The following is a 55,740-nucleotide window of genomic DNA, read 5'->3' as shown; positions in this document are numbered from 1 at the left end:
GTGCAGGGGGACTAGGGGGCGGTCTTGCCAATTTAAGCCCCCTGTCCCCCTGCGAAAGGAAGGCGACTAAAAGACTGGGATAAACGCAAAAGATTGGCGACTAGAAAGCCAGAATCTAAAAATCACAAAAAATACAAGAGTCGATTTTTGGTATTTTAAACAAAATGCTAAGCTAGAATAAAGCGGAGTTTATTTGGCAATTTGAGCTGTTTGCAAAAATAAGATAAGAGACTAAGACGAGTGCAAAAGATTGGTGGCCAAAAGACCAGAATCCCAAAAACTTAAAGCGTAAAAAGGCAAAAAATGTATGAATACATAAAATCCATCATCACAGAAACAGCCGGCAGTGAAGCAGTGCTCGAGTGCCCCAAAAATAGAGACTTCGGGCATTTTGCCACGCCTATCGCCTTTAGCCTTGCCAAGCAGCAAAAACTCCCGCCAAGCCAAATAGCAAGCGAGCTTTGCGCCAAGCTTTCTAAGCACAAAGAGTTTGCCAAAGTCGATGAGCTAAAAGGCTATATAAACCTCACGCTTTCGCCAGATTTCATCAACGCTGCTATGGATAGCGCGCTAGATTCTGGGCTAGATTTTGGCAAAGGTGGCGCGAGTATGCTAAAAAGCGCGCAGGATGTTGCAGAATCCATGCAAAAATCAGAATCTGCCAGCACCACTAAGGAGCAAAAAAGCACTCTAGAATCCAAACTTGCACCAGAATCTAAATCCGCTCAATCTACCAAACCCAGCAAATCCGCCACCACCAACCAAAACATATCCACAAGCCAAGCCACGCCCATTAGCCAAGCCACCAAAACCACGCCCGCCACCCACGCTAAAACCACCGCCCCCGCCAAATCCCGCATTTTGCTCGAGTATGTCAGCGCAAACCCCACCGGTCCTTTGCATATCGGACACGCGCGCGGCGCGGTGCTTGGCGATAGTTTGTATCGGCTTGGCTCATATCTAGGGCATGACATCACCACCGAATACTACATAAACGACGCGGGCGCGCAGATCCAAAAGCTCGCCACCTCTATCTATCTGGCTGGGCGCGAGGCGGTGCTGGGCGAGTGCGTGGAGTATCCGGAGGATTGCTACAAGGGCGAGTATATCATAGATATCGCGCGCGCGGCTAGCGAGCATTTTGGCAAGAGTGTGTTTGAAAACGAGTCGCGCATAGCCGAGCTTGGCGAGTTTGGCAAGGATTTGATGCTAAAAGAGATAGAGGGGAATCTTGCGAGTGTTGGGATAAAATTTCATCATTTTGTGAGCGAAAAAGCGCTTTTCGCGCGCTGGGATGAGACGCTAGAGGCGCTCAAAAGTGGCGGCGGAGTCTATGAGGAAGGCGGCAAAATCTGGCTAGCCTCCTCGCAAAAAGGCGATGAAAAAGATCGCGTGATAGTGCGCGAGGATGGCGAGCCTACCTATTTGGCGGGCGATATTATCTATCATCGCGACAAATTTATGCGCGATTTTGACCACTATATCAATATTTGGGGCGCGGATCATCATGGCTACATCGCGCGTGTGCGCGCTAGCATCGCCTATCTTGGCTTTGATGAGACGCGCCTAGAGGTGCTACTAGCACAAATGGTGAGCCTGCTAAAAGATGGCAAACCTTATAAAATGAGTAAGCGCGCGGGCAATTTTATATTGATGCGCGATGTGGTGGCGGATATCGGCGCTGCGGCGCTGCGATTTGTGTTTTTGAGTAAAAAGCCTGATACGCATCTGGAGTTTGATGTCAGCACGCTAAGCGCGCAGGATGCGAGCAATCCGGTGTTTTATATCAACTATGCAAATGCGAGAATCCACACGCTGCTAGAAAAATCAAGCGCGCAAAATGTGGAATCTAGCGCGGATAAACTTGACGCAGAATCCAGCGCGCCAAATGCCAGCGCAGAATCAGGCGCAGAATCCACAAACGAAGCTATAAAGGCCGCGCAAGATTTAGCATTTGAAGCGATGCTTTTGCCTAGAATCGCACAGATGGCGTGGGAAGAGCGCAGTTTGCAAAAGATTTGCGAATACCTAAAAACGCTCGCGGGCAATTTTCACGCATTTTACAACGCGCACAGGATTCTAGGCACGCCGCATGAAGCGTATTGTCTGAAATCTGCCAGGATGGTTAGCCTCTCACTCACGCTTGGGCTCTCCCTGCTTGGCATACAAGCGCAGACCAAAATGTAAGGCTATTTTTGCAAGAGTTGGCATGGCGCGAGGCTTTATAAGATTTGGATTCTAGGCAAAACAAAGGAAAAAGATGCATAAATTTTTCATCATAAATTTGGAGCGCTCGACTGATAGGCGCGCCAAAATGCAGGCAAATATCGATAAGCTTTTACGCGAGAATCCAGATTTTGCCACGCAAGCTAGCTTTGAATTTTTCAAAGCAAAAGATACGCAAAGTATCATAGATTCTGGATTTATCAAGCGGTATTCAAAATTTCGCGCAGGAGTGTGGAAGGCACGCGAGGTGCGCGCTACAGAGCTTGCCTGCTTTGCCTCGCATTTTGCTTTGTGGAAAAAATGCGTAGAGCTAGATGAGCCGATATTTATCCTAGAGGATGATGTGGATTTTTGCGAGGATTTTGCGCGCGGCGTGGATCGCATCGCGCAGAGTGGCTATGATTTTGCGCGCTTGTCGTGGCGCACATTTCACACGATGTATTTGCTAGAGGAGCATTTTGCGCTTGCGCCTTCGCTTATGCTTGGGACATCGGCGTATTATCTCACGCCACGCGCCGCGCGCAAACTTATAAAACACGCGCAAAGCATATTTGTGGCGGTGGATTATTATGTCAGCTTTTCATTTTTGCATGGCGTGAAGGAGATGCTGCATATCCCGCATTTGGTGCATGTAAATGAGCTAGATGAGATATCCACTATCGGTAAGCCAGAGCATCAGCCAAGAGATAAGAGCTTTTATCTTCGCTTTGTGCTGCTGCGCGAGATACATAGAATCTATCGCCACGCGCGGATGTGGATTTTTACGCGCTTTGCCCTGCTGCGCTTAAAAAAGCGCATAAAAGCTAGAGAATCCAAACGCGCTCAAACCAAATAAATGCAAATATAATATGACAAACGCCACTCGCCCAAAAAATTTCATCCGCTTTGCAAGTCCTATCTCTGCCACAAGCTCTATTCATCCTGCTAGCCTTATCCACACCACAAGCTTTATCCATGAAAGCAGCATCATCGATGAGCGCGTGCAGGTAGGGGAGGGGAGCAAGATTTGGCATTTTTGCCATATTTTGCCAGATAGCACCATCGGCGCGCATTGTATCATCGCGCAAAACTGCGCCATCGGTCCTAGCGTGCATATAGGTGAAGGCTGTAAAATCCAAAACAATGTCAGCATCTACAAAGGCGTGCGGCTGGAGGATGGCGTGTTTGTGGGGCCAAGCGCGGTTTTTACCAATGTCATAAATCCGCGCGCGTTTATCGAGCGCAAAGATGAGTTTCGCCCCACGCTGCTTAGGCGTGGATGCAGTATCGGCGCGAATGCCACGATACTTTGTGGCGTGGAAATCGGCGCGTATGCGATGGTGGGTGCTGGGAGCGTGGTGCTGCGTGATGTGGCGCCATTTGCGCTGGTGGCGGGGAATCCGGCGCGATTGATTGGCTATGTGGATAAGGCGGGCGTGCGGCTGGCGTTTGATACGCATGGGCGCGCGAAAAGCAGCTATGATGATAGCGAGTATATCCTAGAAAATGGCATCGTGCGCGTGCTGGAGCCCACACAAGCAGAATCTAAAATGCCAGAATTTCTATCGGTGCGAGAATCCGCTTTACTAGAATCTAAAATGCCAGAATCCACTTTGACAAATCCTACTTTGCCAGAATCCACGCCAAAAGGCGCAAAATGAAAAAAACGCCGCTAGATTCTGCTAAAAATCATCGCGCAGATTCCAAGCTAGATTCTGCCAAAAAATCCGCGCAAGAATCCAAAACGCACGCAAATCAAAAATTAGATTCCGCGCCAGAATCCAAACCGCGTGCAAGTCAAAAAAAAGTCTCCGTGCCAAACCAAAGCCCAAAACCCACCAGCGCCAGCCTGATAGATTCTACTTCAAAAAATCCATTAGATTCTGCCTCAAAATCCAACCCCTTAGATTCCACTTCAAAAAACCCCTTAGATTCTGCCAAAAGATCCACGCAAGATTCTGCACAAGATTCTGCGCCCCAGCCCATCATCGCTATCATCGGGCTTGGCTATGTGGGGTTGCCGCTCGCACTCGCATTTGGCGCGCATTATAGGACTATCGGCTTTGACATCGATGGCGCGCGCATAGCACAACTAAAGCTAGGCGATGATGCCACGCTAGAATCTAGTAGCCAAGATTTCATAGACGCGAGATTCACAAGCTTTAGCGATGATTTGTGCGACATCGCGGGTGCAAATGTCTTCATAATCGCCGTGCCAACACCCATAACCGCGGACAAAAAGCCAGACATCTCCTATCTGCTAGATGCCTGCGCGATGGTAGGCAGCGTGCTAAAAAAGGGCGACATCGTAGTGTATGAATCCACCACATACCCCACATGCACGCGCACTGAATGCATTCCAGCGCTAGAATCTGCCAGCGGCTTGGTGTGTGATCGCGACTTTTTCGTAGGCTACTCGCCAGAGCGCATAAACCCCGCTGACAAGGCGCATTCCCTCCGCAATGTCAAAAAGGTAACCTCTGGCTCCACCAAAGAAGCCGCGCAGAAAATAGACGCGCTCTATCGCACGATAATCACCGCCGGCACGCATCTAGCGCCCAGCATCGAAGTCGCAGAAGCCGCCAAAGCGCTAGAAAACGCCCAGCGCGACATAAACATCGCTTTTATCAATGAAGCTTATATCTTGCTTGATAAGCTAGGCATCGACATCGCCGAGGTGCTGGAGGCTGCGCGCACGAAGTGGAATTTCGCGCCGTTTTATCCGGGGCTTGTGGGCGGGCACTGTATCGGCGTGGATCCGTATTATCTCTATCACATCGCGCAGCGCGTGGGCTATCATGCGCGCATCATCGCCAGCGGGCGCGTGATAAACGAAAAAATGCCGCGATATTTCGCGCACAAACTGCTAAAGATGATGGCTAGCAAAGATATAGAGATTTTGGGCGCGAAGGTGCTGGTGGTGGGCTTTGCGTTTAAGGCGGATTGCGCGGATATACGAAATACCAAGGTGCCAGCACTTTGCGAGGAGCTAAAAAGCTTTGGCGCGCGCGTGGAGGTGGTGGATTCGCTGGTGGATAGGGCGGCGGCGCGGGAGAATTATGGTATAGATATTTTGCGTGCAAGGGATTTGTGTGGCTGGGATTTGTGCGAAGGGGATTTGCGTGGAGATGATTTATGTGGAGGGGATTTACAAAAGGATTTACAGGCGCGTGACTCGCGCGGCGCGGATTCTGATATTTTAGATTCTCGCGCGCTTGATTCTAGAGCTGGCGATTTGCGCGCAAATTCTCACGCTACTGATTCTAGCACACCCCATTCTTATGTGGGATATTATGACGCGGTGCTGGTAGTTTTGCGCCACAAAATCGATGAATCTGTGGATTTTAAGCGATTTGTCAAAGAAAATGGCGTTTTTCTTGCAATAAATCCTTGACATTAAAGCGATTTTTGCATAAAATTTGCGTTTTACTTCTGATCCGGATTAGCTCAGCGGTAGAGTAGGCGGCTGTTAACCGCTTGGTCGCAGGTTCGAATCCTGCATCCGGAGCCATTCTTATCTTACTTCTTTTGTTTTACTAGCTTTAGACTCCAAAAATCACACGAGGGCAAAATGTCAAACCTTGCAAAAAACCAAAGCGCAGAATCTAATGCCAAAAGTTTTAATAATGAAAAAAATAATGCTGAAAAAAATAGCACCCAAAACAATAACCAAAACTCAAGCGACAACAACCCAAATGCCAGCAAAGCAGATTCTGATACTACGCGCCCACGCATTTTAGTGCTAGGTGCTGGCTATGCGAGCCTTTCTTTGCTAAAGGGGCTAAACCGCCAAACTCTAAAAAACGCACAAATCACGCTAATCTCAAAAGAGCCATATCACTATGCCAGCGTGCTTTTGCACGAAGTGGCAAGCGGTTACAAAGACAGGCAGACTTGCAGGGATTTGCAGGCTGTGCTGCCGCGTGGCGTGGAGTTTGTCTGCGATAGCGTGGAGCGGATTTTGCCGCATCGCGTGGAGTGCGCGCGCGGGGCGTATGAGTATGACACGCTTATCATCGGGCTTGGCTTTAGCAGCGATACTTTTGGGATTGCTGGCGTGGCGGAGCATGCGATGAGTCTTATTGATTATACGCAGGCGCGCGCGATTTTTGCGCGGTTGCGCGAGAATCTAGAGGCGTATAAGCGCACTAATGATGAGCGGTATCTGCGCGTGGTGGTGTGTGGCGGCGGGTTTAGCGGGAGTGAGCTTGTGGCGAGCATCGCTATCGAGTTTGCCAAGCTTGCGCGCCAAAGCGGCGTGGATGCTAGTCTTTTGCGCCTTATTTGCATCGAGGCACTGCCAAATGTGCTGCCGATGTTTGCGCCACATATCGCCCAAAAGGGCAGGGCGTATATGGAATCACTTGGCATAGAGGTGCGCTCATCATGCAGGATTTTGGCGTGCGAAGATGGCGCGGTCGTTATCTCTTGCGCACCTTCTGCTAGCGATGCTTCTAACAGCACAGAATCCAAGCAAGAGCGCATAGAATCCAAATGCATCATCTGGACTGCCGGCGTCAAGGGCAATGAAGTGATGGATAAATCATTTGTATGCGCTAGATCGCGCGTGGAAGTGGATGAGTATTTGCTCCCCAAAAATGCGCTGGTGTATAAGGGCGCAGAATCTGGCGCGGGCGTGGATTCTGGCGCAAATCTAGATTCTGGTGCGGGCGCGGATTCTGGCAAAATAAATTCTGGCGCAAAATCTGGTGTAGCTTGCGCGAAAAATAGCCTAATAGGGCGCACTTATATCATCGGCGATTGCGCTTCTTTGATAGATCCTAGCACCTCGCGCCCATACGCGCCCACCGCCCAGCTAGCACAGCAAGAGGGCGAATATCTTGCGCGCGTTTTCAATACTATTTTTGCTAACAAAAGTCTTGGCAGCACCGCCAGCGCGCAAACGCTAGAATCTATCGCGCCTTTTAGATATGAATCAAAAGGCACTTTTTGCTCGCTTGGCAATCGCTTTGGCATAGGAATCGCCAAAAATCGCGAGTTTAGCGGGCTTTTGGCACTTCTAATCAAGCGATTTATCGAATGGAAATGGTGGCGCAAGCTTAGTAAATAAGCAAACTACCAAAATAATACAAAACCAAAAAACTACAAAATATAAAAATCGCAGAATTTAAACCTTTGGTTTTTTGCTATTTTGCTGGTATCTTGGCGCGACCACAATGACAGCGATCTCCCGCTTATTCAGCTCGCCTAAAAACTATACTCCACATAGCCGCGGAATATCGTGTAGCTTCCCATGTTACTGCCAAAGCGAGAGGGCGCTGCTGTGGGGTTATTCACGCCTATTGCGCTTGCGCCTATGCGGACATTTTGTATCGGCGTGATGTCTAGCCTGCCTTCCCAGTTTAGCACGCTTTGAGTATCCATAATACTCATCCGAAACGCGCCATACACATCTACATAGTTCCAAAGATTTGTCGAGATGAAGGCATAAGGCGTCGTGGAGTTGTAGTAGAAAATCCCATCTGTGCGCTCAAAAGGCGTGTGCTGCCCGAAGCCATCGATGTAGATAGCCCCGCCAGCTGGGGTGTTGATGATGCCACCACCTAGCCTTATCCCAGCCCAATGCACGCCACCTTCAGCCCATATCACGCCCCCGCCATTGCTGTTTAGTGCTTTGCGCTCGTTGTTTAGCTCGACATAAGAGGTGAGATGGATGATGCCGCGAAATAGCACTTTTGGCGTGATAGGTAGGTTTAGCTCGCCTTTTAGCCCGGGCGCTACAAAAAAATCAGGCACTAGATAGATATAAGGTGTGAGTGTAAGCGGGGCTTGTGGGACAGAGAGCGTGGCTCGGAAATAAAACGCCCCGCCAGTCCAGCTGCCTACCTTGCCGCTTTGATATTGCCCAAATACGGAGTAGTTTTGCGAGTAGTAGTTTGTGATGTAGGCATTTCTTAGCGACCAAGCAAATGCTAGCGAGAGGTTTGGCACGCCCTCATACTCGAGGCTCAAGCCTTCATTATAATGCGTAATCCACTCTTCATCCATTTTGTAGCGCCCGATAGTCCCGCCGAAACGCTCGTATTGGTTGCGATAATCTGCATAAAGCTGTGGCATCTCAAAATATGTCTGCCCGCGCCTAAAATCGCCGACGACGCCCTCATAGAGCTTGGGTATCAGCCACATCTCCGCGCCAAACTTATACCCGATAAAGCGCCTAGATTCATAGCCTAGGCTTAGATTTATGTCGCCATAGGTTGGGGCGTTGTTTATGGATTGCTGGAAAAACAACCCCGCATGCCCGTATATCAGCCCGCGCGCAAACGAGTCTTGAAAAGAGCTTGCCGGCGCGTCATTCAGCTTATCTGCACCCTGCAGCAAGCCTACCGCCAAGCAAACAAACACTAGCTTCCCTAGCTTCATCACTATTCCTTAGTTTTGGTAGAATCATTTCCTTGCCAAGCCCTAGCAAAAATGATACCACTTTTTAGGCGCTCGCTCAATTTTGGGGTTTGGATTCTGGGATTTGGCGTTTTTGGCGCGGATTTGGTGGATTTTTGCGTGCTTTGTGGCGCGAATACTTTTGATAAATGTTGATTTTTGCGCTCTTTTTTGTAAAATAGCAGAATCTAAAATATGCGAATAAGGTAGCAAAATGGCGAATAGGGCTGGTGAAAATCTCGCATTTTTGCGTGATAAAATGGGGGCGGATAAAATGTTTGGTAAAATCGCATTTGCTGGCGCGCTGGCGTGTTTATGTGCTATGGCGGGCGCGCATCTAGGCGCGCAAGATTTGCAAAAACTTAAGCATGTCGCGAGCGTAGATTCTAGCACAAGCGCAGAATCTAGCACAAGCGCGAAGTATGCTGCAAGTGCAAAATCTGGCGAAATCGTAGAATCTAGCGTGCCAAAACAGCGGGGCAAAATATTTGCCAGAGCGCATTCTTTGCAGCTTATCATGGCAGGCGATGCGCTGCTTCACACAGCTGTTTTCAAAGACGCGGAGGAGCTGGCAAAATCTCTAAATAAAGCAAAAGCAGAATCTAGTAAAATAGATTCTAATGCAAGCAACACAGAATCCACCAAAGCAGAATCTAAAGGTGCAGAATCTAAAAAAGTGGATTCTGGTAATGCAGAATCTAGTGCGAGCAACGCAGAATCTAGCACAAACGCCACCACCCCCGCCTACTACTTCGACCCGATGTTTGACAACATCTCGCATTTTATCAAAAGGGCTGATTTGGCGTTTTACAACCAAGAGACGATTCTAGGCGGCAGCGCGCTGGGGCTTAGCAGCTACCCGGCGTTTAACTCGCCTCAAGAGTTTGGCGACACGATGCTAAGGCTTGGATTCCGCCTCGTGTCACTGGCAAACAACCACACGCTCGATCGCGGCGAAAAGGGCGTGCGCGCGATGCTTGAGTATTGGCATGCCAAAGAGCGCGCGCATAGCGATCTTTGCATCGCTGGCAGCTATGAGAGCGCCAATGATCGCGCAAAATCTAGAATCTATGAGAAAAATGGCATAAGCTACGCCATGCTAGCCTACACCTACGGCACAAATGGCATCAAAATCCCAGAAGGCAAAGACTACCTAGTCAATGTCTATACCAAACAAATGCTACAAGATGACATCGCGGCGCTGCGTGACAAGGTGGATCTCCTCATCGCCTCGATGCACTGGGGCGTGGAGTATTCTTTCGTGCCTAGCAAGGAGCAGCGCGAGTTTGCGGCGTTTCTAGCGAGTCTTGGCGTGGATATTATCATTGGCAATCATCCGCATGTCATCCAGCCGATCGAGCGTATCGGCGATACGCTGGTGATTTACTCGCTTGGCAATTTTATCTCTGGGCAAAAGGGCACAAACAAGCGCATCGGCATGCTAGCCTCTGTGCGCGTGAGCCTGCTATCTGCCAAAGAGCTAAAACGCAAGGCAAAAGAGATGAAAAAGGCAGAAAAAGAGCGCGCGCAAGGGCTAAATAAAGGCGAGGCGGATAAAAATAGTGGGGCGCAAGAGGCGGGCGCGCAAGCTGATGAAAAAAGCACATTTTTGCATCGCGTGCGATTGGATGATGTGAGGGCGGAGCTTATATACACGCAGTATGATAGCAATATGCGTAATTTTAAGCTTTACCCATTGCGCAAAGTCGATGACAAAATCCTGCCAGAATCCAAAAAGATATACAAAGAATATACAAAAATCATCGATAATGATTTGGTAAAAATCGGACTGTAAGGCAAACATCAAAAGTTTCTAAAATATGCGCAAAAACACAAATTGCTACTAGAATCCAAAAACAGAAGATTCTATCTTGTGGATATTTTGGATTTTATCGCGCACTAAAAGCCCAATCTTAGTGCGTAAAACTTGGTAGAATCTAAATAGCTAAGCTAGCTTATGAATACACAAATCCCACACAAAGCGCGCGAGATAATACGCCACGCCACACATTATAAGCCCAGTGATTGCATCTAGCGCGCGCCATGCGGCGTGGCTTTTGAAAAGCGGCAGTAGCACGCGCACGCCATATCCCACGCCCACATACCACAGGAGCGAAACGCACAGCACGCCCGCCAAAAAGCACGCCTTTTGCATGCTAGAATCCATAGTTGCCGACACGCCGCCGATGATGATTAGCGCGTCGAGGTAGAAGTTGGGGTTTAGCAGTGTGAGGGCTAGGATGCTAAAAATCGCTTGCTTTTGGCTAAGCAGCGCGCTTGTGCGCGATAAATCTAGGCTTTTTGGCGCAAAAATCGCGCTTTTGAAACTCATAAACGCATAAAATAGCAAAAACAAAATGCCAACGATGCTAATCGCTATGAGCGCAAAATGGCTGTTTTCAAGCGCCTTACCCACGCCAAACACACCAAGTGAAATCACCACAAAATCACACAGCAAACACGCGATGATGATGCTTGTGATGTGGTTTTTCAGCAGCCCTTGCTTGATGACAAATGCGTTTTGTGGTCCGATGACTACGATGAGGCTAAATCCTAGCAAAAAGCCTTTGAGAAAGATTTCCATGAGTTTGTGCGTCCTTTGATTTGTGCGTGATTTATGCGCGATTTGCGTGCTATTTGCATGGCTGGCTGGCGATTTTGCGCGCATGGTTTTGGCTGTTTTGGGCGATTTTGGCTGATTTTGCAAATATTTTTTGCAAATGCCTGCGCTAGTGAAAGGCGAATTTTAGCCAAACCTATCCAAAAATAAACTATAATGAAAGATTGTGAAATGCGTATGAGGTGTGCGGATGTCAAGCGGTGCTGGGCTTTTGGTGTTGTTTGGGCGATTTTTGGCGCGCTTTGGTGCGGGCTGTGCGCTTTGGGCGATTTGCGCGCTGTGCCTTTTGGATGCCAAATCTGCGCCAAATGCGCTAGAATCTAAAAGCACGCCAAAAATCGCGCTAGAATCTAAAAAAGTGCCAGAATCCAAAAAAGCGTCAGAATCTAAAAAAGCCAAAAATGCAGAATCTAGCGCGCATAGCGCGGATTCTGCGGCATCCACGCAAGCTACTATAAACAAATTTGCCACTATAAAATCAAAACTAGATTCTAGCGCGCAAAATGCAAAAATTTATGCAAGTTTGCAAGGCGCAAAAAATCAAGGCAAAAAAAGCGCTATAGATTTTGGAGCAAATGCGGATCCTGGCGCGCCGATGGAATTTAGCTTGGATGAGGGGCCGATTTTGGAGAGCGAATCAATTTTGGGGGCAGAATCCATTTTGCAAGAATCCTTTTTGGGCGAATCTATTTTGGACGAACCCATTTTGGGAGCAGAATCTGATTTTTTGGCATCCAATTTGCCAGAATCTAAAATATCAGAATCCAAAATACCAGAATCCAATCCGCAAAAATCCATTTTCTCGCCAGAATCCAGCCAGCCCAAGCCAAACCACATAAACGCCAATCAGCCAAAGCCCTTTCCGCTAGAATCCTTTTTGCCACGACAAAGCGCGCCAGATTCTAGCCCTGCATTTCTAGTGCCACCGCCCAAGCCAAAAATCCCCACCAACCCAAAAAGCAGATATATCCAGCTTACAAACAATTTGCCGGTGTATATTTTGCCCGCGTATTATAGCTTCTCCACGCCTTATTCCACGCGCGACATTCCGGTGGAGATGAAGTTTCAGGTGAGCTTTCGCGTGGTGTTTTTGGAGCGGCTTTTTTGCAAATATTGCGGATTTGATTTTGCATACACACAGACGCATTGGTTTCAGATCTACAACACGCAGGATTCTAAGCCCATGCGCGATATAAATTTCAGCCCCAGCATCAATTTCAACTACGCTAGGCAGATTCCGCTTTTTGGCGGGTATATCACTTGGCTTAGGTTTGGGTATCTGCATATCAGCAATGGCGAGCGCGAAAATAACCTTGATGTAGGGCTTGCCGATAAGCGCAACAATGGCTTGAGTCCGCAAGATGCGGGCTGGTTTTCTAGGTCGAAATCGCTTGATAGATTTGTGGTGCAGGCGGATTGGCAGCGCGGGCGCTTTGGCTTGTCGCTGCGCGCGTGGATGCCGCTTAGCCAATATATCTTGAGTGATAGGGGCGATAATGCAGACATCGCCTCATACATCGGCTATGGCGACATCGTGCTCTCATATGTGTATAAGCGACATCGCTTTGAGCTGTATCTAAACAATATTTTCAACAACTATTTTAGCGCGGATTTTTGGGACTGGAAGGGGCGCGCGGAGCTTGGCTATACTTATGGGCTTAGCAGGCGAGTGGGGCTTTATTTCCAGCTGGTGCATGGCTATGGCGATAGCTTGTATGAGTTTAACTACCGCGTCACACGCGCAGGTGCGGGACTAAGGCTGAATTTTTAGGCGATGTTTTGTTTGAAAAATGCGCGCAAAATGCGACACTTTGGCTATAATCACGCAGGCAAAAACAACAACTAGCAAACGCAACAAACACAAAACCAACAACAACCGCACAACAAAGGAGAATCCATGCGAAGCGATATTATCAAAAAAGGCTACGAGCGCGCACCTCATAGGAGTTTATTGCGTGCAACAGGGCTAAAGGATGAGGATTTTAACAAGCCCTTTATCGGCGTGGCAAATAGCCATATTGACATAATTCCGGGGCATTTTTTCTTGGCTGAATATGGGCGCATTGTCAAAGAGGAAATCCGCAAGGCAGGTGCTGTGCCATTTGAGTTTAACACTATTGGCATTGATGATGGCATCGCTATGGGGCATGGCGGGATGCTCTACTCCCTGCCTAGCCGCGAATTGATAGCTGATTGTATAGAATCTGTGATGAACGCGCACGCGCTAGATGCGATGATTTGCATTCCAAACTGCGATAAAATCGTGCCGGGCATGCTTATGGGCGCGCTGCGTGTGAATGTGCCTACGATTTTTGTAAGTGGCGGTCCGATGCTAGCAGGCAAGCTAGATGATGGCACGATTTTGGATTTGAACTCCGCGTTTGAGGCAGTTGGCGCGTATGCAAGCGGGCAAATCGATGAGAAGCGATTGCATGAGATTGAATGCAAGGCATGCCCTAGCGGTGGGAGTTGTAGCGGTATGTTTACGGCAAATTCTATGAATACGCTTTGCGAGGCGATGGGGGTCGCACTGCCCGGGAATGGGACTATCCCAGCCCTTACAAAAGAGCGCGAGGAGTTGCTAAGAAAGGCGGCGCGCAGGATTGTAGAAATCGCGCTAGATTCTAAGCTAAGCGAGCAATTTAAGATGCGAAATATTTTGAATAAAAAAGCCGTGCATAATGCCTTTGTCGTGGATATGGCGATGGGCGGCAGCACGAATACGGTGCTACACATGCTAGCAATCGCTAAGGAAGCGGAGGTGGATTTTAATCTGCGCGATATAAATAATATCGCTAGCAAAGTCGCGCATATCGCTAAAATCGCCCCGGCACTTAGTAGCGTGCATATGGAAGACATTAATCGAGCGGGCGGGGTGAATGCGGTGATGAATGAGGTGGCTAAAAGAAATGCGTCTTTGGTGGGAAATTCGTCTTTGGGTAATCATTCGCATAATCCCTCCACTCCGCTTCACTGCGACGCACGCTCTAGTGCGCCTCATTCGCAAAGCGGAGGGATTACGCAAAGCAACACCGCAAATACTAGAATTTTGGAATCTGGTGGCGGGGATTGTGACAAAAACAGTGCGAGCGCTCAAGCAAATCTCCCCGATTTTTCGCCGGAAGCTGAATTTGCAAATTCTATATTATGTTTAGACGCGCTGACGATTACAGGTGAAACACTAGGCGAACGCATCGCAGGGGCGCAAATCACAGATTCTCAAATTATCCGCCATAATGACAACGCATATTCCCCAATCGGCGGGCTAAAGATTCTCTATGGCAATTTAGCAAAAGAAGGTGCAGTGCTAAAAGTCGCCGCTGTGGCAGAATCTATGAAAGAATTTGAGGGAAGCGCGGTTGTGTTTAACTCGCAAGATGAGGCGATTAAGGGCATTGCAGGGGGCAAGGTGAAGGCTGGGAATGTCGTTGTTATCCGCTATGAGGGACCAAAAGGGGGACCGGGAATGCAAGAGATGCTAGGCCCAACAAGCCTCATTATGGGAATGGGCTTAGGGGAATCTGTTGCGCTTATCACTGATGGACGCTTTAGCGGGGCAACGCGCGGGGCGTGCATCGGGCATGTAAGCCCAGAAGCGGCTGAAGGGGGACTTATCGCGCTTATTGAAAATGGTGATAAAATCCGCATATCTGTGTCAAACGGAAGCCTAGAATTGCTCGTGGATTCCGCCACTCTAGAATCTCGCCGCGCAAAATGGAAGCCAATCAAAAAAGACATCAAAAGCAAATGGCTCAAACGCTACTCGCTATTAGTCAGCAACGCCGCAAATGGCGCGGTGCTAAAGACGGAGCTTTAGATTCTAAAGCAGAATCTAGATTCTGTTTTTGCCTGCACGCAGGCTAATCAAAACTTAAATCCACTTCAAAAATATGGGTGATTTTATACAAATGCTTACGATTAAAATGTATATTTTGAAGGTAAAATCATGGAATCTCTAATAAAAATACTTTTTATACCCGTATTTTTACTTTTATGTCTTGCGCTATTTTGGCTATTGCGATTTTGGATAGGAGCATTTGTCCCTGATGATGAAAATATGAGTAGCTTTAAAAAGGTTATTTATACGATACTTGGAATCTTGTTTTTTATTTTATCTCTGCCCGTAACTTTTACAAATATTGCAATATTGCTTTGTGGTTGCGCTGTTATCGTATTGATAATGAAATATATTGCCCCCTATGTTATATACCAAAACCACTCTTTTTGCTAAAAAATATAGCAAAGATATATTTGCGCTTCTTTTTTGTTTATCACTTTTTGCTTTAATAGGTGCTTACTAAATGAAAAGATGCAATAATTACAAATTTCAAAAGGAGCAAAAAATGAAAATTGTAAAAATACTTTTAGCCCTATTTCTCACCCTTGCTAGCGCGCAAGAAACGCAAGAAAGCGATAATGCGCCAAAGGATTTTGAAAGTTTTGAGCCCACTTTTAGCATATATTTTTTCACGCTCAAAGGAAGTATTGATTCAAAATACCCTATCACAATAAAACTTGCAACCGATGCTGCAGGGGATGCAAATACAATTAACTCGGTCAATGTGAAGGGCGTGTATTTGTATGATAAGTTTCAAAAAAATATCCCCATATATGGCGAGTTGAAACAAGAAAGCCTTGAGCTTTTTACAGAATCTAAAGAGGAGAGTTTTACATTTAGGCTCACGCAAAATGATTTGGAAAAAATCCTAGATGATAAAAAACAGCCCTTAAATATCACAGGAGAATGGAAAAACACGCCAAAAGGTAAGGAAAGCAAAGCTTTGCAGGTGGTTTTGAGCGAGGTTGATTGATTAGAGGGTAAAATTTCGCGCCTTGATACATACTCAATGGAAGCACGAAAAAGCTATGAGCCTACGCAGGAGCAAAAAGAGTGGCTTGAGTATTCTAATGAAAAGCTAGTTACTTATTATTATAAAGATAGCGCGTTTTTTATCAAGCCTGCAAATATTGGGATTCTTGAATTAGTGGCTAAAAATATGAGTTTCAAAGAGTTTGAAAAAGCTGCTAGAGAACAAATGCAGGGATATGTCTCAAATGACTTTGCAGGTGGGAGCTATGAAGCAGATACCGGAGCAGTTGCTGATACAAAAGCAATAATTTTTAGAAGCTTAGGGGAGTATAATTATAGAGGCACACCGCATCCAAACACTATAGATTCCTACGCTGTTTTTTCAATTAAAGATTTAGCCTTTGTTGATACGAGCCCTTCAGCTTTTGTGAATGTGGATAAAAAATTTATTAACTTTTTGCAAAAAGAACTTGATAAGGCATGGAAAGATGCAGGTAATGATGATGAAGCACCAAATGTAGAAAGCTATATGGAAAGAACGACTTTTCGTTTATATGGTGAGGATATAGAGGTGCTTTTTGGATTTGAATATGCTATCCGAAGTCAAGATGGCATTTTAATCCCAAAGGCTAAAATCAAGCCCTTTGTCAAAAAATCAAGCTTTTTTTATGATGAGTTTCGATAGAGCCGGGTTCGAGAGGTTTAAGTTTGGTAGTTTTGGTAAGAGACCTTAAAACAAAATGGTGGATAAAAATATGAGAGAGTGGCATAAAAATAAAGTCGGCGCGATATTGTATATATCAATAATTTTATTATGTTTATTTTTAATTTTTTATGGCTCAAAAAGGCGATATGACAATGCGCATGGATTCTCTAGTGCAAGTGGATTTCTCGCTATAGATTCTGGTGCAAATAAGGCGCAAAATAATATATCACAAAATAATACTTTGCAAAATAGCGCGTCGCAAAATAGCGCGTTGCAAAATAACATTTTGCAAAGCAGCGCACCACAAAGCAGCATATTTGCAGAAAAAATCATCCCAAATATCGAGCCAAGCGCGCATGCGAGCGCGCTGGTGGCTACTGATGATGCTATTATGTCTTTGTTTTTTGCTGGCACGCGCGAGGGGCACAAAGATGTCAAAATATATCAAAGCTTTCTCAAAAAATCAGAAAATGACATCCTAGAATCCAAATGGAGCGCGCCAAAAGCGGTTTTGGATGCGAAAAAGCTTTCTCAAATATCTGGCAAATATATAAAAAAATTGGGTAATCCTATAGTTTTTAGAGATAAAAATGGAAAAATACATTGTTTTGTAGTGGGTGTAAGTCTCGGCGGATGGGCTACTTCTAGGATATATCAATTTTATTTTAATGACAATTTAGATAAGCTTATTTTTGTCAGAGAGCTAAGGCTAAATCCTTTTATGAATTATTCAAACCTAGTCCGAGCTCCAGCGGTGGCGATGCAAGATGGCGGATTTATGCTGCCGCTCTATCATGAGATGGCGAGTAAATTTTCATTTGTAGCATTTTTTGATGAAGATAAAAAAATGATTTTTACAAAAAGACTAAATGATTTGCATTCCTTGCTTCAACCAAGCATAGCACCGCTAGATTCTAATACTTGCGTGGCGACTTTTCGCATTTATGCTAGCCGGTATGATTCCGCGCAATTTATACAAAAATGCAGCGATAATGGCAATAATTGGGGCGATTTAAAAAATACTAATCTAAAAAACCCGGGAAGCTCTAGCATTATGACTAGTTTTGAGGATGGAATTTTGCTTATACATAATGATGCGGATGAGAATCTGATATTGCAAGAGCTCTGGAAAAATCGAGATTTGATAGACTTTGATAAGCCAATTTATAAACAGATAAATTATGATATAAAAATAAATGAAAAAGATTCTACTAAGCAAGGGATTTTGCTAAAGCAGGCAGAATCTGGCGCGCAAATAGATTCTGGCAAAGCACAAGATTCCAGTAAGGCGCAAGATTCTAGCAATATACAAGATTCTAGCGCGTTTGGTGCGCCTAGTGGTGCATCAGGGCAAGGATATGGCGGGCGACAGGCGCTAAGTCTTTTTTATCTAAAAAAATCAGACATAGATAAAAATATTTATTTTAAAAAATTAGCCACGATAGATATCGCAGTCCCGCGCGGCGAAGTGAGCTATCCTGCGGCGATTGTGGATTCTGGATTTTTACACATAAGCTATACTTATAATAGAGCCAAAATCAAGCATGCGGCGCTAAGTATTGCCAAAATAAAAGAGCTAATCCAAAATAAAAATAATGATTTTGTGCTATTAAGCACAGGAGAGGTGCGATAATGTGGGGAGTTGGTATTATTTCTTTGTGCGCTATCACTTGGCTATTTAGCCTATTTGCTATCAATTATAGAGTAAAAATCGCGCTTTCATTAATAATTTTTGGCTGTTTATATTTGTGCCTATTTTTGAAAATCATAGCGCGCTAAATCTTATATATTCTTTTTTTGATACACCTTGCTATTTATGCGTGCTTTTGGCGGTATTTTATATCGCAAAAATATACAAAATACATAATCTAAAAATCAAAAATATATCTATAATCATATTATTTTTATTTGGACTTGTATATTTTCTAAGCGTTTTGGGCTTGCTGTGGTTTGATATGTATTATTTTGGTGTCTATACTCAAGCATTTATCACGCTTGTGCTTTGCACGCTTTTCTTGTGGCTAGATAGAGTTATGTTTGTCGCTATCACTATAAGCCTCATCCCTTTTGCGCTCCAAAATGATGCGAGTTTTGCGATTTTTGACTTTATTATTTGCCCTTATCTTTGGCTTTATTGCGGCGCTAGGATTTTATTTATCGCTGTTTTGAAACTAGGCAATATGATGAAATATAAAATTGCAATGACAAAAATCTAATCACTATTGCAGAAAATCGTCATTGCGAGGAAGCCGTAGGCTGACGAAGCAATCCAAAAAGAAGTCCTGAAAAATACAGGAAGCAAAATTGCTTCGCTTGCGCTTGCAATGACGACTTTTTGTCATTGCGAGGAGCAAAGCGACGAAGCAATCTATAAACCAGAATCTAAAAAACTATTCTGCAAAAATGCGAATATTTTGGATTGCTTCGCGGGCAAGCCCACTCGCAATGACAAAAAGTCATAATAACAGAAAATCATCATTTCGAGGAGCAAAGCGACAAAGCAATCTAGGCTTTGGCAATTTATAGATTGCTTCGCTGTGCTCGCAATGACGACTTACAGATTCTGAATTGTTATAAAGGTCAAAACTTCGTTCCGTCATTGCGAGGATTTGAAAAATCCGAAGCAATCTATAAAAACATAATATCACCAAAGCGCAAAAATTAGTAAGGCCATTTGCACGCGCTTTTTTACTTATCTTGTCTTGCAGCATAAAACTAAAAAGCAAGAATAGATTGCTTCGGATTTTTCAAATCCTCGCAATGACAGCTGGATTTTTGTCACCAGCTCCAAAAGGTCCAAAAACCCAGCGTGCAAAAATTGTAAAAAACCGGCACAAAAATCGCTAGCCAAAAAGCCAAGATAGATTGCTAAAGAAGCTAGCACGTTGCTTCGCCACGCTCGCAATGACGACTTTTTGTCATTGCGAGGAGCGAAGCGACGAAGCAATCTATAAACCAGAATCTAAAAAACTATTCTGCAAAAATGCGAATATTTTGGATTGCCTCGCGGGTAAGGCCGCTCGCAATGACGGCTGGACTTTGTCATCAAGTCAAAATCCAAAAATCCAGCGCGCAAATTGCTAGCCGAAAACCTAGAATAGATTGCTTCGCAACTGCGTTGCTCGCAATGACAATACTTAAAAACCGCCAAACTTGTAGCCGACAAAGGAATTTATGAAATACAATGCCACACAGCCGCCAATATCAAACCCAGCGCGTAAAGCGCAAAAACCAAAGCCACATAAAACTCATCGCACAAAAACCGCAAAAACAAAAACTCACCAAGCCAAAAAAACTAAAATCAGAAAATGAATTGCTTTGCAACTGTATTGCTCGCAATAACGGCTAGAAAGCGGATTCTGTGCCTCGCTGTGTTTTACTCGCGATGACGAAACAAAAAGCTTAAAATTCGCGCAAAAGTTGGCCTAAAAAATAGATTGCTTCGCTCCTCGCAAAGCGCCAGTTTCTCGAGTAATGACAGCCACGCAGCCGCCAATATCAAACCCAGCGCCACCAAAGACCAGCGAAAGCCAAGGAAGCCAAGCCAAAACCGCCTTACCACCTATACCCAAGCGATGCAGTGTAGATGAAAAGCCCGCCAAGCCCGCCGCTGTGGTATAGCGAGCTCATCGATTGTTTGAAAGTCCAGCTCCCCGCCATACCAAAATCAAATCCGCGGAAATTATACTTCGCGCCCACACCCACCATATAGCCATCAGAATCCGGTATCCCCACTTTATCCTGCGGGCTAGGTGCTGCATCATACGCCGCGCTCGCCATGAGTCGCGCCGCTTTGCCCTTATAGGTCAGCCCCAGTCGGAAGGTATTGGTATCCCTCCAGCCCGCACCCATATTACTCACCACGCCAAAATCCGCGATGCCTACCATGCCTTTTAGCGTCTCTGGGGGAAATACACCCGGCAAAGATACAAGCCCGCTTAGTCCTTTATAATCCGCATTGTTAAAATCCGGCGTGACATTAAACTTCCACCCACGACTCCAAAATGTCCGCTCATACACGCCCTCTATCCGCACACGATTGTCAAACACCTCTTGTGCGTATGCGAGCGTGAGGATTTCGGGCATCTGCACGGCGATATTGAGATCCGCGACGGTTAGCACATTTCCCATCGCCCCGCCCACATAGGTGAGCGCCTCCACCTTGCCCGCCATGTCAAACTTCACCGGTGAGTTATACACGATGCTAGCCATGCCATGGTCAAACACGCGCAGCGAAGCCGAGAGCCTGTAGCCTGTGGAGATGTCTTTGCCCTCGCTTTTTTGATAGACTTTGGAGGTGCCATAGAGTTTTGTTTGCTCGCCTGTAACCTCGCCCATCAAGACACCCCAATTTACACATTCTACACTATCTATACTTGTGCATCCATCTTGCTTTAAATTTAATCCAAAAGCACCCAAAATAGATTGGACAATATTATCACTTAGTAATCCTCCGACAATTCCATTTTTTATAGATTCTGGTATGAGGACAGATAGATACTCTGGAAAATCCGCAAGATTTTTTATCTGTTCTCCATCCAAAGAAATCCCATTGCCATCTTTATCCAGCGGGACATATACTACATTGTTGAAGCTTCCCATCGCATACATCGCGCGGAATCCCACGCCAAAAGAGATTCTGTCATTTATCGTGTAGCTGACACTGGGGCTGGCCTCCACCATCATGATAAACACATCCTGCAAAAACTCGCCGCCCTTGCCAGCCCACTGCATCGCAAGCCCAGAGCTAGCGACGAAGCTACCGCCTAGCGTGATGCCATGAAGCGTGCGCGATTTGTAGAAAAACTTTGGCAAGACGAAGTTGGTATCACCAGTGCTACCGGTGACTAGCTGAGAATCTGGCGAGGAGTGCTCTAGGATAATAGGCTGTTGCAAAGAACCAAGATTTAAACTTGGGATAATGGCATCTACTGCACTTATAACATTTTTCATGGTGGGGGTAAATTGCAGCGTCGTCTTGCTATACAGCCCTTGATTTGTCGTCGCCACATCAAAGCTAAAACCCGGAATCTTGATAAGCGAAGTCGCCAGCTCAAACTCGCTTTTGTTCTCGCCCCAGTCGTTGGTAAAGCCCATATTTGCCGGGTTGTAATAGCTGGCATCCGCGCCGCGCGCACCCGCGATATACGCACTGCTAAGCGCCGTGGCGTTTAGGCTTTGCTCTTGGATTTTGAAGCCATTGGCGCGCGCGATGTGGCTAGATGAGAGCATCAGCAGCGCGATAAATCCGACACAAAGGCGTATATTCACTAGATTCTCCATTTGGCTTTTGTTTGTCGTCATTGCTAAAGAAGCTGACGCTTTGCGAGCGTAGCGAAGCAATCCAGAAATAATAGATTGCTTCAGCCAAAGGCTTCGTAATGACAAAAAGTCGTCATTGCGAGCAACGCAGTTGCGAAGCAATCCAGATTTTGCATTTTGCTTTGGTTTTAGTCCTTATGGATTGCTTCGTCGCTCCGCTCCTCGCAATGACGCTGGATATTTGTATTTAGCCCGCGAGCAAAAACTATGGATTATAACAAAAAAATAAAAACATAAGCCAACCCAGCACAAAATATGCCAAAAATGCGAGCATGAGAAAGCGCGCTGGTGCTAGTCGCCTGAAAATTTATCGGTAAATTTGGATTCTAGTGGCGCAAAAATTGCAAGGCTAGAAACTACAAGGTGTAGTATAATAAGCAAATAAATAGGGCGATGTGGTATGATAGATATAAAGGAGCGAATATGAGCATAGCAGTGGTTAGCGGGGCGAGTTCTGGGCTTGGCGTGTGCTTCGCGCGCGCGGTGGTGGCGCTGCGGGCGGGTGCGCTGGCGGGGCAGGGCGGCGGGCTGCTCGCTGGGATCGATGAGATATGGCTCATCGCGCGCAATCAAGGCAAACTAGAATCTTTGCAAAAAGAGATTTTGGATCTACAAAGCGCAGAATCTAAAGCAGAATCTAATAGCGAGGCAAAAGCTAGCGGTTTAGATTCTAGTTCGCTGTCAGAATCTAAAAGCGAATCAGAATCTAAAGGCGCGCAGGATTCTACAAATCTAGATTCTAGCGGTGCGTGCAATAGCGCGAGAAGCACACAAGGCAGCACAAAAAGCGCGATGAGTGCGACAAGCGGCACAAATCCCCTAAAATGCAGAATCTTTGCGCTTGATTTGACAGATCTTGCGAGCTTTGATACGCTAGAAAGCGCGCTCAAAAGCCAAAGCGCACAGATTAGCCTGCTTATCAGCAATGCTGGCGTGGCGCGCTATGGGAGGTTTGCGGATTCTAGCTTGCAGGATATGCTAGATATCGTGCGCGTGAATATCATCGCCTCAAGCGCGCTTACGAGGGTTTGCCTGCCTTTTATGATGCGCGGTGGCAAAATCATCGAGGTGTCATCAGTGGCGAGCTTCGCGCCAAATGTCAATCTGCTCGTGTATAGTGCTAGCAAGGCGTATGTGAGTGCGTTTAGCCTCGGGCTGAATGAGGAGCTAAAAGAGCGCGGTATAGGCGTGTGCGCGCTATGTCCGGGGCTGATGCAAACGGGCATGACACCAGATCTAGGACAGACGCGTGAGGGCGCGCGCAAACTGCCAGAGCTTGACCCGCAAAAAGTCGCGACAGGCGCGATAAAAGCAGCACTCCGCGGTAAGACGCTCTATACACCTAGCGCTTTTTATAAGCTGTATTGGCTTTTGACGCGCATTTTGCCACGCGCGCTAATAATAAAGCTAGCAAGGATGTAGATTCTGGGGGTTTTGGGGATTAATGTGGATTTTTGTGGTTTTTTGGGATTGAATCGCAAATTTTGCGGCGTGGGTTTTGGAGTGCAGGTTTGGCGACTAAAAACTAAATAGAATCTAAAAAAGCAGAACCTAAATTGCACGGTTTTCATGGGGCGCGCGGAGTTTTTATTATTTTATTAGGGGGGGGGTTAAATCCAGCAGATTTTTATAGATTGCTTTGCCAAATAAATTGGCTCGCAATGACAGAGGAAAAATCGTCATTGCGAGGAGCGAAGCGACGAAACAATCTATTCTTGCTTTTTAGTTTTGCGCTTTGGCGACATTATGTCTTATAGATTGCTTCGCCTTGCTAATGCAAGTCTCGCAATGACGGAACGAAGTTTTTAGCTTTTGCAATAATTTAGAATCCACAAGTCGTCATTGCGAGCGTGGCGAAGCAACGTGCTAGCTTCTTTAGCAATCTATCTTGGCTTTTTGGCTAGCGATTTTTGTGCCGGTTTTTTTGCAATTTTTGCACGCTGGGTTTTTGGACCTTTTGGAGCTGGTGACAAAAATCCAGCTGTCATTGCGAGGATTTTGCAAAAATCCGAAGCAATCTATTCTTGCTTTTTAGTTTTGCACTGCAAGATAAATAAAAATGCATGCAAATGGTCTTTTAATTTTTTGCGCTTTGGCGACATTATGTCTTATAGATTGCTTCGCCTTGCTAATGCAAGTCTCGCAATGACAGAACGAAGTTTTTAGCTTTTGCAATAATTTAGAATCCACAAGTCGTCATTGCGAGCGTGGCGAAGCAAAACAAGCCGAAGGCGAAGTTTCTTTCAGTAAAGCGTTAGCTTCTTTAGCAGTCCATATTAAAACAAGAGGCGACCAAAAACAAAGGCGCAATATTTTATTGTATTGAAAATTTGCTTGCAAATTTTGGATTCTGCCCTTAAGGGCAGAATCTAGGTTTGGCGCTTACGCGCCTTGTTTTTAATTTATCAAAAATCCATAAGGATTTTTGATTCTAGATTGCTTCGCTGGCGCTCGCAATGACAATTAGAAGGTGGATTATTTTGCCGACAAGTCGGCTCGCAAAATGAACGAAGTGAGTTTCTTTAGCCAAGCGTTAGATTCTTTGGCAAAATGAATAGGGTAAGTTTCTATGGTAAAGCGCCAGCCTGCTTTTAGAAAAATACAAAGTGAGTTTCTTTAGAGAAGGAAGGTGACTCGCGATAAAGATTGAACGCAAGAATTTGGCGACTAAAAGACCAGAATCTAAAAATCATAAAGGTGCAAAAGTTGGATTCTAGTTTTTATGGATTGCTTCGTCAGCCTTTGGCCTCCTCGCAATGACAAATAACAATCGCGGATGCTTCGTTGTTTTGTGAAGAGCCAAGTGTTAGTTTCTTTGGCGATGATAAAAACCTAAAGTTACCAAACGAAAAAACTAATGGAGCAGTAAAATTTGGCGTTTTTGCCAAAAAACTGCAAAGTTTGTTTGCTTTTTGCCTCAAAACTCCTTACGACGACGATTTGTATCTTATTTTTATTGCGCCGCATTTGGCAGGAAGTATTTGCTAACATGCCAAACCTTCAATCTTCGCAACAGTCTATTGGAATTATATAAATTTTTTGCAGAACAATCATCTGGAAATTTATTGCCATATAAATCATCGCGCACAAAAAATACATTTACCCCACATAAATCTGTCGCTACGAGTCTATAGCCTTTTTTGATTCCAAGTTTTTTTAAAGATTCTAGTGATGCGCCATGCATGTCTGTCCCATCCCATACATGAGATGGATTATAAGGCATGATATATTCTGCTGGTGGCGGGAATTTGGCGTTAAACTCAATCACAACAACACGAGGTTTGATGACATCTATTGCCTCAAACACATGGTAGTCATTGCCATCAATATCAATGGAGAGCAAATCAATATCACAAATCTCTTTTGCTTTTGTTTGCCCTATAAGATCATTAATATTTTCTGCTGTAATGAAACTATTTAGAAGTGTAAGCTGGGAGCGCTCGATTGGAATTTTGAAATTTTCCTTGATTTTTTCACAATACTCACTGCTTCCCTCTATAAATACACCGCTCCAGCCTTGAAATAGTAAAAAATGCGCATTACACTCTAGTCCATCTTGCACGCCAAATTCTATAAAAAATTTATTGGTACAACCTATGCGATTAAATATTTCGGCAATCATTCCATCTTCTTCATTTTGACTATAGACTTTGTAGCCAAACTTTTCTAGTCGTTTTGGGTCAGAGTAGCGCTGTTCTTGTAATACTTGGCTTTTGTGTATCTCGCATATTGCTGATGTGATGTGAGGGATAAGATCTAGTCTATGATCAACACCGCCCAGCCTATCTTTGAACGATCTAAAAAAATTCCTTGTCTTTCTGGCCAAAACAAACATAACATCGCTCCTTGATTCTGCAAAAATCTAAAAGCGGCAGTTTTCAAAAAAAAAAAAAACGAATGGTAAATGAAAAATAATTTTTTGAAAATTTTTCAAAAATATCCGGCGAGAGTTGAGGAAAAGCGCTTTTGTATCAAATTTCAAAGCTTGGGCGATATTATTTAATTGTCTAGCTTCGCTTTTTGTAGCTCATTATCGCCCAAAGGTTGAAGAGCGCTGCAAACGCGCACAAAATCGCAAAGTTTAGCCACAGCGCGTTAAAATCGCTTCCTTTTAGAAAAATCAAGCGCAAGGATTCTATAAAATATTTTAGCGGATTGAGCGCGCTTAGAATCTGCGCCCATTGTGGCATGGATTTGGTAGAGGTGAAAAGCCCGCTCATCAAAATCAAAATAAGCATAAAAAACCAGCACACAAACATCGCTTGCTGCATGGTGTTTGAATAATTTGAAATCACTAGCCCAAGCCCTGCTACCACCAGCACATACGCGCTACCAAAAGTAAAAATAAGCCCAAAGCTCCCGCGTGGCGTCAGCCCATATACCAAAAACGCCAGCAAAAAGCACAAGCATAAAATAAAAAATCCTATCAGCCAATAAGGAATAAGCTTTGAAAGGATAAAGCTAAATTTTGAAATGGGCGTGACATTGATTTGCTCGATATTCCCGCGCTCCTTTTCACCCACGATGTTGAATGCTGGCAAAAACCCGCATACAAGCGTCAAAACCATCACCATAAGGGCTGGAATCATATAGATTTTATAGTTTAGATTCGGATTGAAACGATAGGTGGTGAGAATCTGCGCGCCAAAAGCGCCAAAAGCATTTGAAGCGCCAGAAGCACTAGAGGAGGCAGAAATGGCAGAATCTTTCCCAAGCCCAGCACTCATGATGATATTTGCCAAATAGCCACTGCCAAGCGCGCCTTTGGTGCTATTTATGGCGTTGGCGTAGATTCCGACATTTGCGCTTGATTCTTTTTGTAAATCTTTTTCTAGCCCATTTGGGATTTCAAGTATGATATCGCATTCCCCGCTTGAGATGCATGCGTGCGCCTCCTCTAAGCTAAGCGCGTATAAAGTCGTGTCAAAATAGCTAGAGCCTTCAATGCTAGCAAGTAGATTTTTAGAAGTTGTCGTTTTATCCCAATCAAGCACGGCGAGATTTACGCCTTTTATCTCCATATTTGCCGCCCATGGGATTATCAAAATCACTGCTATGGGGAAGGCAAAAATGAGCTTTGGCAAAAACGCATTGCGGAAAATCTGCTTAAACTCCTTTTGTATCAAAAACCACATATTTACAGCCTTATCTTAAAAGTTTTTTAGGCTCACTATCAGCACCACCGCAAACATACCAAATAAAATCGCAAATTCTTTCACCACCAAGCAGAATCCAAGCCCTTCTATCATAATCTTTTTTATCCCGATGATAAACCACTTCGTAGGCACGATATGCGAAAAATACTGCAAAATAGCAGGCATACTTTCAATGGGAAACATCATGCCTGAAAACATCATAATAGGCATCATAAACACCATTCCGCTAACCAGCATTGCCACGAGCTGGGTTTTGGCAAGGTTTGAGACAAGAAGCCCGATACTAAGTGTTAGCATAATATACAGTGCGCAAAAAAGCAGAAGCAAAACCATACTTCCCACCATCGCAATGTCTAATAAAAGCGCGCTTATGCCTAGAATCACACAACTTAGCACAAAATAAGGCACAATCTTTGCGGTGATGATAAAAAGCGGTGGTAGTGGCGTGATAAGCAAAATCTCCATCGAGCCTTGCTCCTTTTCACGCACGATAGAAATCGAAGTCATCATCGCACAAATTAGCATCAAAATCATACCCATAAGCCCGGGCACGAAAGAATACGCGCTTTTGCCTTGAGGGTTGAAAAGCATGGTGGTAAGGGGCGTTATTCTTGCATTTTGTGCTTGTGTGGCGCTAGTGTTTGCGCTAGAATCTGCCACTGCCTGCGCGGAAAGAAGAAGTTTAGATTCTATTGAACGACTTTGCAAAAGACTTTGGGTAAAAAGATTTTGTGCGTAGAGATTTATCGTGCTTGCGTAGTTTGGATCGCTTGCATCGATGATAAACTGCGCTTTTGCCTGCCCGCGCGCTAAGTTTTGGGAAAAATTTTCATCAAAATTTAGCAATATATCCACTTTGTTGGTATCAAAAATGCGTTCAGATTCTGCGCCTTTTTGCACAAAAGAATGGAAGTGAAAGTAAGGATTTTGCGAAAAATGCGCGATGATTTTGCGCGCAGTAGGATCATCGCTCGCACTCGCGCTAAAATTGATACGATTGACATCTACACTAAGCGCAAAGCCAAAAAGCAGAATCTGCATAATTGGCATTAAAAGCAAAATCATCATCGTGCGCACATCGCGGAAAATATGCAAAAATTCCTTTTTGACAAACGCCCAAAAACTTCGCAAATTGCCATTTTGTGAGAATCTTGCTTTGAATGTGGTGTGGATTTTCGCGCGCCGAAATTTTGCAAAAATAGGCTCTCTAAAAGTGGATTCTGCAAAAGCGGATTCTGCGCCAAAGGATTTTTCAAAAGCAGATTCTCTAAAGCCTCTCATTCTCCGCCCCTTTGTGCGCGCCTAGCAAGGATATAAAACACCTCGCCCATAGAATCCACACCAAACGCACTTTTTAGCTCCTTTGGCGTGCCAAGTGCTTCGATTTTGCCATCCACCATGATGCTTGCGCGATGGCAGTATTCCGCCTCGTCCATATAATGCGTGGTGACAAAGATGCAAGTCCCACGCGCCGCGGCTTTGTGGATAAGCTCCCAAAACTGCCGCCGCGTGATAGGATCAACGCCACCTGTGGGCTCATCCAAAAACACCACTTTTGGCGAATGAAAATTTGCCACGCAAAAAGAGAGCTTTTGCTTCCAGCCTAGCGGAAGCTCGCCCACAAGTACATTTTTCTTATCCAAAAAGTCAAGCTCGCTTAAAAGTGCGTCAATCTTTGGCATAATCTCTTGCTTTTTCATACCATAAATGCGCCCAAAGAGATAGAGATTTTCCCACACTTTCAAATCATTATACAGCGCGAATTTTTGGCTCATATAGCCAATGTGGCGCTTTATCTGCTCGCTTTGTGTGTAAATATCAAAGCCCGCCACGCGCACGCTTCCGCTACTTGGCATGCTAAGCGCGCAGAGAATCTTCATTGCTGTAGTTTTCCCCGCGCCATTTGCACCCAAAAAGCCAAATATTTCGCCTTCACTCACTTCAAAGCTGATATTATCCACCGCCCTAAAGTCGCCAAAGACTTTGGAGAGATTTTGCACGCTGATGATTGGGGACTTTGTGGATTCTGTAAAAATTTGAGAATCTATACTCATCGCACAAACTCCATAAAGCTATCTTCTATGCTAGCGGGGATTTTTTGGTATCGTAGATTTGCAAAATCTGCACTTTTAAGATTCTGCAACGATTCCACAAAATGCGTAATTTCAAAGTCCTTTTCAAACGCAATGTGATAGCATGTGCCAAAAAGGAAGCAGGATTTTACCGCGCTTTGCGCGCGCAAGGTATCAAGCGCGTGGATTGGGATATTATAAAACTCATACAAATCAAGCCCATAATGCGCGCAAATCTCGCTCGGCGCGCCGATATGCAAAATTTTCCCGCTATTTATCAAAGCGATTGTATCACACAGGCTTGCCTCATCCATATAAGGCGTAGAGACAATTATCGTCATTTGGGATTTTAGCGCGCGTAAAATCTCCCAAAACTCCTGCCTGCTCACTGCATCTACGCCAGTGGTTGGCTCATCTAAAAGTAAAATTTGCGGATTATGAATAAGCGCACAGCAAAGGGCTAGCTTTTGCTTCATACCACCAGAGAGCGCGCCTGCTTTGCGCGATTTAAAAGGCTCTAACATGTGATAAATATCTTTTATGAGATGGTAATTTTGCTTGATGGTTGTGTGAAACACGCAGGCAAAAAACTCTAGATTCTCTTCCACGCTCAAATCCGCATAAAGGCTAAAGTTTCCGGGCATATAGCCTATGATTTTGCGTAAATGCGCGTATTCCCTCACGCAGTCAAATCCTAGCGCGCGACAACTCCCACTATCAGGCAGCAAAAGCGTGGCAATAATCCTAAAAAGCGTGCTTTTCCCTGCGCCATCAGGTCCGATAATGCCAAAGATTTGATTTGCGTCAATCTCTAGGTTTATGCAATCCAAAGCGCGCGTTTTGCCATAGCTTTTAGAGATATTTTCTAGTGTGATAATGGGGTTTTTCATTGTTAATATCTTGTAGCTTTTAAGGATTTTTAGAATCTACGCCCTTAGATTCTGCATTTTTATTGAGTAAGCGCACTTCGCCATAGCTGCCGATTTTCAAAAAGCCATCATTCACCATATCGATTTTGACCGCATAGACGAGATTTTTGCGCTCATCTTTTGTCATTATCGTTTTGGGCGTAAATTCCGCGTTTGAAGCGATCCAGCTCACCACGCCCTCATACGCGCGACTTTCTTCGCCATAATCGCTTATCACCTCGACTTTATCGCCAAGCTTTATGCGCGTGATGTCTGTATCGATAAAATACGCCTTGAGCCTTAGCGTGCCAAGATCTGCGATTTTGAAAAGTGGCTTGTTTGGAGTGGCGATTTCCCCGCCAAAAGCGTATTTTTCCAGCACCACGCCATTTTGTGGCGCACTCACCCGCGCTTTGTTAATCGTATCTTGCAAAATTTGGGCTTGCAGGTTGATTTGTGCTATTTCGCGCTCGATTTGCTTATTTGCTTGTTGCATGGACTGCAGGCTAGAATCTAGCTGTTTTTGCAGCAATGAAACCTGCGCGCTCACATCATCGAGCGCTTTTTTGGTGCTGGCATTTTCGCGCACAAGCGATTTGGTGCGCTCTTTTTCACGCATTGCGGTTTTTAGCTGATCTTGCAATGGTGCAAGCTGCGTGTCTATATCGATTTTTCTAGATTCTAGCGTGGCGATTTGTGCTTGCAAAAGTGAAGCTTGAATCTCTAGCTGTGTGGTATCAATACGCGCTAAAATCGCGCCTTTTGCCACTTCATCGCCTTCTTTGACTGCGATTTCTAAAATTTTCCCGCCTACTTCAGAAGCTATCAAAACTTCATCGCTTTGGAATATCCCCATCGCATCAGCCTTCCTGCTATCGCCACAGGCGACAAAAAACGCCGCCAAAAATACCGCAAAAAGCGTAAAACTAGCTATTTTAAATATTTTCATTATTACTCCTTTTAGTTAGATTCTGCAGTGCTAGTCGCGCTTGAGCCTAAAGTATCAAGACTTGGCGCATAAAGATTTAGCGATTGCTTGATTTTATAGATTTGCATGATAAGCTCGATGCGCTGATAGTTGTATTCAAGCTGCAATGCGTTTAGTTTGTTGATATCAGTCAGCAAGTCATTAGCACTCAAAGTGCCGTTTTGAAAGCGCGATTTGGAGCTTGCTAGAATCTTTTCTTGCAAATCTATGATTTTTTGGCTTTCTTGCATTTGCGCGTGCAGGGCACTGGCGCTTTTTATTTCGCTGGAGAGTTTGATACGCGCATTTAGCAGAAACTCATCTTTTTGGCTTTGTAGCTGGAGGGCTTGGGTTTTGTATAGCTCATTTTGCTGGCGCTTTGAGTAGAGGTTGCTAAAATCCCAGCTGATGCGCGCCCCAGCGATATAGTAGGGCTTAAATTTGTTTTCTAGGATGTTTAGGCTGGGGTTGGCATAGCCGCCTTGCGCGAAAAGATCGATATATGGCAGGCTTTTGGTAAGCTCTAGCGACTTTTGGGCTTTTATCTCGCTATTTTTATGCGCGAAATACTGCACTTCTGGACGCAAAGCAAAGTCAAAGCGCTCTAGATTTTCATCAATTTGCGCGCTTAGCTTTTTGGCATCGCTAGAATCTAGCGGATTTTTGGCGTTTGGGATATTGGCGATTTCTAGCAGATATTTTGGCACATCGCGCGGGATTTGGGGCGTCTGGAGCAAAAGCGCGTTTGCTTGTGGATTTTCAAAATTGCTAGATTCTGCATTTTGACTAGAATCTATATTTTGTTTGGAATCCGCATCGCCAGCGCTAGAATCCATATTTTTAGATTCTGCATCGCGCGCTTTATCTAGCCCGCTAAGCGCGCTTAGCGTGTGAAGCGCGATGAGATTTTGCGCTTGCAAATATTCCTTATCGCGCCTAGCTTTTAGTATCTCCATATCGATTTTATCGACATCGCTTTGCAAAAGCACGCCGTTTTGGTAGCGCACAAACGCACTTTGGCGGTTTTTGCTAAGCTCGCTTAGGTGGTTATCTACCTGCTTTATCTGCTCTTGGGACAAAAGCGCGTTGAAATACGCATTTATCACAGATTCTCGCACGCGATAGAGATCAGTCTCAAGGCTTGCTTGCGCGCTGTGGTGGCTCGCACGCATCATTTTTTTGTTTGCCCGCGTGATGCCAGAATCTATGAGTGGCTGGGAGATTTCTAGCATTATTTGGTATTGGTCGCGCGGCAAGCCTTTGAAGCCATTTGCCTCGGCGAGCTGTGCGATTTGCCCGGGGAAGCGGGTGACATCGCTTTGATAAGTCGCTTTGCCGCTTAGGCGTAGATGTGGCGCGTAGGCGAGGTTTAGCTTGGTGAGATTTAGGCTAAGCGCTTTTTCTAGCAGAGCTTTGTTTTTATGCAGTGGATAGTGCTCCATACTGCGCGCGATGGCTTCGTCTATTGTTAGCGTGGTTTGCGTTAGCATGGTTTGGGTTTGCGCGGTTTGCGCGGTGGCTTGGCTTGGCGCGTCTGGCAGTGGCGCTGCGTGTGAAAAATCCGCGCTAAAGCATGCGATAAAAAGCGCGCTAAAAAGTGGCTTTGGCGTGGTTTTTATAAAGCCTGTAAAACTTACAAAGCTCATAAAATTTGGCAAAACAAAATTTCGCAAAATAAATCCCTTTTATTAAGGTATAGAAACGCAGAATCTACATTATCAGCATTTGGATTCTAGATTCTAGATTCTGCAAAGCGCAAAATGCAGATACCAAACGCGCGATTTGATATTTTGAGATTTTAATATTCCTTTTTAAGGATAGTCACTAAATAAAGAATATAATAAAAAATGCAAATATAGCCAAAGTTTTCTGAATCAAAACTTAAATCAAGCGCCAAGAATCCACGCGCCAAACCACAATCCAAAGCCAAGCCATCACCTAAACTCCACCCAAACCCTCATAAAAATTACTCAAAGTGTGTAGATTCTGTGTTTATTGCGCTAAAGTAAAAGAAATATTTACCTAATCCGCAAAAATAATGTAAAATTAAGCCATATCACAACGAAAGGATACCACATGGGAACTGTTACACTTACCAACAACGAAACCAAGCAAAGCTGGGATTTTGATCTGATCGAATGCACCAGAGGTCCAAAAGCGGTGAATTTTTCCAAGCTTTTTGAGACGACGGGCATTTTTTCTTATGATCCCGGATATGGCAGCACGGCGGGCTGTGAATCCACGATAAGCTACATCGATGGCAAAAAGGGCGAGCTATTGTATAAAGGCATCCCTATCCAAGATCTCGTGGAGAAGTATAAATTTACCGATGTTTGCAAGCTGCTTATCAATGATGAGCTGCCAAAGGATAAAAACGAGTCGCTAGAGTTTGATTTGGAGCTGCGACATCGGGGCTTTTTGCATGAGAAGCTAAAGGGCGTGTTTGGCGTTTTCCCAGATAGGGCGCATCCGATGGCGACGCTTTCTGCGCTGCTTTCTGTGCTGGCGACGCTGTATTATGACCACAAAGATATGGATGATGAGGATGACTATCAGACGATGGCTAGGCGGCTTATCGCCAAAACGCCTACGATGATTGCGTTTTGTCATCGCCACTCGGTGGGCGCGCCATTTATCGAGCCAGATGTAAGCAAAAGCTATGTGGAAAACTTCCTTTATATGCTGCGCGCGTATCCGCATGGGCGCTACAAATTCACCTCCAAAGGCGAGCAAGAAATAAGCCCTATCGAAGTAGAAGCGCTGGATAAGATTCTAATCCTTCACGCAGACCATGGGCAAAACGCCTCCACCACCACCGTGCGAAATGTCGCATCTACTGGCGTGCATCCTTATGCGGCTATCGCTAGCGGGATAAACGCGCTATGGGGACCAGCGCATGGCGGCGCAAATGAAGCGGTGCTAAAACAGCTCAATGAAATAGGTGATGTGAAAAATGTGGCGAAGTTTATCGATCGCGTCAAAGACAAAAATGACTCATTTAGGCTTATGGGCTTTGGGCATCGCGTGTATAAAAGCTACGATCCGCGCGCCAAAGCGATAAAATCGCTCAAAAACGAGCTAGACAAAAAGGGCATAAAAATGGATCATCGCCTAAGCGATATCGCCGAGAAACTCGAAGAAGTCGCACTAAGCGATGAGTATTTCAAGGCGCGAAACCTCTATCCAAATGTGGATTTTTATAGCGGTATCATCCTAAGCGCGCTAAAAATCCCAACAAGGCTCTTTACGCCGATTTTCGTGCTAGGCAGGATGCCGGGCTGGTGCGCGCAGCTAATCGAGCACTCCAAAAACCCATACGCTAGAATCACCCGCCCAAGACAGGTGTATCTGGGAAAATGACTTATTTACCTAGATATTTATCTGGAATATATCTACATGGAATAAAGGCGGATTCTAGCGGCATCACCCCAAACGCGCTCGCTAAATCGCTAGCTAGCGCAGGCTGTGGCTTTTGTCTAGTTTTTATCTAGTCCTAGCCACAATGGGTGCGCCAGCTAGCCTTTGCTTACCTATTAACTTGCCTGCTTAACTTGCCTTCACCTTAAGCAAAATGTTTGTTTTGTGCTTTTTGTTTTATTTCGCTGTGTCTATTTTGCGTTTTATAGTTTTTAAAAACTTGCCTGGTCTAAAACAAGCCCAAAATTTATATGAGTGGCGCGTTTGGCAAAGTAGGACAGGGCGCGGTAAGAAAAATGTGTAAAAGGGCAGGGTGGTAAGCAGCGGATTAATAAGATTCTATGTAAAAATTTAAGAGTTTAGGACTTAAGAAAATATCATCATAAAACCAAAAATACTGCAAGCCACGCACAAAAGCGGCGGCTTGCAAAATCTACCTCGTTTTTTTCTGCCAAACCTTAGCTCAACGCCTGCGTGATGAGGGTGTTTAGGCGCGTGCTAAATGCTTTGGCATTTGCCATGCCTCCAGATTCCAAAAGCAAAGCGCAGTCATAAAGCATATGTGCGATTTCTTGGATTTGGGATTCCGCGTTGCTCGCCACTGCATCCACGCCGCTTGCCACCTTAGATTCTGTGCCAGCCTTTGATGCGCCTTTAGATTCTGCTTTAGAATCCGCTTTTTTAGATTCTGCACCAGATTTAGATCCCGCTTCCGCTTTACTCCCAGCCTTATCAGCTTTATCGCCAGCGCCTTTTAGCTTGGCAAAAATCTCATGCCCCACATTGATTTGCACCGTCTTTTTGGGCTTTGGCGGCTCTTGCCCCATTTGGCGCATGAGATTTGCCATCATCGCGTTTTGCTCCTCGCCCACAAGCGCGATAGGCGAGCTTAGATCATCGCTAAGCTCCACGCCCTGTATCTCATCGCCAAGCGCTGATTTAAACGCCTCGATAATCGGCTCAAACTCCTTTCTCGTCGCCTCATCGATGCTGCTTTCACCAAGCTCTTTTAGCGCCTCGATACTCGCCGCATCGCGCAGCGGCACTTTGTCATACTCGCCCACGCTTGGCATCACAAAGCCATCTATCTCATCGCTTAGCAAAAGCACGCTATAGCCCTTTTTGCTGTATTTTTCGATGATCGGGCTAGCGGCTAGCAAGTCCTTATTCTCGCCCAAAAGATAGTAAATGCTTTTTTGCTCTTTTGGCATCGCTTCTTTGTAGGCTTTGAGACTTAGATTCTGCCCCTTGTCGCTGTCAAATCGTAAAAGCTCCAGAATCTTATCTTTGTTTTCAAAATCACTATATAGCCCTTCTTTCAGCACGCGTCCAAACTGCGCGTAAAACTTCTGATATTTTTCATCATCCTTGGCGATGTTTGCGATTTCTGCGAGAATCTTTTTGGTCGAGGCGGATTTGATGTTTGCTAGAATCTTGTTTTGCTGCAATATCTCGCGGCTCACATTTAGCGGCAGATCCTCGCTATCTATCACGCCGCGCACGAAGCGCAGGTATTGTGGCAAAAGCTCTTTGTCATCATCGGTGATAAACACGCGCTTGACATAGAGCTTCACGCCGCTTTGGTAATCCACGCGATACAGATCAAATGGCGCGACAGAGGGGATAAAAAACAGCGTGCTATACTCTAGCGTGCCCTCCACTTTGTTGTGAATCCACGCCATAGGCTCGGCATTATCATGCGCGAAACCTTTATAAAACTCCTTGTAATCCTCATCTTTTAGCTCATTTTTGGGCGTTTTCCAGATGGCTTTGGCGGTGTTTTGCTGCACGCATTTGGCTTCTTTGACTTCTTTTTTGTTGTCACCTTCGCCCTCATATTTGGTCTCTTCATAGCTTAGAAATATCGGAAATGCGATGTGTTCGGAGTATTTTTTGATGATGGATTCTAGCTCCCAGCGACTGGCGAATTTTTTCTCATCGTCTTTGAGATAGAGCGTGATTTGCGTGCCGTGCGTGTCTTTTTGGCATTCTAGCACTTCATACTCGCCCGCGCCATCGCTTATCCAGCTGTATGCTTTGTCTTCGCCGGCTTTTTTGGTGATGACTACGATTTTGCTAGCCACCATAAACGCCGAGTAAAAGCCCACGCCAAACTGCCCAATAAGCGCAGAATCCTTTTTCTTATCGCCGCTTAGCGAGTTTAGGAAGCTTTTGGTGCCGGATTTGGCGATGGTGCCGAGGTGGTCGATGAGATCTTTTTCATTCATCCCGATGCCGCTATCAGCGATAGTTATCGTACCTTTTTTCTCATCAAAGCTAATATCGATGCGCGGCTCAAACTTTATCTTTTTATACGCTTCATCGCTGATGGTTAGGTAGTTTAGCTTATCTAGCGCATCGGATGCGTTGCTGATGAGTTCGCGCAGGAAAATCTCTTTGTTGGAATACAGCGAGTGGATCATAAGGTCCAAAAGCTGCTTGATTTCGGTTTGGAAGGTGTGTTTGGTGTTTGCCATGTTGTATCCTTTTGAAAAATTTTGGCAATTATAGCAGGAATTTGATAAATATTGCAAAACTTTATATAAATCATATCAAGTTTATTTAGTGTAAATATATGATGAAAGTTTATAGATAGCTGCTTGAATTTGGCAAAATGAGCGCGATAAATGCGCTAGAATAGGCGATTTTGAGGGTTTTGCGGGTTTTGCGGGTTTGGTGGGTTTGGTGGGTTTGGTGGGTTTGGTGGGTTTGGTGGGTGCGCGGGGTTCTGGCGTTGGGTTTGGTTTGGTATGCGTTTGGTTTTGGCGGCGGTTTTGGCGATTGGCTGGTATTAGCAAGGCTTTGGTATTGGTTGGCATTGGTTGGCGTTAGAATGTGATTTGCTAGAATCCACGCTTTGCTATAGATTCTATAGCCAAATTAGATTCTGGTTTTTTAGAATCTGATTTGGCTAATTTTTAAAGTCTGGTTTGGCTTTTGGATTCTTGCGTTTGTAAAAATGCTTTTTTGCAAAATGTGTTTGGATAGCTTGGAATCTAGAATCTAGTTTTAAAATTTGAATTCTAGAATTCCAGAATCTAGTTTTTTGTTGCCTTAAGCCATTAAAATCAAAAGCGAGTAAGAAAACAAAACGCGCGAGAATCAGCTTCCTTGAATCAGTCCCTTGAATTTTCTTTGAAAATTTATTTTACTTATGAAAACTATAATTTTCAAAATTTTTATATTTGGCTGGGCAAGTTGGGGGAGGGCATATTAGCAAGGCACATTGCTATCTAGAATCCAAAAAGCAAACAGGGGATTCAAAAAGTAAGTAAGACTTAAAAAACAAGCAAAAAGTTTCAAATTTAAAAGTCCAAAAAAAGCGCGCAGAAAAAGAAGCGCGCTTAAAAACAAAAATCCAAAGCCCAAACTCGAAGCTTTGCAAGACAAAACAAAATATAAAGATAAGAAATCAAAGAACGCAAAGATATGCAAAAGCACGCATCGCGCGCATCAAACGCGCCAAAAGCCAGCAGCCAAAAAGCCTAAGCAATCAGCGCGATAAAATCTCGCCAAAATCCTATCTATCTTTGATTCTTAGCTTGGCGATAAGCTTCGCGTATGTCTCGTATTGCGTGTTTTTGAGGTATTTTAGCAGGTGTTTGCGCCTGCCCACGAGTTTTAGCAGTCCTAGTCGGCTGGAGTGATCTTTGGGGTTTGCCTTGAGATGCTCCGTGAGTAATGCGATGCGCTCGCTAAGTATGGCTATCTGCACCTCTGATGAGCCTGTGTCGCTGCTGCTTCTTGCAAAATCTGCGATGATTTTTGCCTTTTTCGCCGTATCCAAAGCCATAAATGACCTCCTGATTGGTATAAGATAAAAGGCGTGATTATAGCGCGCGGAAGCTAAAAAGCGCTTTAAATGCGCTAGATTTTAGGCGATTTCGGATTTTGGCATCAGTGATGACTTTTGCACTGCTTGCCCCTTGCGCTGCCGCCCTACCCTGCGTCAGAATCTAAACAGCCTAGTTTTACTCTGCGCTTTTCTCCTTAAGTTTGTTTTTAAAAACTTCTGATATATTTTCACTATCCATTATAGTAATTAAAAATTATTATAATTAAAAATTGCTATATATGGATATTGGGACAAACACTTAGGCGAGTCGCATAAACTAAGCTATCAAGCTCATCTTGTGAAATATGCAAGCGCGCCAAAAAGCCAGAATCTATAGCAGAATCTAGCCTAGATTTAGCCCCACATTTTGGCTATAATCTAGATTCTAGCTTTGCCTAAATCCTAAGCATAACTCTCAACGCGCCAAGCAAAAGCATCGTAAAAAGCGCAAGCGCGGTGAAAATAGCTAAAAAGATTAAACCAAAAAGTTTAGCCAAAAGCAAAGCAAACTCCAAGCAAAAGCAAAGGAAAAAGATGAATATAGACTTGACAGAAGCTATCGGATTTCTTTCTATAAGCACCATGACAAGGCTTGTCGCAGGCTTCAGAGAGACGCTAGATAGCTATGGGCTTATCCAAAAGCAAGCCGGGATTTTGTGGCGCTGCCACTATGAGCCCCAATCGCAGACACGCCTGCAAGAGGCCATAATGGCGGACAAAAACTATGTGCGGTTTTATATCGATGATTTGGAGGCGAAGGGCTTAGTCTATCGCCAGAAAAACGCGCAAAATAGGCGTGAAAATATCATCCATCTCACAGAAGAGGGCAAAAAAATCTCCACAGAAACCTTTAGCCTCATGCTAGAGTATCAAAACAAAACTTTGCTAAAGCATATTTCACAAGATGAGCTTGATGTTTTGGTGGCGACTCTAAAAAAGCTGTATTTTGGGATGCGCCAAGAGGCGGATTTCCAAAAAGCAAGAAGCACAAAATAAGGAGAAAAAACATGGAAATCAAAATGGCGAGTGCAAGAGTAGAAGGCGTGAGAGTCGCAAGCCTCGCAAAGAGTGCGGTGGCAAAGGGCGTAAAAATCACAAATCTCGCAAAAAGCCCGAAAATCCTAGCTAGCGCCCTACTCTGCGCGGCATTGGCACAAAATGCGTTAGCGCTTGATTTTACCCTATCACAAGATGCCAAAGAGACAAAAATCGGCTTCAAAGCCACGAAATTTGGATTTGTGGGCGTTGATGGGCTGTTTAAGCGCTTTGATGGCAGGCTTAGTTTGGGCGAAAATAGCGAAATTGACGCGCTAAAAAGGGGTCATTGAGATGGAATCTGTCTTTAGCGATAGCAAAAAGCGCGACAAACACCTGCTAGAGGCGGATTTTTTGGATGTGGAGAAGTTCAAACAAGCGACTTTCACGATGAGTCAATACGAGGCAAAAGAGCAAAAAGGCGATAAGATTTTTGGCGTGGTGAAAGGCGTTTTGAGCCTGCATGGCGTGGATAAAGAAGTCGAGCTGCAAAGCGAGCTAAACGCTGGCGAGCGCCCTACCCTATCGCTTAGCGGCAAGATAAATATTAAGGATTTTGGCATGCAAGGGAGCTCGATGAATAGCGACATCGTGGAGATAAAAATCCAAACAACTTGGGATAAGGTGTAAGAAAATAACAAACATTATTTAAGGCTTTTGTTTTATTTTAAAGTAGATTTATACGCCAACCAATTTGACTTGCAATGACCAAAAATCGTCATTGCAAGTCGCTAAATTTTTAAAGACTCGTGTCTAATCCCATTGTTATTAAGGCTTTATATTTTCTTTCATTGCGACATAATTTGTCGTAACAAATTGCCTGTAAAGTTCCCTGTATTCTGATATAAGGCTAAAAGTAACTCGCCAGCATTTGTCAGAAACTAAAATTTCTTTATTGTTTGTAAAGGATGTGTTAATCCTCCATCTTTACAAAGCGATCTTTTTTGCTTGCAGCCAATCTTAATTGCCCTATGATGATTTTTTGGATTATAAATTTCTTGAAATTTGTAATCTGTGCTTTTTGGCGACTTGGGAACGCCAAATCTTGCGCAAAAAATTGCATCAAGCGGTGGTTTTGCTGGCATTATCGGTTTTGCTGGCGATTTGGGCTATTTTTTTGGTAGTTTCGGCTATGTTTGCGGTGGCTTCTGCTATCTTTTTGGGTGATTTTCTTTTCACGGTTTTGCAGCTTAGATATTGGTTGCTTTTGGGGTTTAGCAAGTCTTTGCCTTGTTGTGCTATGGAGTCGGCGTAGATTCCGATTTTTTTCTCCAAATGTTGCGCGATGTTTTGCAAATCGGCGATGTTTTGCATAAGCATTTCGTATTGTTTATCGAGCATTTTTTTACGCATTGGCATGGTGTCTAGCCCCTGATGACAGGCGTGTATGTATGCGACGATGTCTTTGATAGGCATCCCTGTTTTGCGTAGCCAATCCACCCAGCGCACCCATTCTAAGTCTTTGTCGGAGAAATATTTCACGCCGTTTTTGTCGCGCTCGACAAAGGCAAACACGCCCTTTGTCGCCCAGAATCTAAGCGTGAAGCATGAGATGCCGGTCTTTTCTTCTACTTCTTTTATGGTGTAAGCCATGTTTGCTCCTTTGTTGATTTTGGTCGAGATTTGGTTCGCCAAAGGCGGATTTTGTCAAAGTGCCGATTTTATCAAAGGTCATTGTTATCAAGAGCGGCCTTTGTCGCATTTGGCTTGCCAGCGACTGCTTGCGCGCTAGTTTTTCAAGAAAAAGCGATACACCAAAAGTGCCGCGATAAGCACGACAAAAACAGCGCTTTCTATCATGAATCCTTGCATATCTTGCATTTTTGCCCTTTTGTGCGCCTCTGCTTGTCGTGCGCTATCGCCCAGAATCTAAAGCCAAAACTATACATTAAACCTAAAATGCATCACATCGCCATCTTGCACGATGTATTCTTTGCCCTCACTCCGCATAGCACCAGCTTCTTTTGCCTTCGCTTCCCCGCCATATTTGATAAAATCGCTGTAGCTAATCGTCTCTGCGCGAATGAAGCTTTTTTCAAAATCCTTGTGTATCACGCCGGCTGCTTGCGGGGCTTTGGCGCCATTTTTGATAGTCCATGCGCGCACCTCTTTGACACCTGCGGTAAAGTAGCTGATGAGTCCTAGTGTGTGGAATCCTGTGCGGATAATCTGCTCCAAGCCAGATTCTGCACTTTTGCTACCCATAAGCTCGCTCAAAAACTCCGCGCGCTCCTCATCGCTTAGCCCCACCATTTCTTCTTCGATTTTCGCACATAGCTTTATGACTTCACAGCCGCGATTTGCGCCATATTCACGCACTTGCTTGACAAACTCATTATCCTCTGCAAGCGCGCTTTCATCGACATTCGCACCATAAATCACGCGCTTATTGCTTAAAAATCGCAATTCTTTATCAAGTGTCAGAAACTCCTCGCTTTCGCGATTTTCAAAGCTACTTGCAGGCGCGCTAGATTCTAGATGCGCTAGAAGTGCTTGCGCGATTTCTAGGGATTTGAGCGCGCCTTTTTGGGCTTTGGATTCTCGCGTGAGCTTTTCGATGCGCTTATTTAGGCTTGCAATGTCTGCCAAAATGAGTTCTAGCTCGATGATTTCAATGTCTGCGATTGGGTTAATGCGATTTTCCACATGCGTGATATCAGAATCCTCAAAACAGCGCACGATATGCAAAATCGCATCCGCCTCTTTGATATTTGCCAAAAACTGATTCCCTAGCCCTTCGCCCTTGCTCGCACCGCGCACAAGCCCGGCGATATCGACAAACTCGACTTGTGAGTGCAGCACGCGCTCGGGATTTACTATCTTGCTTAGCTCATTAAGCCTAGAATCTGGCACTTCGACGATAGCTTTGTTTGGCTCGATAGTGCAGAAAGGATAGTTTGCCGCCTGCGCGCTTTGGGTTTTGGTTAGCGCGTTAAATGTGGTCGATTTGCCGACATTTGGAAGTCCTACGATACCAATGGATAGCGCCATTATTTGCGCTCATCTTTTGGTTTGTTTTTGCTGCCTTTTGGGCGTCCGCGCTTGCCGCTTGCCGCTTGTGTTGTGCCTGCGCTTGTAGCTTTAGTCGCTGTGGTTGTGGCTGTGGTGCTAGATTCTGCGCCTAGTGCAGCAGCGTTGGCTACTTTTCTAGGGCGTCCTCTGCGCTCGCTTTCGCGCCCAATGCTTCTAGCAATCACGCTTAGCACAAACTCCACGCCCGCGCGCACGCCAGCACCGCTCGCGCCATAGGGGTTGATATCCCATTCTTTCTCGACAAATGCAGGGCCGGCGATGTCGATATGTAGCCATTTTTGTTTGTATTCATCGCGGATAAACTCGCCCAAAAACATCCCTGCACTTATCGCGCCACCATAGCGGCTAGATGAGATGTTGCTAATATCAGCGATTTTAGAATCTAGCAGCTTTTTGATGTGCTTATTAAAAGGAAGTTTGGCTGCTAGCTCGCCGCTTTTTAGCGCGCTTTGTTCAAACTGCTCTTTCAAGCGCTCATTATAGCCCATGACACCGCTTGTGTATTCGCCAAGCCCCACGACGCACGCACCTGTAAGTGTAGCAAAATCCACTAGAAAATCCGGCTGCAAATCCTGCGCGTAGCTTAGGCAGTCACAAAGCACGAGCCGCCCTTCTGCATCGGTGTTTTTCACCTCTATCGTTTTGCCTTCACGCGAAATAAGCACATCATCTGGCTTATACGCATCGCCACCTATCATATTTTCCACAGCGCCGATTATCGCATGCACTTCTACATCAAGCTTTAGCTGCGCTACTGCGCTGATGATGCCTAGAGTCGCGCATCCGCCGCCTTTGTCAGCTTTCATCGTCGTCATATAATCCGCAGGTTTCAAGCTAAGTCCGCCGCTATCGTAAGTTAGCCCCTTGCCTACAAGCGCGATTTTGGCGCGGGATTTTTTCTCTGGGATGTATGAGAGATGTATGAGGTAAGGCGCTTGGGTAGAGGCGCGCGCCACAGCTAGCATCGCTCCCATTTTCTCACGCTCCAAGTCTGCTTGCTGCAAGATTTGGCATTTTAGGCCATGTTTGCTAGCGATGTTTTTGGCTTGCTCGGCGATATAAGCAGGCGTGGCTAGCTGTGGTGGCGTATTTACCAAGTCGCGCGTATTGTTTGTGGATTCTGCCAAAATGCTTGCTTGGTCTATCGCGACATTTAGCGAGTGGATGAGTGCTGTGTTTATGCGCCTTGCATGCCCTTTTTGGCGATAGGATTCTGTGCTGATGATGATTTCTTGCAATGCGCTTTCTTGCTTTTTGGATTTAAACATATCAAAGCTGTATCCACCGCAAAGCGCGCCGATAGCAAAAGCATACATAAGCTCGCATTTATCGCTTGATGCGGCGTCATTGGCGTAGAATCCTATTTTTGCTTTGGCAAATGGATAGGATTTCAGCGCGCGCACAGCTATTGCGCCCGCCTCGCGCATAGAGTCTGCATCTAGTGCGTCTATGGGGATATACAAAGTGCGTGCGCTTTGGTCGAAAAATGCCCCTTCGCATTTGTAGCCAAAATCTTTTAGCTTTTTGCGATTTACCCAAATATGTTTGGTGTTTTTAGCCACGATTAAAACGATGGCGACATCGGCTTTGAGCGAGCCAAAAAGACTCGTATTGACACTAATTTTTAGCATGTTTGTCCTTTAGTTGGGTTTGGATTTTGTGGATGGTTTTGTCTATCTTCCTTGTGCGCGAGGTGAGAAACCACCATGCCCCGCCAAGTAAGATTACCGCCAAGATAATAAAAATATATGGATGCGATTTAAAAATCGCTAGCAGATCTAGAATCTGCTCGCCAAGCGCCCAAGCCAAAAGTATGGTGATAGCCGCCCACACCCAAGCGCTTAGGAGGTTTATGATAGCAAATTTTAGCGCAGAGTAGCGCGTGATACCTATGCTTATAGGGATAATCGTGCGCATACCATACATATATCGCTGGATGAAAATTATAGGCCAGCCATATTTTTGAAGCAGGAGATGCGCGAGCGCTAACTTCCTGCGCTGTGTGGTTAGCTGGCGCTGTATGTAGCCTTTGTTGAACCTTCCTATGTAGAAATAAATCTGATCGCCTGCAAATCCGCCAAGCCCCGCTACAAATATCGCTAGCCACACATTCATATGCCCTGTATGACTAGCAATCCCCGCAAATATCAGCCCAAGCTCGCCCTCCAAAATACTCCAGCAAAATAATATCAAATACCCCCAATCCGCCACATAAGTATCCCAAAGCGATATGATAGAATCCTCGAGCGAAAACTCCGTATATCGCATATAATACACTAGCCCACCAATCGCGGCTAGCAAAATAGCGATGATTAGCAGCTTTTTGGCATGTGCTTTGATACTACTCATCACACATCCAATATGCTCATATATTTGACATTTAGCTTTTCTGCACCGCCAAGCTCGACTAAGCGGATAAGGAAGCAAGCCTCCACGCACTCGCCCCCCGCTTTTTCGACAAGCTCAAGGCTAGCAGCCGCTGTCCCGCCAGTAGCTAGCAGATCATCCACTAGCACTACACGCGCTTTTTTGCCGCTCTTTTTCACAGAATCAAACGCATCGATATGTATCTCTACCACATCGCTACGATATTCAAACTCGTATTCTTTGGAGTAGGTTTTGTAAGGCAGCTTGCCTTTTTTACGCACAGGGACAAAGCTCACGCCTAGCGCGTAAGCCAGCGCGGTGCCAAAAGTGAAGCCCCTAGATTCTATGCCAACGATATGCGTGATATTTTCTTTCTCATAGCGCGCTTTCCAAAAATCTACCATGCTTTTTAGGCAAGAAGCATTATCCAAAATAGTCGTGATGTCATAAAATAGGATTCCGGGCTTTGGATAGTCTGGTATCGTGCGCACTGCTTTTTTGACTTCTGCTTGTATCTGGGCTAGATTTGGCGTGCTAGATTCTGTGGCGGTGTTTGTGGTGCTAGATTCTGGTGTGTGTGGCATGTGGGGCGTCCTTTGTTTTGGGTTTTGGCTGTTTTGGCGCTTGATTTAGGCTATTTGCAAAATTGGCAATTTTTGCGACTTTTGCAAAAGTTTGGTGCGGATTTTATGGATATTTTGATTTTTTGCATATCTCAAATCTTTTTGCATATTTTGCTTTTGCATATTTTGATTTTCATCACAAAAGCGCCTCGATTTTTTGCTCCAAATCTTTGATACGCGTGCGGTATTTGTCTGTCTCGACGCGATATTGCGAGTTGCGCTGTTTGAGTGCTTTTATCTCATTGCGAAGCTCATTTAGCTGCTGGGTCAAAATGTCGGCATTTCCGAGCGCGCGCTGGAGTTGTAATTGATGCTTTTGGATAAGGATTTGCGTCTCTTCCAAAGTAAGCTTCATCGCCGCCGCGCTACGCTCCTCGCGCTGTGCTACAGATTTGTAAAACATAGTTTTTGCCACCATATACAAAACAAACAGCACAAAAATCGTGCCAATAAACCATTTCAATGCTAAATCCATTTGTTATCTCCTTATTTTTTGTATGCGCTCTAGATGCCTGCCGCCTTCAAATGGCGTGGCAAAAAACGCCTCTAGCATGGATTCTACCTCGCCTTCACCACTTAGCCGCTCGCCCATGCAAAGCACATTTGCATCATTGTGCGCGCGCGCCATCTGCGCCATGTAAGCACTCGTGCAAAGTGCCGCGCGGATGCCTTCAAAGCGATTGGCACTCATACTCATACCTATCCCGCTTCCGCAAATCAAAATGCCTAGATTCTGGCTGTTGTCGCTGGTTTTTGGGATTTTGGATTCTGCGCTAGAATCTACTTTTTGGCTAGATTCTAAGCTTTTTGCGCCAGAATCCGCTCGCTTCACGCCAGAATCCGCTCGCTTTACATTAGAATCCGCTCCGCTGGCATTAGATTCTAGTAGCTTTTGGCAAAGCAGCTTTGCATAATCAGGATAATCCACCCTGCTAGCAGAATCCACACCCAAATCACACACGCCAAATCCGCGCTTTTCTAGCCAGCCTTTGACAAAAGATTTGAGCCTAAATCCGGCATGGTCGGAAGCTATAAAAATCATTTTTCCTCTTTTAAATTTTTAGATTCTAGTATGGGAGCAAAAATTCCAGCAGTATTTTAGCCGGAAAAAACAAAATATTAGATAAATAAGGCACAAATAATATAAACATTAAAATAATCAAGCCATAAGGCTCGATTTTGCCAAGTGCTTTTGCCACGCCCACAGCCCCAAGCTTCAGCGATGCAAACGCCAGCACGCGCGAGCCATCAAGCGGGGGGATGGGGAAGAGGTTGAAAACAAATAATATTACATTGTATTTTATTAAAAAAACTAAAAATGATGCAAAAAATAAGCCAAAAATACTATTTTTTATATCGATAAGCCCGCTAAAAAGCAGCAAAGATGAGAAAAGTGCGAGCGCGATATTATAGCTCACACCCGCGATAGCCACGCCAACACCAGCGCCATAGCCATGCCTAGAGATAATTTGCGTGATATTTACAGGCACCGGCTTCGCCCAGCCAAACAAAAATGGCGCTTGTGTGGCAAGGAGGATGCCCGGAAGTATGATAGAGCCTACTAGGTCGATGTGTTTTATCGGATTTATGCTAAGTCGCCCGGCATCTTTGGCGCTCGTATCGCCATAATAAAACGCCACCAAACCATGCATAATCTCATGCCCGATGATGCTAATAAGCAGCGCACAAACCATGAGCGCTATCATTATCACATCATTGATGTCAAAGGAGAAATCTAGCATTTTAGGACTCTTGCGATGCGTTTATGCGTGATAAAAATATTAAAGTCATTGAAATGGTTGAAATCATAAAGCTACTCCTTTTGATGACTTAGAGGCGCGTGGTTGCGCGCTTTTTGGCACAAAAAATGAGGATATATCCGCTTTTTCTAGCGTAAGTAGGCGTAGCTTTTTCTCGATACCGCCTGCATATCCTGTTAGACTACCATTTGTGCCAACCACTCGATGACAAGGGATAATAAGAGAGATAGAGTTATGCCCCACAGCGCCGCCGACAGCCTGCGCGGACATTTTGGCAAGCCCTTTTTGTTTGGCGATTTTTTCTGCGATCTCGCCATAAGTCATTGTTTTACCAAATGGGATGCCTAGCATGATCTCCCATACAGCTTTGCGAAATGGTGTCGTCTGCATATGTAGCGGCGGCGTAAAATCAGGCGCTTTGCCGCTGAAATAAATATCTAGCCAGCAAATGGTGCGCTCAAATATAGGCAAAGTTTTCTTTTTAGGCGTTTTTGCGAGTGTGTCTTTTTCTGCAAACACACTTTTTTCTAGAGGCGCGCGTTTTTCTAGAGGCATATCTTTTTCTGTAAGCGCGTTTTTTTCCAAAAGCGCATTTTTTTCTAGAATCGTGCCTTTTTCTAGAATCGTATCGCCAAAATATTTTTGCCCATCAAACCAAAGCCCAGTAAGCTCTGCCCCATTGCTAGCAAGCGTGATACCACCCAAAGGCGAGTTATAATGATGTGTATAGGTCATATCGCGATTTATGCGCCTTTTGTGATTTGTGCGGATTCTTGCACGACTTGTGAGGATTCTCGCGTGGCTTTAGTGACTTGCGCGCTTTTTGCGATTTGTGCGGATTCTGGCGCGGTTTTGGTGGATTTTGCAGATTCTGCGGATTTTGCAAAATCTAGACCAGAATCCACTTGCGCGCGAGTTTGGTTTTGCTGTGCTGTGTCAGTGGCTTCGTAGGACTTCGCCTTGTCTAGCAAAATGTCTTTTTGCGAGGCGTCTTTTTGTCTTTCTTTTAGCATTTTTTCTAGCCCATCGATGCCTTTAAACATCCGCTCCCAGCGGATATTATACCGCTCTTTTGGATTGTTGCGCGCATCGGCTTCGAGGCTGCCCTCAAGATTCATACTAAAATATATAAACCACGGCTGCCCGATGATATTTTTATATGGCACACTTCCCCAAAATCGAGAATCCTCGCTATTGTTGCGATTATCGCCCACCATAAAATACTCACCCTCTTCTATCTTTTTGTAAAAAAAGCTAATCGCGCCATTTTCAAACTCCGGGCGCATCGAGATTCCGCCGCCTTTTGTGCTGTATTCATAGGGCGAAGTGCCAGCCAGCCTAGAGCCTAGATAAATATCACTCATAGTCAAAAACGATGATGAACCCTCATCATAGTTTATTCCCAAATGCTCCTTGGAGTAAGGCTCGAACACAAAAAGCTTGCCTTGCATGATGATTTTTTCATAGTCTTGATAGTGCTCATTTACATATTCATTGCCCTCGCTTGGGTGCAAATAGAGCCCCTTTTTGGTGAAAATCACTTCATCGCCACCTTTGGCAAAGGTGCGCTTGACGAAGTATTGCTTGGGGATGTGAGGGGGTATAAACACGACGATGTCGCCTCTTTTTGGTCCTTCGCCATCAATTATGTGTCCGTTGCCCTTGAGATCGGGCATCACTGGGACTTCTAGCCATGGGATTCTAGGGATCGGCACGCCATAGCTAAACTTTTTTACAAACAAAAAATCGCCCTCATAAAGCGTGCCAACCATCGAGCGCGAGGGGATGACGAAGGCTTGCGCGATGAAAAATATAAGCAAAAGCACGATGATTATCGTGCCAACCCAGCTAGCACAGAAGCGATAAAGTATGCCAAAAAGGCTTTTTAGGCTATTCATTTATTTTCCTTTGTCGTTTTATTTTAAATTTTGTGCTTTTAGATTCTAGCATTTTTTCAGAATCTAATTTGCAAAATCTATTTTTTAGAATCTATTTTGTAAAATCCAATTCGATAGATTCTAAACCCGCTTTACTTCCCAGACTTTACTTTTTGGACTTTATTTTCCAGATTCTCGCAATCTATAAGCCTTCAGCGTATTTTGCAAAAGCGTGGCTATCGTCATAGGACCCACGCCGCCGGGCACTGGCGTGATAAAGCTTGCCTTTTTACTCACCGGCTCAAACTCCACATCCCCTACCAATCGCCCATCATCGAGCCGATTTATCCCGATATCTACGATGATAGCGCCCTCTTTTACCATATCCGCAGTTATCAGATTTGGCTTGCCTACACCCACGCACACGATATCCGCCTCACGCGTGTATAGCGCCACATCGCGCGTGAGTATGTGGCAGATGCTGATAGTCGCGCCCGCGTTTAGCATGAGCGCTGCAAGCGGCTTGCCTACGATATTGCTAGCGCCCACTATCGCTACATTTTTGCCGCTCACTTCTATGTCATAATGCTTTAGCAAAGTCATCACGCCTAGCGGAGTGGCGGGGGAGAAGGCTAGATTTTGGTTGGTGTTGCACTCGATCCTGCCGACATTTAGCGGGTGGAATCCATCGACATCTTTGCTAGGTGCTATAGATTCTAGTATCAAAGCCGTGTCAAAATGCCTTGGCAGCGGCAGCTGCACCAGCACGCCATCCACGCTAGAATCCTTATTCAGCCGCTCTATCTCTTGCAAAATCTCCGCCTGCTCCACACCCTCATCAAACTCCAAAACCTCGCCCTGCATGCCTATTTTCTCGCAAGCCTTTGCCTTCATATTGACATACGCGCGCGAGGGTGCATCATTGCCCACGAGTATCACCACTAGGCGCGGCGCGCGTGCTTTGGCGGCGGTGAGCGCGGTGATTTCTTGCTTTAGATTCTCTTGGATTTCTTGGGAGAGGGATTTGCCATCCAAAATAGTCATAAAATGCCTTTGTGATTGGGATATAAAATATGGCTTAGAAAAAATGTGCTATTATATTCAAAAAAGCTTAAAAGGCAAGATATTGCGATGCTAGAATCTAGGCGCGAGAGATTGCGTGCGGATTCTCGCTCTAAAGGTGGATGATGCGGATGATGATAGAAAATAGAGATAATGTAGTAAAAAAAGCTCTAGCTAAGGCATTTGGTGCTGGCAAAATGTGCGCACTTGGCAAAATGGACGCTAGCAAAAAAATTGGTGCGTTTGGCAAAAATAGTGTGTTTGACAGAATGCACGCGCTTTCCAAAATAAGCGCGCTTACAAAGCCAAAGATTCTGGCGAGGCTGGCTTTTATCGCTTGCTTTTGTGCTTCCTTAACATTGTGCGCTGAAGAGGTAGAATCTACGATAGATTCTGCTAGCTCTCAAGATAGCGCAGAGTTTGCAGAATCTACAGAATCCACTTCAGAATCCACGCCAATCATAGAAAACGACAGCTTTATCACGCCGCAAGAATATGGTGCTAGCTTGTATGAAAACCCGCGCGGCATAGGCTGTGTGAAATGCCATGGCAAAGATGGCGAAGAGACGCTGCTAGCCTCATACATCCACAAAGGCAAGCAAAAACATGTGATAATCCCGCGCATCAACAACCTCGACTTCCAAGCCTTCAAAAAAGCGCTTAGCATCGACAAAGGCATCATGCCAAAATACGGACTCACCGATGAAGAAATAAACGCGATATACCTCTACATCACCTCGAGAAACAAAACCTTCCGCTAGATTTTGAAACCTTTGGGTTTTTAGATTTTGTAGTTTTGTTAGAAATTTGCTAGAAGTTTTGCAATTAGAATCTAAAAATCTCATTACTAAAGAAGCTAATGCTTTGCGAGGAGCAAAGCGACGAAGCAATCCATCTTGTAGATTGCTTCGCCTTGCTAATGCAAGTCTCGCAATGACAAAAATATTTTTGCGTTGTGTTTTTATAATGATGACAATTTAGATTCTACAAAATTTATCAATCCAAATCGCCACATTATAATCTAGATTCTGTATCAAAAAAATTGCGCGCTTTTGCGATGATTTATTTTTGCTTATTCTTATTTGATGGTGCGGGTTTTGCGGTGGTTTTCCTGCTGGAATCCGCTTTGCTGCCCGCGCCGCCAGAATTCCCAGCACTTCTAGAATCTGCGCCTGTGTTGCCGCCACCGCCGCTTGCGCTACCGCCGCTGCTCGCACTGCTGCCAAAGCCACCAGCGACTTTTTCTATATATAGGCTTTGGCTTGGGAAAGCAAGCGTTAGCTTTTGTGCTTCGATGATGCGCAGGATTTCTAGCGTCACCTCTTCTTTTATCTGCAGATATTCGCCAAGCCCCACCGCCTTGCTGAAGCAATACACAAGGATATTTATCGAGCTATCGCCAAGCGTGTCTAGCACGACATAGATGTGGCTTTTGTAGCCTAGATAGTCATCGATAGAGATGATGTCGCGTTTGAGGCTTAGCGCGTAGTCGAGGTCGTTTCTGGGGTCGGTGTCTTTGGCGATGTTTGGGTTTGCTAGGAGCATCGCTTTTATCGCTTTGGCGCATTTGATGATGTCTTGGCGCGAGGCGTCATAGGTGAGTCCGACATTTATTTTGATAAGCCTTCCTGATTTGCGGCGGCTCCAGTTGGTTATGGATTTGTTGGCGAGCTCGGAGTTTGGGATGAGCACTAGGGCGTTGTCGCTTGTGCGTATGGTGGTGCGCCTTAGCCCCATCTCTACCACTGTGCCATCTATCCCGCCGCATTCTATGCGCTCGCCTTGGGAAAATGAGTTGTCAAAAAGCAGCATCACAGAGGCAAAAAAGTTTGCTAGCATATCTTTCACCGCGAGTGCCACTGCCAAGCCGCCAAGGCCGAGCGAAGCGATGATGGCAGATACATTGAAGCCTAGAATCTTTAGGATAAGCAAAAGCGCGATGATGACGATGATAAAATAGATGATTTTTAGCAGGAGGTTTATGACTTCTTTGCGGAAGTGGTCGGTGTTTTTCTGTGCGATGTTTGACAAAAACGCCGCCAAATACCCTTGCAACGCCATGATGATAAACCACGCAGCATTTGCCACATACGCGACTTGAAACCACACCTCAAGCCCTTGTGGCGATGTGGCTGGATAATACAAAATATTTATCGAAATATCCACACTCACAAAAAACAAAAACAGCGACACAGGCTTTATGAGATCTTTTTGGATCTGCTCGCGCGCGCCTTTTTCTTGCTTTGTGAGGTGAAATCCTATGTTTATGCCTAGAATCACTAGCCGAGTGATGAGCTTGCGCCCCAGCCAAAGCACCATAAATGCGGCAAGTGAAAGCAGGATTTTGGCGATAAGTTCGCTATACTCGGATGCTGGCAAAAACTCCTCTATCTTTTTTATGATGTGTTTTAACTGGATTCTATACCGCTCATCAGAGGTGAGAAGTAGCAGCGTGGAGGGGTTGGCGGCGGAATCTATCGCGGATTTTTCAGCGGATTTTTCGCTGGGGTTTTGGGTAGAATCTGCATTTTTGGATTCTGCGTTTTTGGCTACGCTTTTAGATTCTGCGCGCGCGCTGGATGCTGCATTTTTGGATTCTGTGCTTTTGGTATCTCTTTGCGCGCTAGAATCTATAGAATCCGCGCTTGCACCAGAATCTACTTTTGCACTATTTGCGCCTTTAGATTCCGCACCCTTAGAATCCGCATTTTTAGATTCTGCCACATACGCGCCGCCTTCGATCAGCGCCATATCCTCAATCGCATCCGCCCACACAGCGCCACACGCGAGCATCAGCGCCAGCGCGTATTTGCATACATTATTATATAGATGAGACATTTTTTTCCTTTTATCAAGCTTTTACGCCCTTGGATTCTGCGCCATTTGACACGACGCAACGCAACGCGTAATCATACAATATTTGCGCGCCAAAAAAGATAAAATCAAAAATCCACATTATTTTGACATATTTTTATTAGAATCCCTATCAAAATCAAGGTGGATTCTAGAGCGGGGCTTATAAGTTTATAGGTCAAAGTTTTCAAAAGCTAGGGGGCGAAAAATGCGGATTTTGCGCGAAAGTTTTTCTATGTCAAATGCTTGGCAAAAGTCAAATGCTTGGCAAAAAGCGCCGCGCGAAAATTGCGAAATTTGCGAAAGTCGCCAAAACTACCAAAATCGTAAAAGCCGCCAAGATTCTAGCATATTTTTGAGCGCATTTTTTCTAGCATTTATCGCATTTCTCGCGCTTTTCACGCTCACAAGTTGCAGCGATGACAACGCACTAGAATCCATAAAACAAAAGCGCATCATCAATATCGGCGTGCTAGATAGCATCCCCCCGCTAAACTATCGCAACGAAAATGGCGAGATCGATGGCTTCGAGATAAAGCTAGCGCGGAAAATCGCCAAAGACTTGCTAGGCGATGAGTCGCGCGCCAATCTCATAGCCCTACCGCTGCAAAACCCCTACGCCGATGAGCGCTTCGCCCCGCTAGAATCCGGCGAAGTCGATATGATAATCGCCACTTTAGTAAAAACCAAGCACGCTCAAGAGCGCGTGGATTTTGCCGCGCCATATATGCGCGTGGCGATTAGCGTGGTGGGGCGCAACAGCCAGCCAAGCGGAATCCAGTCGCTTTTCAACGCGCCAGTCATCATCAAAAAAGACGCCGTGTCAGAGGAGTATTTCAGAGAAAATTACCCGCAAATCGAGGTGCGCTCCTATGAAACTATACCGGAATGCTTTGATGCGCTGGTGGCGGACAAAAGCGCGTATTTTGCGGGGCTAAATGCGATCGCGTTTGCGTGGATGCGCCAGAATCCAGAATTTACCATAAGCATCCCTGTGCTTGGCGATGAATACGAGCTAGCCCCCGCGGTCAAAAAGGGCAACAAAAGCCTGCTAAAATGGCTAAACAAAGAAATCGCCACACTCAAAAAAGATGGCTTTTTTATGCAGACTTATGAGGCGTCCCTGCTCCCATACTATGGCAAAGAGCTAAAACCGCAAAATATTTTGCCTTAAGATTTGGCGGTGGATTAGGTTACTTTAGACTGCTTTGGGTGGCTTTGACTTGCTTGGTGGTGGATTTGTGGCGTGGTTTTGGATTCTGGTTTGGATTTAGATTCTAGCGCGGTTTTTGATTTGATTTTAGATTCTGGTTTTTTAGATTCTGGTTTGGCAATGGCTTTGGCATGATATAATTTGCCAAAACACATAAAAAGGTACTTCCATGACAAAAACAATGCACGCTATACGATATTTTGGCATTTTTCTTGTGAGTTTTTCACAAGGCATTGCATTTGGTATTTTTTCCGCGTGGGTGTCAGAAATCATGAGCTTTAAAGTAAGCGATGTTTGGGCTGAAATATTTCTAGGCGCTATGCTTTTGACTACCTGCGCCTTTTTTCTCCCTATCAAGCGCATAGCCGATAAAAGGCGCTATTGGCTTTATGGCGCGCTTATTGTGCTGGATTTTTTTATTTTTGAGCTAATGGCTTTTGTGTTTTCAGGTTTTGGCTCTACATGGCTAATTATCTTTTGCTTTCCTGCATTTTTGATCGGGCTTATTGGCGGGGGCGTTATTGTTTTTAGCCAAACAAAATGGCTAACCATTTTGGCTGTATTTGTCTCTATAATCGCGCTTATTCGGTGGATCATTTGGCTTTCGCATATGTAGAAGTCGCGGGATAAAACTATATTTACTAGCTTAAAAACTACTTGCTAGATTCTGCTTTGCTGGTTTTTATCAAGCGTTAGAATCTAGCTTTCTAAAAACTCATATTCATAGACTTTTTTAGCAATTTTTGATGCTAAAGATTCTAACGCATAGCGCAAATTTGCAATTAAGTCATTATAGTGAAAATCCTTACTTCGCGCATTCATTCTGCCTTTTTCATTAAATCCTTGAAAATATGCTTTTATATCATACAGCGAGGCGTTGGCGTTGTAGTCGTTTAGATAAGCAAAATCGCCTGCATGCCAAATGTCATTTTTACCAAAATCCTGCGCGTGGTAGTAGCGCCAAAGATTCTTACCCGCTTCAAAAACTGCGCTTGCCTCCTCGCTAAAAACAATCGGGCTTGTGGGAATAAAGCTATTTTCATCATTACCAAAGAGATTGTCATTTTGAGAATCCGCCTTGAGTTTGCCCGCGATAAAATCGCTTAAAAAGTGGCTTTCAAAGATACCTTTGGAATCCACTTCTTTTTCTCTAAAAGGGATAAAGTGATTTATGCCCTCGCGTGAAGTTATTTTATTTTGCGAGTGGAAAAGTGTGAAAGCTAGGCAGTCGTTATGGAATTCTTTATCTTGCTGCCATTTTTTATTTGGCGTCAAAAATTGGTCTCTATCATTTAGCCAAGTGGCTTTAATGCAATGGCGCACAGCGAAATAAACAGATATTGGAATTAAATTGCCCATTGAAATTGCATATTTTGTTGCATTATTGAGTGTGCCATTGGAATTTACTTTTTGAAAACTTGAAATATGCAAATAGATATTATTTTGGAAATCTGGCCCATTGTTTCCAGTGTAGCCAATTACCCCTGTCTCTTATAC

The 55,740-nt window shown here is 44.9% G+C and carries 48 protein-coding genes, 1 tRNA gene and 2 pseudogenes; 24 read left to right on the top strand and 27 right to left on the bottom strand.

Going from position 1 to position 55,740, the window contains the following annotated elements:
* The first annotated feature begins 303 nt into the window (after positions 1 to 303).
* The 6 genes from argS (at position 304) to BKN38_RS05150 (ending at position 7,276) form a co-directional block, all read left to right on the top strand.
* On the top strand, positions 304 to 2,187 hold the full coding sequence (argS, locus tag BKN38_RS05175; protein WP_066456201.1) for an arginine--tRNA ligase: 1,884 nt from the start codon (positions 304 to 306) through the stop codon (positions 2,185 to 2,187).
* Between the two features lie 73 nt (positions 2,188 to 2,260).
* Complete coding sequence (locus tag BKN38_RS05170) at positions 2,261 to 3,061, top strand: glycosyltransferase family 25 protein (RefSeq protein WP_066456208.1); 801 nt, start codon at positions 2,261 to 2,263, stop codon at positions 3,059 to 3,061.
* A 13-nt stretch (positions 3,062 to 3,074) separates the two neighbouring features.
* The gene (locus tag BKN38_RS05165; protein ID WP_066456213.1) at positions 3,075 to 3,866 is read left to right on the top strand and encodes an acyltransferase; all 792 of its coding nucleotides are present in this window, start codon (positions 3,075 to 3,077) and stop codon (positions 3,864 to 3,866) included.
* Positions 3,863 to 5,599, top strand: a complete 1,737-nt coding sequence (locus tag BKN38_RS05160; RefSeq protein WP_066456217.1) for a nucleotide sugar dehydrogenase — start codon at positions 3,863 to 3,865, stop codon at positions 5,597 to 5,599. Before BKN38_RS05165 ends, BKN38_RS05160 begins: the two co-directional genes overlap by 4 nt.
* Before the next feature lie 42 nt (positions 5,600 to 5,641).
* A tRNA-Asn gene (locus BKN38_RS05155) sits at positions 5,642 to 5,716 on the top strand.
* A gap of 60 nt (positions 5,717 to 5,776) precedes the next feature.
* The gene (locus BKN38_RS05150; protein WP_066456220.1) at positions 5,777 to 7,276 is read left to right on the top strand and encodes an NAD(P)/FAD-dependent oxidoreductase; all 1,500 of its coding nucleotides are present in this window, start codon (positions 5,777 to 5,779) and stop codon (positions 7,274 to 7,276) included.
* Between the two features lie 137 nt (positions 7,277 to 7,413).
* Here BKN38_RS05150 and BKN38_RS05145 read toward each other — a convergent pair whose 3' ends face one another.
* Complete coding sequence (locus tag BKN38_RS05145; RefSeq protein ID WP_066456222.1) at positions 7,414 to 8,589, bottom strand: outer membrane family protein; 1,176 nt, start codon at positions 8,587 to 8,589, stop codon at positions 7,414 to 7,416.
* A gap of 51 nt (positions 8,590 to 8,640) precedes the next feature.
* Between BKN38_RS05145 and BKN38_RS11845 the strand changes: the two genes are divergently transcribed.
* Positions 8,641 to 8,763 carry a hypothetical protein gene (locus tag BKN38_RS11845; RefSeq protein WP_256325545.1) on the top strand — a complete coding sequence of 41 codons (123 nt, stop codon included), beginning with the start codon at positions 8,641 to 8,643 and terminating at the stop codon, positions 8,761 to 8,763.
* Positions 8,764 to 8,821: 58 nt separating this feature from the next.
* A complete protein-coding gene (locus BKN38_RS05135) occupies positions 8,822 to 10,402 on the top strand; it encodes a CapA family protein (protein WP_070957721.1) in 1,581 nt (526 codons plus the stop codon).
* Positions 10,403 to 10,552: 150 nt separating this feature from the next.
* On the opposite strand, the gene BKN38_RS05130 is transcribed toward BKN38_RS05135, so the two are convergent.
* On the bottom strand, positions 10,553 to 11,314 hold the full coding sequence (locus BKN38_RS05130) for a LysE/ArgO family amino acid transporter (protein ID WP_082942574.1): 762 nt from the start codon (positions 11,312 to 11,314) through the stop codon (positions 10,553 to 10,555).
* A gap of 103 nt (positions 11,315 to 11,417) precedes the next feature.
* Between BKN38_RS05130 and BKN38_RS05125 the strand changes: the two genes are divergently transcribed.
* The 8 genes from BKN38_RS05125 (at position 11,418) to BKN38_RS10630 (ending at position 19,827) form a co-directional block, all read left to right on the top strand.
* Positions 11,418 to 12,998: a phospholipase A gene (locus BKN38_RS05125; RefSeq protein ID WP_066456229.1), complete on the top strand. Its 1,581-nt coding sequence runs from the start codon at positions 11,418 to 11,420 to the stop codon at positions 12,996 to 12,998.
* A 126-nt stretch (positions 12,999 to 13,124) separates the two neighbouring features.
* Positions 13,125 to 15,044 (top strand): dihydroxy-acid dehydratase, encoded by a 1,920-nt coding sequence (gene ilvD / locus BKN38_RS05120; RefSeq protein ID WP_066456230.1) that lies wholly within the window; start codon positions 13,125 to 13,127, stop codon positions 15,042 to 15,044.
* Positions 15,045 to 15,570: 526 nt separating this feature from the next.
* Positions 15,571 to 16,038 carry a hypothetical protein gene (locus tag BKN38_RS05110; RefSeq protein WP_070957720.1) on the top strand — a complete coding sequence of 156 codons (468 nt, stop codon included), beginning with the start codon at positions 15,571 to 15,573 and terminating at the stop codon, positions 16,036 to 16,038.
* A 36-nt stretch (positions 16,039 to 16,074) separates the two neighbouring features.
* The gene (locus BKN38_RS05105; protein ID WP_066456238.1) at positions 16,075 to 16,722 is read left to right on the top strand and encodes a hypothetical protein; all 648 of its coding nucleotides are present in this window, start codon (positions 16,075 to 16,077) and stop codon (positions 16,720 to 16,722) included.
* Positions 16,723 to 16,792: 70 nt separating this feature from the next.
* On the top strand, positions 16,793 to 18,376 hold the full coding sequence (locus BKN38_RS05100; RefSeq protein ID WP_158655926.1) for a sialidase family protein: 1,584 nt from the start codon (positions 16,793 to 16,795) through the stop codon (positions 18,374 to 18,376).
* Positions 18,377 to 18,569: 193 nt separating this feature from the next.
* On the top strand, positions 18,570 to 18,959 hold the full coding sequence (locus tag BKN38_RS05095; protein WP_143000210.1) for a hypothetical protein: 390 nt from the start codon (positions 18,570 to 18,572) through the stop codon (positions 18,957 to 18,959).
* A gap of 108 nt (positions 18,960 to 19,067) precedes the next feature.
* Positions 19,068 to 19,205 (top strand): hypothetical protein, encoded by a 138-nt coding sequence (locus BKN38_RS11460; protein ID WP_218117789.1) that lies wholly within the window; start codon positions 19,068 to 19,070, stop codon positions 19,203 to 19,205.
* 403 nt (positions 19,206 to 19,608) lie between these two features.
* Positions 19,609 to 19,827, top strand: coding sequence for a hypothetical protein (locus BKN38_RS10630; RefSeq protein ID WP_143000209.1), 219 nt, complete (start codon positions 19,609 to 19,611; stop codon positions 19,825 to 19,827).
* 471 nt (positions 19,828 to 20,298) lie between these two features.
* Here BKN38_RS10630 and BKN38_RS05090 read toward each other — a convergent pair whose 3' ends face one another.
* Positions 20,299 to 22,026, bottom strand: a complete 1,728-nt coding sequence (locus BKN38_RS05090; RefSeq protein ID WP_066453982.1) for an OmpP1/FadL family transporter — start codon at positions 22,024 to 22,026, stop codon at positions 20,299 to 20,301.
* Positions 22,027 to 22,488: 462 nt separating this feature from the next.
* On the opposite strand from BKN38_RS05090, the gene BKN38_RS05085 reads away from it, so the two are divergent.
* Positions 22,489 to 23,487, top strand: a complete 999-nt coding sequence (locus BKN38_RS05085) for an SDR family oxidoreductase (protein ID WP_066453966.1) — start codon at positions 22,489 to 22,491, stop codon at positions 23,485 to 23,487.
* Between the two features lie 1,531 nt (positions 23,488 to 25,018).
* On the opposite strand, the gene BKN38_RS05080 is transcribed toward BKN38_RS05085, so the two are convergent.
* From BKN38_RS05080 to BKN38_RS05050, 7 genes are all read right to left on the bottom strand, one after another.
* Positions 25,019 to 25,900 carry an FkbM family methyltransferase gene (locus tag BKN38_RS05080; RefSeq protein WP_066453963.1) on the bottom strand — a complete coding sequence of 294 codons (882 nt, stop codon included), beginning with the start codon at positions 25,898 to 25,900 and terminating at the stop codon, positions 25,019 to 25,021.
* A gap of 172 nt (positions 25,901 to 26,072) precedes the next feature.
* Complete coding sequence (locus tag BKN38_RS05075; RefSeq protein WP_066453960.1) at positions 26,073 to 27,200, bottom strand: ABC transporter permease; 1,128 nt, start codon at positions 27,198 to 27,200, stop codon at positions 26,073 to 26,075.
* Between the two features lie 15 nt (positions 27,201 to 27,215).
* Positions 27,216 to 28,502 carry an ABC transporter permease gene (locus BKN38_RS05070; RefSeq protein ID WP_199769845.1) on the bottom strand — a complete coding sequence of 429 codons (1,287 nt, stop codon included), beginning with the start codon at positions 28,500 to 28,502 and terminating at the stop codon, positions 27,216 to 27,218.
* Positions 28,499 to 29,275: an ABC transporter ATP-binding protein gene (locus BKN38_RS05065; protein WP_066453957.1), complete on the bottom strand. Its 777-nt coding sequence runs from the start codon at positions 29,273 to 29,275 to the stop codon at positions 28,499 to 28,501. The genes BKN38_RS05070 and BKN38_RS05065 overlap by 4 nt, the downstream gene beginning before the upstream one ends.
* On the bottom strand, positions 29,272 to 30,183 hold the full coding sequence (locus BKN38_RS05060; protein WP_066453955.1) for an ABC transporter ATP-binding protein: 912 nt from the start codon (positions 30,181 to 30,183) through the stop codon (positions 29,272 to 29,274). The genes BKN38_RS05065 and BKN38_RS05060 overlap by 4 nt, the downstream gene beginning before the upstream one ends.
* 19 nt (positions 30,184 to 30,202) lie before the next feature.
* Positions 30,203 to 31,150 carry an HlyD family secretion protein gene (locus tag BKN38_RS05055; protein ID WP_066453952.1) on the bottom strand — a complete coding sequence of 316 codons (948 nt, stop codon included), beginning with the start codon at positions 31,148 to 31,150 and terminating at the stop codon, positions 30,203 to 30,205.
* A gap of 11 nt (positions 31,151 to 31,161) precedes the next feature.
* Positions 31,162 to 32,841, bottom strand: coding sequence for a TolC family protein (locus BKN38_RS05050; RefSeq protein WP_066453946.1), 1,680 nt, complete (start codon positions 32,839 to 32,841; stop codon positions 31,162 to 31,164).
* A gap of 403 nt (positions 32,842 to 33,244) precedes the next feature.
* On the opposite strand from BKN38_RS05050, the gene BKN38_RS05045 reads away from it, so the two are divergent.
* Positions 33,245 to 34,528, top strand: a complete 1,284-nt coding sequence (locus tag BKN38_RS05045) for a citrate synthase (protein WP_066453943.1) — start codon at positions 33,245 to 33,247, stop codon at positions 34,526 to 34,528.
* A 515-nt stretch (positions 34,529 to 35,043) separates the two neighbouring features.
* Here BKN38_RS05045 and htpG read toward each other — a convergent pair.
* The 3 genes from htpG to rpsO form a co-directional block, all read right to left on the bottom strand.
* A complete protein-coding gene (htpG, locus tag BKN38_RS05040) occupies positions 35,044 to 37,062 on the bottom strand; it encodes a molecular chaperone HtpG (RefSeq protein ID WP_083329092.1) in 2,019 nt (672 codons plus the stop codon).
* A gap of 81 nt (positions 37,063 to 37,143) precedes the next feature.
* Entirely contained in the window at positions 37,144 to 37,404 is a 261-nt protein-coding gene (locus BKN38_RS10625) for a hypothetical protein (protein ID WP_070957719.1), read from the bottom strand.
* Between the two features lie 701 nt (positions 37,405 to 38,105).
* A complete protein-coding gene (rpsO, locus tag BKN38_RS05030) occupies positions 38,106 to 38,378 on the bottom strand; it encodes a 30S ribosomal protein S15 (protein WP_066453938.1) in 273 nt (90 codons plus the stop codon).
* A gap of 576 nt (positions 38,379 to 38,954) precedes the next feature.
* Between rpsO and BKN38_RS05025 the strand changes: the two genes are divergently transcribed.
* From BKN38_RS05025 to BKN38_RS05015, 3 genes are read left to right on the top strand one after another with little or no spacing between them, the layout of a single operon-like run.
* On the top strand, positions 38,955 to 39,416 hold the full coding sequence (locus tag BKN38_RS05025) for a MarR family winged helix-turn-helix transcriptional regulator (RefSeq protein ID WP_066453936.1): 462 nt from the start codon (positions 38,955 to 38,957) through the stop codon (positions 39,414 to 39,416).
* Positions 39,417 to 39,427: 11 nt separating this feature from the next.
* Positions 39,428 to 39,748, top strand: coding sequence for a hypothetical protein (locus BKN38_RS05020; protein WP_066453933.1), 321 nt, complete (start codon positions 39,428 to 39,430; stop codon positions 39,746 to 39,748).
* Between the two features lies 1 nt (position 39,749).
* On the top strand, positions 39,750 to 40,085 hold the full coding sequence (locus BKN38_RS05015) for a YceI family protein (RefSeq protein WP_066453931.1): 336 nt from the start codon (positions 39,750 to 39,752) through the stop codon (positions 40,083 to 40,085).
* A 432-nt stretch (positions 40,086 to 40,517) separates the two neighbouring features.
* Here BKN38_RS05015 and BKN38_RS05010 read toward each other — a convergent pair whose 3' ends face one another.
* From BKN38_RS05010 to folD, 11 genes and pseudogenes are all read right to left on the bottom strand, one after another.
* Positions 40,518 to 41,048, bottom strand: a complete 531-nt coding sequence (locus tag BKN38_RS05010) for a MerR family transcriptional regulator (protein ID WP_066453929.1) — start codon at positions 41,046 to 41,048, stop codon at positions 40,518 to 40,520.
* A gap of 288 nt (positions 41,049 to 41,336) precedes the next feature.
* Entirely contained in the window at positions 41,337 to 42,446 is a 1,110-nt protein-coding gene (ychF, locus tag BKN38_RS05005; RefSeq protein WP_066453927.1) for a redox-regulated ATPase YchF, read from the bottom strand.
* Between the two features lie 191 nt (positions 42,447 to 42,637).
* A pseudogene (locus tag BKN38_RS05000) lies at positions 42,638 to 44,119 on the bottom strand (leucyl aminopeptidase); the annotation flags it as partial.
* Complete coding sequence (locus BKN38_RS04995) at positions 44,106 to 44,756, bottom strand: DedA family protein (protein ID WP_066453979.1); 651 nt, start codon at positions 44,754 to 44,756, stop codon at positions 44,106 to 44,108. The pseudogene BKN38_RS05000 and the gene BKN38_RS04995, both read right to left, overlap by 14 nt.
* 80 nt (positions 44,757 to 44,836) lie before the next feature.
* A complete protein-coding gene (gene apt / locus BKN38_RS04990; protein WP_082942435.1) occupies positions 44,837 to 45,439 on the bottom strand; it encodes an adenine phosphoribosyltransferase in 603 nt (200 codons plus the stop codon).
* A gap of 175 nt (positions 45,440 to 45,614) precedes the next feature.
* A complete protein-coding gene (locus tag BKN38_RS04985; protein WP_066453922.1) occupies positions 45,615 to 45,953 on the bottom strand; it encodes a hypothetical protein in 339 nt (112 codons plus the stop codon).
* A gap of 3 nt (positions 45,954 to 45,956) precedes the next feature.
* Positions 45,957 to 46,520 carry a ribose 5-phosphate isomerase B gene (rpiB, locus tag BKN38_RS10295; protein ID WP_082942434.1) on the bottom strand — a complete coding sequence of 188 codons (564 nt, stop codon included), beginning with the start codon at positions 46,518 to 46,520 and terminating at the stop codon, positions 45,957 to 45,959.
* Between the two features lie 25 nt (positions 46,521 to 46,545).
* On the bottom strand, positions 46,546 to 47,220 hold the full coding sequence (locus BKN38_RS04975) for a site-2 protease family protein (RefSeq protein ID WP_066453920.1): 675 nt from the start codon (positions 47,218 to 47,220) through the stop codon (positions 46,546 to 46,548).
* A 63-nt stretch (positions 47,221 to 47,283) separates the two neighbouring features.
* Positions 47,284 to 47,973 (bottom strand): methylated-DNA--[protein]-cysteine S-methyltransferase, encoded by a 690-nt coding sequence (locus tag BKN38_RS04970; RefSeq protein ID WP_233712861.1) that lies wholly within the window; start codon positions 47,971 to 47,973, stop codon positions 47,284 to 47,286.
* Between the two features lie 251 nt (positions 47,974 to 48,224).
* Positions 48,225 to 49,136 (bottom strand): annotated as a pseudogene (gene lepB / locus BKN38_RS04965) (signal peptidase I); the annotation flags it as partial.
* Between the two features lie 159 nt (positions 49,137 to 49,295).
* Positions 49,296 to 50,159, bottom strand: a complete 864-nt coding sequence (gene folD / locus BKN38_RS04960) for a bifunctional methylenetetrahydrofolate dehydrogenase/methenyltetrahydrofolate cyclohydrolase FolD (RefSeq protein ID WP_066453910.1) — start codon at positions 50,157 to 50,159, stop codon at positions 49,296 to 49,298.
* A gap of 149 nt (positions 50,160 to 50,308) precedes the next feature.
* On the opposite strand from folD, the gene BKN38_RS12270 reads away from it, so the two are divergent.
* Positions 50,309 to 50,938, top strand: coding sequence for a cytochrome c (locus BKN38_RS12270; protein WP_371113554.1), 630 nt, complete (start codon positions 50,309 to 50,311; stop codon positions 50,936 to 50,938).
* A gap of 301 nt (positions 50,939 to 51,239) precedes the next feature.
* Here the strand turns inward: BKN38_RS12270 and BKN38_RS04950 are convergent, their stop codons facing one another.
* A complete protein-coding gene (locus BKN38_RS04950) occupies positions 51,240 to 53,015 on the bottom strand; it encodes a mechanosensitive ion channel family protein (protein WP_066453904.1) in 1,776 nt (591 codons plus the stop codon).
* A 250-nt stretch (positions 53,016 to 53,265) separates the two neighbouring features.
* Between BKN38_RS04950 and BKN38_RS04945 the strand changes: the two genes are divergently transcribed.
* Complete coding sequence (locus BKN38_RS04945) at positions 53,266 to 54,204, top strand: transporter substrate-binding domain-containing protein (protein ID WP_158655925.1); 939 nt, start codon at positions 53,266 to 53,268, stop codon at positions 54,202 to 54,204.
* Positions 54,205 to 54,218: 14 nt separating this feature from the next.
* Here BKN38_RS04945 and BKN38_RS04940 read toward each other — a convergent pair whose 3' ends face one another.
* The gene (locus tag BKN38_RS04940) at positions 54,219 to 54,398 is read right to left on the bottom strand and encodes a hypothetical protein (RefSeq protein WP_066453901.1); all 180 of its coding nucleotides are present in this window, start codon (positions 54,396 to 54,398) and stop codon (positions 54,219 to 54,221) included.
* Between the two features lie 14 nt (positions 54,399 to 54,412).
* On the opposite strand from BKN38_RS04940, the gene BKN38_RS04935 reads away from it, so the two are divergent.
* The gene (locus BKN38_RS04935; protein WP_066453899.1) at positions 54,413 to 54,859 is read left to right on the top strand and encodes a hypothetical protein; all 447 of its coding nucleotides are present in this window, start codon (positions 54,413 to 54,415) and stop codon (positions 54,857 to 54,859) included.
* Between the two features lie 83 nt (positions 54,860 to 54,942).
* Here the strand turns inward: BKN38_RS04935 and BKN38_RS04930 are convergent, their stop codons facing one another.
* On the bottom strand, positions 54,943 to 55,518 hold the full coding sequence (locus BKN38_RS04930; protein WP_143000208.1) for a hypothetical protein: 576 nt from the start codon (positions 55,516 to 55,518) through the stop codon (positions 54,943 to 54,945).
* Between the last annotated feature and the right edge of the window lie 222 nt (positions 55,519 to 55,740).

The sequence above is a fragment of the Helicobacter sp. CLO-3 genome (genome assembly GCF_001854545.1).
In the GTDB taxonomy this organism is placed as follows: Bacteria; Campylobacterota; Campylobacteria; order Campylobacterales; family Helicobacteraceae; genus Helicobacter_B.
Note: the sequence above shows the minus strand (reverse complement) of the source record. Positions and strands in the feature narration are given on the sequence as shown.

Bases quoted from the DNA above. Each gene is read 5' to 3' on its own strand.
- BKN38_RS05090 (WP_066453982.1), bottom strand. From the start codon at position 22,026: ATGGAGAATCTAGTGAATATACGCCTTTGTGTCGGATTTATCGCGCTG.
- htpG (WP_083329092.1), bottom strand. From the start codon at position 37,062: ATGGCAAACACCAAACACACCTTCCAAACCGAAATCAAGCAGCTTTTG.
- BKN38_RS04945 (WP_158655925.1), top strand. From the start codon at position 53,266: ATGTCAAATGCTTGGCAAAAGTCAAATGCTTGGCAAAAAGCGCCGCGC.
- BKN38_RS05070 (WP_199769845.1), bottom strand. From the start codon at position 28,502: ATGAGAGGCTTTAGAGAATCTGCTTTTGAAAAATCCTTTGGCGCAGAA.
- rpiB (WP_082942434.1), bottom strand. From the start codon at position 46,520: ATGATTTTTATAGCTTCCGACCATGCCGGATTTAGGCTCAAATCTTTT.
- BKN38_RS05150 (WP_066456220.1), top strand. From the start codon at position 5,777: ATGTCAAACCTTGCAAAAAACCAAAGCGCAGAATCTAATGCCAAAAGT.
- BKN38_RS05025 (WP_066453936.1), top strand. From the start codon at position 38,955: ATGAATATAGACTTGACAGAAGCTATCGGATTTCTTTCTATAAGCACC.
- BKN38_RS05055 (WP_066453952.1), bottom strand. From the start codon at position 31,150: ATGAAAATATTTAAAATAGCTAGTTTTACGCTTTTTGCGGTATTTTTG.
- BKN38_RS04995 (WP_066453979.1), bottom strand. From the start codon at position 44,756: ATGCGATATACGGAGTTTTCGCTCGAGGATTCTATCATATCGCTTTGG.
- BKN38_RS10625 (WP_070957719.1), bottom strand. From the start codon at position 37,404: ATGCCAACCAATACCAAAGCCTTGCTAATACCAGCCAATCGCCAAAAC.
- BKN38_RS05060 (WP_066453955.1), bottom strand. From the start codon at position 30,183: ATGAAAAACCCCATTATCACACTAGAAAATATCTCTAAAAGCTATGGC.
- BKN38_RS05075 (WP_066453960.1), bottom strand. From the start codon at position 27,200: ATGTGGTTTTTGATACAAAAGGAGTTTAAGCAGATTTTCCGCAATGCG.
- ychF (WP_066453927.1), bottom strand. From the start codon at position 42,446: ATGGCGCTATCCATTGGTATCGTAGGACTTCCAAATGTCGGCAAATCG.
- BKN38_RS05010 (WP_066453929.1), bottom strand. From the start codon at position 41,048: ATGGCTTACACCATAAAAGAAGTAGAAGAAAAGACCGGCATCTCATGC.
- BKN38_RS04985 (WP_066453922.1), bottom strand. From the start codon at position 45,953: ATGGATTTAGCATTGAAATGGTTTATTGGCACGATTTTTGTGCTGTTT.
- BKN38_RS05165 (WP_066456213.1), top strand. From the start codon at position 3,075: ATGACAAACGCCACTCGCCCAAAAAATTTCATCCGCTTTGCAAGTCCT.
- BKN38_RS12270 (WP_371113554.1), top strand. From the start codon at position 50,309: ATGATGATAGAAAATAGAGATAATGTAGTAAAAAAAGCTCTAGCTAAG.
- BKN38_RS05135 (WP_070957721.1), top strand. From the start codon at position 8,822: ATGGCGAATAGGGCTGGTGAAAATCTCGCATTTTTGCGTGATAAAATG.
- BKN38_RS05105 (WP_066456238.1), top strand. From the start codon at position 16,075: ATGGAAGCACGAAAAAGCTATGAGCCTACGCAGGAGCAAAAAGAGTGG.
- rpsO (WP_066453938.1), bottom strand. From the start codon at position 38,378: ATGGCTTTGGATACGGCGAAAAAGGCAAAAATCATCGCAGATTTTGCA.
- BKN38_RS04970 (WP_233712861.1), bottom strand. From the start codon at position 47,973: ATGACCTATACACATCATTATAACTCGCCTTTGGGTGGTATCACGCTT.
- BKN38_RS05015 (WP_066453931.1), top strand. From the start codon at position 39,750: ATGGAATCTGTCTTTAGCGATAGCAAAAAGCGCGACAAACACCTGCTA.
- BKN38_RS05170 (WP_066456208.1), top strand. From the start codon at position 2,261: ATGCATAAATTTTTCATCATAAATTTGGAGCGCTCGACTGATAGGCGC.
- BKN38_RS05080 (WP_066453963.1), bottom strand. From the start codon at position 25,900: ATGTTTGTTTTGGCCAGAAAGACAAGGAATTTTTTTAGATCGTTCAAA.
- BKN38_RS11845 (WP_256325545.1), top strand. From the start codon at position 8,641: ATGATACCACTTTTTAGGCGCTCGCTCAATTTTGGGGTTTGGATTCTG.
- BKN38_RS05065 (WP_066453957.1), bottom strand. From the start codon at position 29,275: ATGAGTATAGATTCTCAAATTTTTACAGAATCCACAAAGTCCCCAATC.
- BKN38_RS05145 (WP_066456222.1), bottom strand. From the start codon at position 8,589: ATGAAGCTAGGGAAGCTAGTGTTTGTTTGCTTGGCGGTAGGCTTGCTG.
- BKN38_RS04975 (WP_066453920.1), bottom strand. From the start codon at position 47,220: ATGCTAGATTTCTCCTTTGACATCAATGATGTGATAATGATAGCGCTC.
- folD (WP_066453910.1), bottom strand. From the start codon at position 50,159: ATGACTATTTTGGATGGCAAATCCCTCTCCCAAGAAATCCAAGAGAAT.
- BKN38_RS04940 (WP_066453901.1), bottom strand. From the start codon at position 54,398: ATGTGTTTTGGCAAATTATATCATGCCAAAGCCATTGCCAAACCAGAA.
- BKN38_RS04950 (WP_066453904.1), bottom strand. From the start codon at position 53,015: ATGTCTCATCTATATAATAATGTATGCAAATACGCGCTGGCGCTGATG.
- argS (WP_066456201.1), top strand. From the start codon at position 304: ATGTATGAATACATAAAATCCATCATCACAGAAACAGCCGGCAGTGAA.
- ilvD (WP_066456230.1), top strand. From the start codon at position 13,125: ATGCGAAGCGATATTATCAAAAAAGGCTACGAGCGCGCACCTCATAGG.
- BKN38_RS05125 (WP_066456229.1), top strand. From the start codon at position 11,418: ATGTCAAGCGGTGCTGGGCTTTTGGTGTTGTTTGGGCGATTTTTGGCG.
- BKN38_RS05100 (WP_158655926.1), top strand. From the start codon at position 16,793: ATGAGAGAGTGGCATAAAAATAAAGTCGGCGCGATATTGTATATATCA.
- BKN38_RS05020 (WP_066453933.1), top strand. From the start codon at position 39,428: ATGGAAATCAAAATGGCGAGTGCAAGAGTAGAAGGCGTGAGAGTCGCA.
- BKN38_RS05110 (WP_070957720.1), top strand. From the start codon at position 15,571: ATGAAAATTGTAAAAATACTTTTAGCCCTATTTCTCACCCTTGCTAGC.
- BKN38_RS05160 (WP_066456217.1), top strand. From the start codon at position 3,863: ATGAAAAAAACGCCGCTAGATTCTGCTAAAAATCATCGCGCAGATTCC.
- apt (WP_082942435.1), bottom strand. From the start codon at position 45,439: ATGCCACACACACCAGAATCTAGCACCACAAACACCGCCACAGAATCT.
- BKN38_RS05085 (WP_066453966.1), top strand. From the start codon at position 22,489: ATGAGCATAGCAGTGGTTAGCGGGGCGAGTTCTGGGCTTGGCGTGTGC.
- BKN38_RS04935 (WP_066453899.1), top strand. From the start codon at position 54,413: ATGACAAAAACAATGCACGCTATACGATATTTTGGCATTTTTCTTGTG.
- BKN38_RS11460 (WP_218117789.1), top strand. From the start codon at position 19,068: ATGACGACTTTTTGTCATTGCGAGGAGCAAAGCGACGAAGCAATCTAT.
- BKN38_RS05045 (WP_066453943.1), top strand. From the start codon at position 33,245: ATGGGAACTGTTACACTTACCAACAACGAAACCAAGCAAAGCTGGGAT.